We start from the raw sequence: 54819 nt of genomic DNA on the forward strand, positions 1-54819 counted from the left end.
CGGCTTGCACGTCCAGATAACTCACCTCAAATCCCTGACGCTCCAGCTCACGGCAGGTATCGAGCACAGCCTTGTGCTCGGTCTTGACCGTGATGATGTGTTTGCCCTTGGACTTGTAGAAATTGGCCGCGCCTTTGAGGGCAAGGTTGTTCGACTCGGTGGCGCCGCTGGTCCAGACGATTTCACGCGGGTCAGCGCCAATCAGCGCCGCGATTTGCTCACGCGCCTTCTCGACGGCCGCTTCAGCCTCCCAGCCCCAGGCGTGGCTGCGGGACGCCGGGTTGCCGAAATGCTCACGCAACCATGGAATCATGGCGTCTACCACCCGTGGGTCACACGGGTTCGTGGCGCTGTAGTCCATGTAAATCGGGAAGTGTGGGGTTTCCATGTGGCTAGCTCTTCAAATTCACAGGCTGGCTGGCAGCATTTAAAAAAACACGCTCTCAGGCTTGCGCCTATCAAATCCAATCAGGATTTGGAGAACGCATTGCCCAGTGCAAACACCGAATTAGGCGCATTGACGCGAACGGGCTTGGGGATGGGCGAGGTAAAAATAGCTTTCTTGACCATGGGCGTGTTTTCCACAACGACACCCTTGGCCAACTGGTCATCCACCAGCTTTTGCAGGCTTACGGAATCGAGAAACTCAACCATGCGGCTGTTCAGCGAGGCCCACAGCTCGTGCGTCATGCAACGGCCGGCATCGCCGAGACAGTTTTCCTTGCCACCACACTGGGTGGAATCGATGGGCTCGTCCACCGAAACAATAATGTCGGCAACCGTGATTTCAGAAGCCTTGCGACCCAGGGTGTAACCGCCGCCAGGACCCCGGGTGGACTCCACCAGCTCGTGACGGCGCAATTTGCCGAACAGCTGCTCGAGATAAGACAGGGAAATTTGCTGGCGCTGACTGATCGCAGCCAGGGTAACGGGACCATTGTTCTGGCGCAGGGCCAAGTCAATCATCGCAGTGACCGCAAAGCGGCCTTTGGTCGTGAGGCGCATTTTCAAGCTCCTTAAAAAGTTGGCTTGACTGTCGTTTGGCTCACCCTGAAAAGCTTGTGGCTCACAGGGACTCTTTCTCCACCCGCCCCGGCCGGTCGGCCTTGCTGGTACTCAGTCTTGCTATTTTTTCGCTTGATCTTGACTGTTTTCGTCAAGTATAACTGAAATCCGGTTTTCGGGCGGGCCGGGGGCATGCCGCGAAGCCCCGGAGCGCGACGGCCCGGCGGTCTTCAGCTCTGGGGCGCTGCCTGGATGTTGTCGACCCCTGGCGCACCAAACGCCTGCGCCTTGAGCGCATGCAACTGATCGCGGACCCGGGCCGCTTTTTCAAACTCCAGATTTTTGGCGTGCTCAATCATTTGTTTTTCCAGGCGCTTGATTTCCCGGGCGATGTCTTTCTCGCTCATGTCCTCTACAAGCGCTTTCTGGATCTCCAGTTTTTCCGCTTCCTTGCCCGATTTTTCACTGTAAACGCCGTCAATCAGGTCCTTGATGCGTTTGACGATGCTGCGCGGGGTGATGCCGTGCTCCAGGTTGAAGGCGATCTGCTTGTTGCGGCGGCGCTCGGTTTCGTCCATGGCTTTTTTCATGGAGTCCGTGATCCTGTCGGCATACAAAATCGCGCGTCCATTGAGGTTCCGCGCGGCCCGGCCTATGGTCTGGATCAGGCTGCGCTCGGAGCGCAGAAAGCCCTCCTTGTCGGCGTCAAGAATCGCCACCAGGCTCACCTCGGGGATGTCCAGCCCCTCCCTCAGCAAGTTGATGCCGACCAGCACATCAAAAGTGCCCAGGCGGAGATCGCGCAGGATTTCCACGCGTTCGACGGTGTCCACATCGCTGTGCAGATAACGCACCTTGACACCGTTATCCGTTAAATAGTCGGTCAGCTGCTCGGCCATGCGTTTGGTCAGGGTGGTGATCAGCACACGTTCACTCTTGTCCACGCGGATACGAATTTCCTGCAACACGTCATCAACCTGATGGGTTGCGGGGCGTACCTCCACTTCGGGGTCCACCAGCCCGGTGGGCCGAACCAACTGCTCCACCACCTGACCAGCGTGCTCCTGCTCGTAAGCAGCCGGTGTGGCTGATACAAACACGGCCTGACGCATCTTGGATTCAAACTCTTCAAACTTCAGCGGACGGTTGTCCAGCGCACTCGGCAAACGAAAACCGTATTCCACCAGCGTGGTCTTGCGCGCGCGGTCGCCGTTGTACATGGCGCTCAGTTGGCCAATCATGACGTGGCTCTCATCAAGAAACATCAAGGCGTCCTTGGGCAGGTAGTCGCACAGTGTTGACGGCGGCGAGCCGGGAGGCGCACCACTCAAATGGCGGGTGTAGTTTTCAATGCCCTTGCAATGACCGATTTCGGTCAGCATCTCCAGATCAAACCGGGTGCGTTGTTCAATCCGCTGGGCTTCAACCAGCTTGCCCTCACTCACAAACTGCTTGACGCGCTCCGACAATTCCAGCTTGATGGTTTCCACGGCAGTCATGACCTTGTCGCGCGGCGTCACGTAATGACTCTTGGGGTACACCACAAAACGCGGGACTTTCTGCCGAATGCGTCCGGTCAGTGGGTCAAATAACTGAAGCGACTCGATCTCGTCGTCAAAGAGTTCTATGCGAATCGCCAGCTCAGAATGTTCTGCGGGAAACACATCGATCACTTCGCCACGGACCCTGAAAGTGCCGCGTGCAAAGTCCTGGTCGTTGCGCGCGTACTGCATGCGAATCAGGCGAGAAATCACATCGCGTTGATTCATCTTGTCTCCACTGCGCGCGATAAAACGCATCTGCGTGTAATCTTCCGGCGCGCCAATACCGTAGATCGCGCTAACCGTGCCTACGATGATGGTGTCGCGCCGCTCCAGAACGCTTTTGGTGGCCGAGAGGCGCATCTGCTCGATGTGCTCGTTGATGGCCGAGTCTTTTTCAATGAAAAGGTCGCGCTGGGGAACGTAGGCCTCGGGCTGGTAGTAGTCGTAGTAGCTCACGAAGTATTCCACTGCGTTCTTCGGGAAGAACTCACGGAACTCGCTGTACAACTGCGCGGCAAGCGTCTTGTTGGGCGCAAACACAATGGCCGGCCGGCCCATGCGCGCAATCACGTTGGCCATGGTGTAGGTCTTGCCTGAGCCGGTCACGCCCAGAAGGGTCTGAAAAACTTCGCCATCGTTAAGCCCTTCAACCAGCTGATTGATCGCCACCGGTTGATCGCCAGCCGGTGGGTAAGGCATGAAAAGCTCAAACGGCGAATCAGGGAAACGCACAAACTCCCCTGCGGCAGAGGGGGCAGGGGTGTCGGGCATGACTTCAATCAGTTCTGGCATATAAAACTCAATCCTGGCCCGTTAAAATCGGGGCAACCAAACAGAATACGACATTTGGGCGGCACGCGGCTCCATAGGCGGCGGATCTCCCGAATGTTTGCGTAACACCCGCGTTACACCCGGTCAGCAAGGCCGGAAAAACAATAACCACCCTTCTACTAGAGGATTTACATGTCGCTTTTTACCGCCGTCGAGATGGCTCCCCGTGATCCCATATTGGGTCTGAACGAGCAATTCAACGCCGACACCAACCCGGCCAAGGTCAATCTTGGCGTTGGCGTGTATTACGACGACAAAGGCAAGCTGCCACTGTTGCAGTGCGTGCAGGTCGCGGAGAAGGCCATGATGGAGTCACCCAAACCCCGTGGCTACCTGCCCATGGACGGTGTGGCTGCCTATGACGCAGCCGTCAAGGGCCTGGTGTTTGGCGCCGACAGCGAGCCCGTCAAAAGCGGCCGCGTGGCGACCGCCCAGGGCATTGGCGGAACCGGCGGCCTGAAGATTGGGGCCGACTTCCTGAAAAAGCTGACTCCCAACGCCAAGGTGCTGATCAGCGATCCAAGCTGGGAAAACCACCGCGCGCTTTTCATGCAAGCCGGTTTCCCGGTTGAAAGCTACCCCTACTACGACGCGGCCAAGCGTGGCGTCAATTTCGAAGGCATGCTGGCCGCCCTGAACAGCGCAGCCGAGGGCACCATCGTTGTCCTGCACGCCTGCTGCCACAACCCCACAGGTTATGACATCACTGCGGCGCAGTGGGATCAGGTCGTCGCCGCGGTCAAGGCCCGCAAGTTGACACCCTTTCTGGACATGGCTTACCAGGGCTTCGGCCACGGCATCAAGGAAGACGGAGCCGTCATTGGCAAGTTTGTCGAGGCCGGCTTGTCCTTCTTCGTATCGACCTCTTTCTCCAAAAGCTTCAGCCTGTACGGCGAACGCGTGGGTGCCTTGTCGGTCCTGTGCGAGAGCAAGGAAGAAGCAGACCGCGTGTTGTCGCAAATGAAGGTGGTGATCCGTACCAACTACAGCAACCCGCAAATCCACGGCGCAACGGTCGTTGCCAATGTGCTGAACAACCCAGAGCTGCGTGCCCTGTGGGAAAAAGAACTCGGCGAAATGCGGGTGCGTATCAAGGCCATGCGCCAGAAGCTGGTGGACGGCCTGAAAGAAGCTGGCGTGAAGGAAGACATGAGCTTCATCACCACGCAAATCGGCATGTTCAGCTACTCGGGCCTGTCCAAAGATCAGATGGTGCGCCTGCGCAACGAGTTCGGTGTGTACGGCACCGACACCGGCCGCATGTGCGTGGCTGCGCTCAACAGCCAGAACATTGGCCACGTCTGCGCTTCCATCGCCAAAGTTCTCTAAAAAACGGGCATTTCATCGGCGAGAGTGACGAAATCGGCACTTCGCCCTTGAAGGATGGTCATACTTTGCTATTCTATTTATAGCAAAGAGTCCTCATCCTGGTCTGCCACCGCGGCAACGGGGTCGTAGAAAAAACGCTCCTCCACAATTTTCTCGCCCTGCCAGCGCTGGTGGGACAACTCGTCGATGCGCATGGTTTTGCCTGAAAGGCGGGTGAACTCAAATACCCAGTGGATCACCACAAAGTCGCCGTCGACCAGCCAGGAATCAACAGGCAGGGTTCGCATGGCGCTGCAGGCTGCGATGACGGCGCGTTCATAAGCGAGCAGCACATCCCGGCCGCGGCGCGGCGGCTCGCTGTTTTCCTGCATGGTGGCGTCTGGCGCATAAAACTGTTCAATCGCTTCGACATATTTGCCTTGTTCAACAAGCGCGATGAAGTCCTGAACGGTCTGACGGCTGGGCATGAATACTCCTTCGATTCGGCCCAGCTTAACCCCAAACCACCGAGCGCATGGAGATGGCGCCCATCTGAAAACTCGTGTTGAAAAAGTGCGGCTGCTCGCCCGCCTCCACCGCGCCGGCGGCGTATAGCAATGGCAGGTAATGCTCGTGCGTCGGGTGCGCCATCTTTGCCAACTGGCCCAGCTTCTGGAAGTTCTGCAGCGCATCCAGATTGCCCTGCTGGATGTAGCCGCCTGTGGTCTGGTCAAACTCCAGCGCCCAGTCAAAGGCCTGGTTGCCTGCGGCGCCGCGCTGCATCTCGCGCAGGTTGTGCACGATGTTGCCGCTACCCACGATCAGCACGCCGCGCTCACGCAAGGCTTTGAGCTGCTGGGCCAGCGCGTAGTGGTCGGATGGTGGACGGCTGTAGTCCATGCTCAGCTGGACAACTGGTATGTCGGCCTCGGGAAACATGGGTTTCAGCACTGCCCAACTGCCGTGGTCCAGCCCCCACTCCATATCCAGGCCCAGGGGCGCAGAGGCGCGCTGACGCACCACCTGGCTGATGCCACGTGCGGCGCCAGGCGCGCCAGGCGCCGGGTATTGCTGGTCAAACAGCTCCTGCGGGAAGCCGCCAAAATCGTGGATGGTTTTGGGCATGTCCATGGCCGTCAGCCACCAGCCCTCCGTGAGCCAGTGGGCCGAGATGCACAAGATCAGCTGCGGCGGCGGGTACTTGCCCCCAAATTGCGTGCCCAGCGCCTGCCAGCTGCGCCGGTATTCGTTGTCACCAATCGCGTTCATGGGACTGCCGTGGCCGAGAAACATGACCGGCATGCGGTCAGTTTTCTCCAGCGAGCTCAGAAGGTCTGGTGTAACGGCGCGGCTTGTGTCGATCATGAACTTTCCTCTTACAGGGGTTTGATTAGACAGGAGGAGAAGATTGGCAGCTGTCGACACATTGGGTAAAAGCAAGAGGCCGCCCCGCCCGCAGCAGTCAAGCTTTCACGAAACTTGCAAACCGGGCAAAAAGCGGACGCCTGTATTGGTGTTTGCCCTCCAGAAAATAATATGCACACCTGTTATTATTTGCTGCACTGCAACATATCCGTGTCACAAAAGGTTAAGCCATGCTGTATCAAGTCTATGAAACCCAGCGGTCCCTGATGGAGCCGTTTGTCGATTTTGCCCAGGCAGCCGCCAAGCTTTACAACAACCCTCAGTCCCCTTTCAGTCAAAATCCACTCGCACAGCGCGTTGCAGCGGGCTACAGCCTGATTTACCGTCTCGGCAAGGACTACGAAAAGCCAAATTTCGACATCACCACCGTGGATGTTGACGGAATCAACATCGCCATCCATGAACGCGTGGAGCTGGACAAGCCTTTTTGCGAGCTGCGCCGCTTCAAGCGCTTTACCGATGATCCGGCCACGCTGACCAAGCTCAAGGGCGAACCTGCTGTTCTCATCGTTGCGCCGCTGTCTGGCCACTACGCCACCCTGCTGCGCGACACGGTCAAGACCATGCTCAAGGACCACAAGGTCTACATCACCGACTGGAAAAACGCCCGCCTGGTGCCACTGTCAGACGGCTCGTTCAATCTGGACGACTACGTCAACTACGTGCAGGAGTTCATTCGCCACCTGCAGGGTATCTATGGAAATTGCCATGTCATCAGTGTTTGTCAGCCGACAGTACCAGTGCTGGCAGCCGTGTCGCTGATGGCCAGCCGCAAGGAATTGACGCCCCTGAGCATGACCATGATGGGCGGCCCGATTGATGCACGCAAATCGCCGACGTCCGTCAACAACCTTGCCATGAACAAGAGCTTTGAGTGGTTTGAAAACAATGTGATTTACCGGGTGCCCAGCAACTTCCCGGGTGCTGGCCGCCGGGTGTACCCCGGCTTTTTGCAGCACACCGGTTTTGTGGCCATGAACCCCGACCGCCATGCCAACAGCCACTATGACTTTTTCAAAGACCTGATCAAGGGCGACGACGTTAGCACCGAGGCACACCGCAAGTTTTACGACGAGTACAACGCCGTGCTGGACATGGACGCTGAATACTACCTGGACACCATCAAGACTGTTTTTCAGGAATTCAAGCTGGTCAACGGCACATGGGACGTGCGCTCCACCAGTGGCAAGATGGAACGAGTGCGCCCGGAAGACATCAAGACCACGGCGCATTTCACCATCGAGGGCGAGCTGGACGACATCTCCGGCTCTGGCCAGACCCAGGCCGCGCATGGCCTTTGCTACAACGTGCCCAAGGCTCGTCAGAAGCACCTGGAAGTCAAGGGCGCCGGTCACTACGGCATCTTCAGCGGCCGCCGCTGGCGCGACATCGTGTATCCGCAAGTCAAGGCGTTTATCGCCGCTCACCATCCGGATTCACTACAGGCAGCCGTTGCTGCCAGCAACTCGCGCCTGGCTCCCAAGAAGGCCGTACAGAAGGCTGTAAAGAAGGCCCCAACAAAGGCTGCAAAGCCCAAGTGAACGGGCTGCCCGGCCGCATTCACGCGGCCCTGCCCCAAACCCAGTGCACGCGCTGCGGTTACCCCGATTGCGCGGCCTATGCGCAGGCCATTGCGGGTGGCGACGCGGACATCAACCAGTGCCCGCCTGGCGGCGCTGAAGGCGTCGCACGGCTCGCCAGCGTCACAGGCCTGCCGCCACAGCCTTTGAATCCTGCCAACGGCCTTGAGGGTCCGCGCGCGGTGGCCATCATTGACGAAGCCTGGTGCATTGGTTGCACCCTGTGTCTGGACGCCTGCCCGACCGACGCCATCGTGGGCAGCAACAAGCTCATGCACACGGTGATGGAGCCCCATTGCACCGGTTGCGAACTCTGTATTCCGGTTTGCCCTGTCGACTGCATCAGTCTTGAAAACGTTACCGGCGACCGCACCGGGTGGAGCGCGTGGTCAACGGATCAGGCTGACGAAGCTTTGGCACGCTATGAAATTCATAGCGATAGACGCAGGAACAACCTGGGCAAAGTGCCAAAAACGCTTGAAGAATCGCCGCCAGAGCCAACAACCGATGAAATGCAGGACAAAAAGCGCAGTGTGATCGAGGCCGCCCTCGCCCGCGCGCGCGACAAGCGCAACTGAGGCAAGCGCTAACCCAGCGCGTCGTTCACCGAATCGCGGAATTCGGCCAGACTGAAGGCATTGTCGATTTCGCGCGGCAAGGCGTCGCGCGCAGAAAAAACGCCCAGGATTTTCCCGTCCCCTGCCACCACCGGCAAATGCCGGAAGCCGCGCTCCAGCATGATGACCACCGCGTCTGACACGGTCATCTCCGGCGGTACGCAGCGCGGGTTATGCGTCATCACGTCCGACACAGGCGTTTTTTCGGCGTTCAGCGCTCTGGCCAGAACCCGGGTCATCAGGTCGCGCTCAGTCAGTATGCCCAGCATGGCGCCCCCCGCATCAATGATGAGGACGCTGCCGCAGCCGGCCTTGGTCATGACGCAGGCCGCCTCCCAGACACTGGCCTGCGGCGCCAGGCTGACCAGATGCCGGCGTGGGGTCGATTGAAAGACTGTACGTTCGGCCATGGTCGCCTCCTGTTGTCTCACGAAAAAATTCAGCGCAGGGATGCGTTCAGCTTGTCCAGGGTTTTGGAGCCCGGGCACAGTTGACCGGCACCCATACTGTTCAGTGGCGTCTCGCTGGTGTTCAGCGCCACATGCATGTCGGTAACCAGTGGATCAAGGTAAAGCAAGCCGGTCACCACTTCACCACGCGCCTGATGGGTATTCATGTAATTCAGCGCGGTATACCTGTTGGTAGGGTCGTAGTCGGCGTGCAGCTTGCGCAGGCGCAAACTGACGCCGTCGTGCTGCTGCACTTCAATCACTTCGCCGGGCTCATAGACGGCAGTGATTTCGTCACGCGGACTGATGAAGTCAATGCGGCTGACCGCCTCGTTGTGCTCACGCACGTAGTCATAACTTTTGGTGCTTCCGGCATGGTTGTTAAAAGCCACGCAGGGACTGATAACGTCAACAAACGCCGCACCGCCGTGCCCGATGGCGCCCTTGATCAGCGGCACCAGTTGCGCCTTGTCGCCTGAAAAGCTGCGCGCCACATAGGTTGCGCCCAACTGCAGCGCCATAGCCACCAAGTCGAGCGAGCTGTCACTGTTGACCACGCCCTTCTTGCTTTTGGATCCCTGGTCGGCTGTGGCGGAAAACTGGCCCTTGGTCAGCCCGTACACACCGTTGTTCTCGACGATGTAGACCATGTTGACACCGCGCCGCATCGCATGGGCAAACTGACCCAGACCAATCGATGCCGAGTCGCCGTCGCCCGACACACCCAGGTACAGCAGATCACGGTTGGCGAGGTTGGCACCGGTCAAGACCGAGGGCATGCGGCCATGGACCGTGTTAAAGCCATGCGAGGCACCCAGAAAATAGTCCGGCGTCTTGGAGCTGCAGCCTATGCCCGACAGCTTGGCAACACGGTGCGGCGCGATGTCCAGCTCCCAGCAGGCCTGAATGATGGCGGCGGAGATCGAGTCATGCCCGCAGCCGGCGCACAGGGTCGAAATTTTCCCTTCGTAGTCGCGCCGGGTGTAGCCGACCTTGTTGACGGTCAGCGATGGATGATGAAGCCTGGGTTTGGCGAGATAAGTCATAACGCCTGCTCCTTGACCTTGGCTTGTGGCGCGGCTGCCTGAACCTGCTGCGTGATGGCCCGGGTGATAAACCGGGCCGTGATGGGCGTACCGTCGAAGTGCAAAACCCGAACCAGTTGCGCCGGGTTCACATCCAGCTCGTTGACCAGCAGGTTGTGCATTTGAGCATCGCGGTTTTGCTCGACCACAAACACCTTGTCATGCGCAGCGATGAATTCCTTCACGCTGGCCGGAAACGGAAAGGCCCGCAGACGCATGGCATCCAGATAGATACCCGCCTCGGTCAACACATCAAGCGCCTCGTTCATGGCCGGGCTGGTGGAACCGAAATAAATCACACCCAGCGGCGTCTTTTCCACTGCGGGGCGCAGCACCGGTTGCGGCACCAGCGTGGCCGCCGTTGCAAACTTTTTCAGCAGCCGTTCGACGTTGTAGATGTAGTCCGGCCCGCGCTCCGAATACTGCGCATAGGCATTACGCGTGGTGCCCCGGGTGAAATAGCTGCCCTTGTTCGGATGTGTGCCGGGCAAGGTTCGCCAGGGGATACCGTCACCATCGACATCCTTGTAGCGGCCAAAGTCCTTGCCAGCCTCCAGATCTTCAGCGCTCATGACCTTGCCGCGGTCATAACTGCGGCTGTCATCCCACTGAAACGGTTTGCACAGGCGCTGGTTCATGCCGATGTCCAGGTCGGTCATGACAAATATGGGTGTTTGCAAGCGTTCTGCCAGGTCCAGCGCAGCAGCGCAGTGTTCAAAACACTCATGCGGATCTTCGGGAAACAGCATCACGTGTTTGGTGTCGCCGTGCGACGCGTAGGCGCAGGAGATCAGGTCAGCCTGCTGGGTGCGCGTGGGCATGCCCGTCGATGGCCCGCCGCGTTGCACGTTGATGATGGTGGCCGGGATCTCGGCGAAGTAGGCCAGGCCTATGAACTCGGTCATCAGCGACACGCCGGGACCGGAGGTGGCTGTGAAGGCACGCGCGCCATTCCACCCCGCCCCCACCACCATGCCGATGGAAGCAATTTCGTCTTCTGCCTGAACGATGGCGTAGTTGTGCTTGCCCGTCGTCGGGTCTACCCGAAACTTTGAGCAGTAAGACTGAAAGGCCTCCGCCACCGACGATGAGGGCGTGATCGGGTACCAGGCGGCGACGGTGGCCCCGCCATACACGCAGCCCAGCGCCGCTGCGCTGTTGCCATCCACAAAAATCCTGTCGCCCACCTGGTCGCTGCGCTGGACCCGAATGCCCAGCGGCGCCTGCAAATGTTCTTTTGCAAAATCCCGCCCTAGGTGCAGCGCCTGCACATTGGAAGCCAGCAGCTTTTCCTTGCCTTTGTACTGTTCGCCAAACAGTTTTTCCAGAACCTCGGGCTCTATCTCCAGCAACACCGACAGCGCGCCTACATAAACGATGTTCTTGAACAACTGGCGCTGACGCGGGTCGCTGTACACAGCATTGCAAATCTCGGTCAACGGCATGCCGATGACGTGGATGTCATCCCGAAATTTCGAAGACGGCAAGGGCCGCGTGCTGTCGTAAAAGAGATAACCGCCCGGCTCCAGCTCGGCCAGATCGGCGTCCCAAGTTTGCGGGTTCATCGCCACCATCATGTCGATGCCGCCGCGCCGACCCTGGTAGCCTTTACCACTGACACGGGCCTCATACCAAGTGGGCAGGCCCTGGATGTTGCTGGGGAAGATATTGCGCGGGCTGACCGGCACTCCCATGCGCAATATGGCCTTGGCAAACAGCTCGTTGGCCGAGGCCGAGCCCGAACCATTGACGTTGGCGAACTTGATGACAAAGTCGTTGACCGCTTCGATTCTTGCTTTCATGCAGCCGCCCTCCCGCCCATCCGTTCGGGCTGAGCCTGTCGAAGCCCTTCGACAGGCTCAGGGTGAGCGGGTTTATCGCGGGACCCTGACCCTGCCTGCGTTGTGTTCAGCAAGAATTTCTGCATGTCCCAGGCCCCGGTGGGGCAACGCTCGGCACACAGCCCGCAATGCAGGCAAACATCTTCATCTTTCACCATCACCCTGCCGGTTTTAAGCTTACCCGAAACATAGAGGTCTTGCGCCAGGTTCAGCGCCGGAGCTTTCAAACGCGTGCGCAGCTCGGCCTCATCTCCGTTGGCGGTAAAGGTGATGCAGTCCATGGGACAGATATCCACACAGGCATCACACTCAATACAAGCTGGCTCTGCAAATACCGTCTGCACATCGCAGTTCAGGCACCGGCCCGCTTCCTTGAAGGCTGTGGCGGCATCAAAACCAAGCTCCACCTCGACCCGGATGTTGGCCAGCGCCACCTCAGCCTTGGCCCAGGGAACTTTGAAACGCGGATCGTTGGAGGTGTCGTTGTCGTAACTCCACTCATGAATGCCCATCTTGGTGGACATCAGGTTGGTCATGGGGTCGGGACGCCGGGCGACGTCTTCGCCATTGAGAAAGCGGTCAATCGACACCGCTGCCTCGTGGCCATGCGCCACAGCGGTGATGATGTTCTTCGGTCCAAAAGCCGAGTCGCCACCAAAAAACACGCGGGGCACGGTGGACTGAAAGCTCACCTTGTCCAGCACCGGCAGGCCCCACTCGTCAAACTGGATGCCGCTGTCACGTTCTATCCAGGGGAAGGCGTTTTCCTGGCCCACTGCAATCAGCACCGCATCACATTCGACCAGCACGTTCGGCTGGCCGGTCGGCACCAGCTTGCGCTTGCCTTTCGCGTCATACACCGCTTCAACCACCTCAAACAGCATGCCGGTGAGCTTGCCGTTGGTGTGTTCAAAAGACTTGGGGACATGAAAGTTGATGATGGGAATGCCTTCGTGCTGGGCATCTTCTTTTTCCCAGGGCGACGCTTTCATCTCATCAAAACCGCTGCGCACAATCACCTTCACATCCGTGCCGCCCAGGCGCCGTGCCGAGCGGCAGCAGTCCATCGCGGTGTTGCCGCCACCCAGAACAATGACGCGCTTGCCGATGCTGGTGATGTGACCGAAGGACACCGAGGCCAGCCAGTCGATACCGATATGGATGTTCTCGGTGATCTCCTTGCGGCCCGGCAGTTCAAGATCGCGTCCGCGCGGAGCGCCGCAGCCGACAAAAACCGCGTCATACCCACCGCCGGTTTCGTCGGCAAGCAGACCTTTCATCGACTCGATACGCTGACCACTTTCGAACTGCACGCCCAAGTCCAGGATGTAGCCGGTTTCTTCGTCAATCACAGACTCCGGCAAGCGAAAACGCGGAATCTGGGTGCGGATGAAACCACCGGCCTTGGCCTCGCCGTCAAAAACCGTCACCTCATAGCCCAGCGGCGCCAGGTCGCGCGCCACCGTCAGCGATGCCGGACCGGCACCTATGCAGGCGATGCGCTTTCCGTTTTTGGGCGACAGCTTGGGCATGCGCTGGCTGACGTCAGTTTTCATATCCGCCGCGACCCGCTTGAGGCGGCAAATGGCGACCGGTTCTGGTTGCTCGTTGCCGCCCTCTTCCACCCGCGTGCGCCGGCAAGCCGGTTCGCAGGGCCTGTCGCAGGTGCGGCCCAGAATGCCGGGAAAGACGTTGGACACCCAGTTGACCATGTAGGCATCGCTGTAGCGACCCTGGCCAATCAGGCGTATGTATTCAGGTACGGGAGTGTGGGCCGGGCAAGCCCACTGGCAATCGACGACTTTGTGGAAGCACGACGGCTTGGCTACGTTGGTTGGCTGCAAGTGCGGTCTCCTTGCCCCCTGCTGCACCGCACGGGCGGCCAAGAGGCCCGACCAGTTTACGCCCCGCCCGCCGCCAAGCGCTCTCGGGTGAATCCCTCAGTGTTGCGCCTGCAACCGTGCAAAGGCAGTGATCACCTCGGTCGGTGCCTGCACCAATTCAATCAACACGCCCTCTCCGGCGATCGGGAACTCCTCATTGGCCTTGGGATGCAGAAAGCAGATGTCAAAGCCCGCCGCCCCGCGCCTAACGCCGCCCGGTGCAAAGCGCACGCCCCTGGCACTCAGCCATTCAACGGCCGCCGGCAAGTCGTCAATCCACAGACCCACGTGGTTCAGTGGGGTGGTGTGCACGGCCGGCTTTTTTTCAACATCCAGGGGTTGCATCAAATCGACCTCGACCTTGAACGGGCCGCTACCGATGGCGCAGATATCTTCGTCCACGTTCTCGCGCTCACTGACGAAATTGCCGGTCACTTCCAGGCCCAGCATCTCGACCCAGAGTTTTTGCAGGCGGGTCTTATCGGTACCGCCTATAGCGATTTGCTGGATGCCCAGGACTTTAAAGGGACGCATCATATGATTCCTCACAAACGCACGGGAGTTCTTTTCAAGCCGGGGCCGCGGAACCGGCTTTGCCGGGCCGCAGGCGCAGCGGCCCCCTCGGGGGGCAGGGAGCTACGCGAAGCGAGCGACCGTGGGGGCCACATCAAACAAACTCCACAATCGGCTGGTCCACGGTGAGTGATTCGCCTTTGGCCGCCAGCACCTTGCCAACCACGCCATCTGCTGCTGCAAACAGCACGTTTTCCATCTTCATGGCCTCAATCACCGCAACACGTTCCCCGGCCTGCACTTTCTGGCCCACCTGTACGGCAACGTCTACCAGCAAGCCCGGCATGGGGGACAGGACATAGCGGCTCATGTCCGGGGGTGCCTTGTAAGGCATCAGGGCGTGCAGCTCGGCCGCACGCGGCGTCAACACGAGTGCGTCCAGACGTGTGCCGTTGTGCGCGATACGAATTGCCAGGGGATTCTTGCCCACACCCCGCTCCACCTGGGCCGCAAATGGCTGCCCATTGACCGTTCCCCGTATGCGCGCCCCGCCGAGGTGCCAACTGCTACAAATTTCATAGCTGCTTTCGCCCGTATCTACTCGGCTGGAGCCTGATTGGGCTTGATAGTCCCGAACGGTCACCGGGTGCGCGGTGTTTTTCCCGCCAGCGCCCAGGTTAATGACGGTAAAAGCCTCACCCACCGTCACGCCATGTCCCGGCAACTGGCCGCTGATCCCCGCGGCGCGGCCCAACATGCGGCGGTTGACGTACGCCGCCAGTGCCACCAAAAAGCCCGGGTCGTCATGAGGCACGTCTTCAGCATGAAAGCCCTGGCTGTAGTTCTCCGCAATAAACCCCGTGTTGAAATCCCCGGACACAAACTTGGGGTGCGCAAGCAATGCGGCCTGAAAGGGAATGTTGCTGGAAATACCACGGATCACAAATCCATTGAGCGCCTCGCGCATTTTGGCAATCGCGTCCAGCCGGTCTTTGCCATGCACGATCAGCTTGGCGATCATGGAGTCATAAAACATTGGGATCTCGCCGCCATCCTGCACGCCAGTGTCGACGCGCACGCCCATCGGTTGGGAGGTGTCTGCCGCAAACATGGTCTGCTTGGGTGGCTGAAAGCGCACCAGTCTGCCCGTGCTGGGCAAGAAGCTGCGAAACGGGTCTTCAGCATTGATGCGGCACTCCATCGCCCAGCCATTGCGCTGCACATCCTTTTGCGCAAGAGCCAGCTTTTCACCGGCTGCCACGCGGATCATCAGCTCCACCAGGTCCAGCCCGGTGATGCACTCGGTCACCGGGTGCTCCACCTGCAGACGGGTGTTCATCTCCAGAAAGTAAAAGCTTTGGTCCTTGCCGACCACAAACTCCACCGTGCCGGCGCTCTCGTATTTCACGGCTTTGGCCAGCGCCACGGCCTGCTCGCCCATGGCCTTGCGCGTCGCATCGCTGATGAAGGGTGACGGCGCTTCTTCAATCACTTTCTGATGGCGCCGCTGGATGGAGCATTCGCGCTCATTAAGATAAATCACGTTGCCGTGGCTGTCGCCCATGAGCTGGATTTCGATGTGGCGCGGTTCTTCGACAAACTTTTCAATGAACACGCGGTCATCACCGAAGCTGTTGCGCGCCTCGTTGCGGCAACTGGTGAAACCTTCGAGCGCTTCCTTGTCGTTGAAAGCCACACGCAGGCCCTTGCCGCCGCCGCCAGCCGAAGCCTTGATCATCACCGGGTAACCAATGCCCTTGGCAATCTCGACAGCCTTCTCGGCCGTTTCAATTGCGTCGTTAACGCCCGGAATGCAGTTGACCCCCGCCGCACCGGCCAGCTTTTTCGATTCAATCTTGTCGCCCATGGCGGCAATCGAATAATGCTTGGGGCCGATGAACACAATGCCCTCTTCCTCGACCCGCTTGGCAAAACCGGCGTTCTCGCTGAGGAAGCCATAACCGGGATGCACCGCCTGCGCGCCGGTCTGTTTGCAGGCGGCAATGATTTTGTCGGCCTGCAAATAGCTGTCGCGGCTGGGGGCAGGGCCGATGTTGACGGCTTCGTCCGCCAGCTCAACATGGCGCGCATCCTTGTCGGCGTCGGAGTACACCGCAACAGTTTTGATGCCCATCTTGCGGGCCGTCAGGATGACGCGGCAGGCGATTTCACCCCGATTTGCAATCAGTATCTTTTCAAACATCAGTCTTCTCCATCACAGGGGTTGCGGCTTGCCGCGAAATTCTTTCCAGCAAGATCTCTGCGTAACGCGCCGAGTTCTCCAGATCGGGGAAATGCCCGCATTCGTCGAATGTTATGAGCTCGGCATGCGGAACGATCTCCAGCACGGAGCGGGGGTCGGTCACCCGATGCGACCGGTCCTTACCTCCCCAGATGACCGTACACGGCACCATGACACCGTCGAGCGCAGTGACGGATTCCCTGAGCAGGCCCTGCACCACCCCAGCCAGACTGAAACAGGCGCCGCAGCGCAAAGCGTTCAAACCAAGGTCGTGAAAAATCGATGCGTCAGTACCCCGGGGCAGCGCCACGCGGTACCAGCTGGCGGCTGCACGCGTGCGCAGCAACCAACCCAGCCATTGACCAAGCACAGGAATCTTGAGCGGTGCGGGAACCACGCGCGCTGTCCAGGCATGCATGGCCTGAAGTGACGGAGTTTGCGACAGCACAAGGCCAGAGATTTTGTCGGGCGCCAGCCGCGCCGCGCGCAGAGCATAAAACCCGTTGGCACAACTAAAGGCGAGCGTGGCCCGGGGGATGTTCAGGTGATCAAGCACTTCCAGAACAGCCTGCGCACCTTGGTCCAGCGAATGGGTATAAGACGTAGCTGGAAGTGAAAAGCCAAAACCCGGCATGTCAAAACACACCACCCGACATGACGAAGACAGCCGCCGAATCAAACCGTCGTAATGCTCAACCACATTGGGGCCGTCCGGCACAAACACCACCACCGGCCCGGAGCCAGCGGTATCGGTGACTCGCAACCCGCCCAGCGCAGTGCGGACTTCTTGAAAGGCGGGAGCGACGCTCACTTGCCGGGCACCAGCCAGCGCCCGCGCAGCGAGCCAATGGTCCAGGCGTGCGCTCAGCATTTGGGTAGCCATGTTGGTTTGCTCAACATCTTGTCATGCCGGACTTGATCCGGCATCCAGGCTGTTTGTGTGGTTGGCAATGTGTAGTCATCGGAAGATGGATTGCGGATCGAGTCCGCAATGACAGATCAAAGCGGAATATTTCCGTGCTTGCGCCAAGGGTTTTCAAGCTTTTTATCCTTGAGCATCACCAGCGAGCGGCAAATACGTTTGCGCGTTTCATGTGGCAGGATCACGTCGTCAATAAAGCCACGCGCACCGGCGACAAAAGGATTCGCAAAACGCGCCTTGTACTCCGCCTCTTTCGCGGCGAGCTTGACCGGGTCGCCCTTGTCTTCTCGGAAGATGATCTCGACCGCGCCCTTGGCGCCCATCACGGCGATCTCTGCATTGGGCCAGGCGAAATTGACGTCGCCACGCAGATGCTTGGAAGCCATCACGTCGTAAGCCCCGCCATAAGCTTTGCGCGTGATCACGGTGATTTTTGGCACGGTGCATTCGGCATACGCATACAGCAGCTTGGCACCGTGTTTGATGATGCCGCCGTACTCCTGGCTGGTGCCGGGCATGAAACCGGGCACATCGACAAAGGTGATCACCGGGATATTGAAGGCGTCACAAAAGCGCACAAAACGCGCAGCCTTGATGCTGCTCTTGATGTCCAGGCAACCAGCCAGCACCAGGGGTTGGTTGGCGACGATGCCCACCGTCTGCCCCTCCATCCGGGCAAAACCAATGATGATGTTTTTGGCGTACTCGGGCTGGATCTCGAAAAAGTCGCCATCGTCCACCGTCTTGGCGATCAGCTCCTTCATGTCGTAGGGTTTGTTGGGGTTCTCCGGCACCAGAGTGTCCAGACTCAGGTCCATGCGGCCGGCGGGGTCGGCGCTGGGACGGATGGGCGCTTTCTCGCGGTTGTTCAACGGCAGGTAGTTATAGAGCCGGCGCAGCATCAGCAGGGCCTCCACATCGTTTTCAAAGGCCAGGTCGGCCACGCCGCTGCGCGTCGTGTGGGTAGTAGCGCCGCCAAGCTCTTCTGCCGTCACTTCCTCATGCGTCACTGTCTTCACCACTTCGGGCCCCGTGACAAACATGTACGAACTGTCCTTGACCATGAAGATGAAGTCGGTCATGGCCGGCGAATACACGGCACCGCCGGCGCAGGGGCCCATCACCATGCTGATCTGCGGCACCACGCCCGAGGCCATGACATTGCGCTGGAATACATCGGCATAACCGCCCAGCGAGGCCACACCTTCCTGGATCCGCGCGCCGCCTGAATCATTGAGACCGATGACAGGCGCACCAACCTTCATGGCCTGGTCCATCACCTTGCAGATTTTCTCCGCATGCGCCTCGCTGAGCGCACCGCCGAAGACGGTGAAGTCCTGGCTGAAGACAAACACCAGGCGGCCGTTGATCATGCCGTAGCCGGTGACCACACCATCACCGGGCGGACGGTTGTCCTGCATGCCGAAGTCAGTGCAGCGGTGTTCTACAAACATGTCCCACTCTTCGAACGTGCCTTCGTCGAGAAGCAACTCGAGCCGCTCGCGTGCTGTCAGCTTGCCTTTCGCATGTTGGGCGGCAATGCGCTTTTCACCACCGCCCAGACGGGCCGCTGCGCGCTTTTTTTCCAGTTGTTCAAGAATGTCTTGCATGGTTTGTTTCTCTCTCAATTGCTATTATTTATGTAGCAGCCTTTTCCCGCAGTGATTGGGCAGAAAGCAGATTTCGTGCTGCAACAGACGCTGGCAGCCGGCCGCTGGTCACCTGCGCCATCATGTCCGGCAGCAAAGCGCTGACGCCAGGATCGTGCTTGAAGGCATGCTTTAAACCGGCGTCAATCCGCTCCCACATCCACGCCAGCGACTGCTGCTGACGACGCGCCGCCAGCTTGCCGTTGGCAGTCTGGCTCTTCTGGAACTGTTTCACTGCCGCCCAAAAACTATCCACACCTTTGTTGTGCAGCGCACTCAGCTGGATCACCTGCGGATGCCACTGCTTGTCAAAGTCCGCTGCCTGTGCACTGCCCATGGCGTTGTTGACCAAACCAAACAGGCGCATCGCTGACGAGATTTGAGCCTGTGCCCGCATGGCGGCATCGGCATCAATATCGGCTTTGTTGATGATGACCATATCGGCCAGCTCCATCACGCCCTTTTTGATGGCCTGCAAATCATCACCCGCGTTGGGAAGCTGCATCAGCACAAACATGTCGGTCATGTTGGCCACGGCGGTCTCAGACTGGCCCACGCCCACGGTCTCAACAATCACCACGTCGTAGCCGGCAGCTTCGCAAACCAGCATGGCTTCACGCGTTTTTTCGGCCACACCGCCCAGCGTGCCGCTTGATGGGCTGGGCCGGATGTAGGCCCGCTCGTGAACGGACAGTTGCTCCATGCGTGTCTTGTCTCCCAGGATGGATCCGCCCGAGACGGTGGATGACGGATCTATCGTCAGCACAGCCACGCGGTGGCCTTGCGCAATAAGGTAAAGGCCGAGCACTTCGATGAAGGTGGACTTGCCAACACCGGGCACACCGCTGATGCCCAGGCGAAAGGCTTTGCCAGTGTGGGAGAGCAGAGCGGTCAGCAACTCGTCGGCCTGCGCGTGGTGGTCGGCGCGGGTGGACTCCAGCAGCGTGATGGCTTTGGCGATGGCGCGGCGCTGCACGGTGGCGTCACCGTTAAGAATCCTGTCGATAAGGTTGGCATCAGCAGTCGTCCCCACCCGTTCGGGCTGAGCCTGTCGAAGCCTTTCCTCGCTCTGAGACCCTTCGACAAGCTCAGGGCGAACGGGTTTCACTTTGGATTTGGCGAGTTCCTGGATGCGATTCCAGTCCCCGGCGATCAATGCCTCCTTCTTCGCCCGCGACCAACCCTTGATCTGCTGCTCAAAAGCAATCGCCCCCTCACGAGTTTCAAACTCGCCTTGCCAGACAGGTTCAACAGGCTTACGGGTCGATGTATAGCCGATCTCGCCTGCGTAATGCTGCTGCATGCGGGCGTCGAGGTCGTCCGTCTGGCCGCCATAGTACGAGCCGTCGGCGCAACGCAGTAGATAAACGAAGAAGGGTTTCACGTAATTACGCAGAAAAGGCTTCGACAAAGCTCAGCCCGAACGGGGATGGAGGTCGCCTGAGCCGCTGCCGGCCCCGTTCGCCCTGAGCCTGTCGAAGGGCTTGTCTCACTTACCCGGGGGGCATAGATGCGCGAAAAGGCTTCGACAGGCTCAGCCCGAACGGTAGTTGGGCAGGTGCGGGACAGGCAGTGATTCACTTCAGCGCAGCCCTGATCTGCTCCAGCACATCCTTGGCGGAAGCTGGAATCGGCGTACCGGGCCCGTAAATGCCCTTAACACCCGCCTCGTAAAGCATCTCGTAGTCCTGCCGCGGAATCACCCCGCCGACAAACACAATGATGCCCTCGCCGCCCTGTTTCTTGAGCTCGGCAATGATGGCGGGAACCAGCGTCTTGTGGCCGGCTGCCAGGGTGCTGACGCCCACCGCGTGCACGTCGTTTTCAATCGCCTGACGCGCGCACTCTTCCGGCGTCTGGAACAGCGGGCCCATGTCGACGTCAAAGCCGAGGTCGGCAAAGGCCGTGGCCACCACCTTCGCGCCGCGGTCGTGGCCGTCCTGGCCCAGCTTGGAGATCATCACGCGTGGCCGGCGACCCTGCTCTTCGGCAAACGCGTTGATTTCGGTTTTCAGGTTTTCCCAGCCCTCGGCCGAGTCATAAGCGGCAGCGTACACACCGGTCACCTTTTGTGTATCGGCGCGGTGGCGCCCGTAAACTTTTTCCAGCGCATCGCTCACCTCGCCCACGGTGGCGCGCAGGCGGACAGCCTTGATGCACAGGTCCAGAAGATTGCCATTGTTATTTTCAGCGGCTCCCGTCAACGCGTCCAGCGCTGCCCGAACCGCCGCCCCATCGCGTTTGGCGCGAATGGCTTTCAGGCGGGCGATCTGCCCCTCGCGCACCGCCACGTTGTCGATGTCGCGGGTTTCAATCGCGTCTTCGGTCTTGAGTTTGTACTTGTTGACGCCAACGATGACGTCCTTACCGCTGTCGATGCGGGCCTGCTTTTCTGCAGCGGCCGCTTCGATCTTGAGTTTGGCCCAGCCGCTGTCCACGGCCTTGGTCATGCCGCCCATGGCGTCCACCTCGGCAATGATGGCCCAGGCTGCGTCGGCCATGTCCTGGGTGAGCGTTTCCATCATGTAGCTGCCGGCCCAAGGGTCGATCACATGGGGGATGTGGGTTTCTTCCTGAATGATGAGCTGGGTGTTGCGAGCGATACGCGAGGAGAACTCTGTGGGCAACGCAATCGCTTCGTCAAAGCTGTTGGTGTGCAGGCTCTGCGTGCCGCCGAAGACGGCGGCCATGGCCTCGATGGTGGTGCGCACCACGTTGTTGTACGGGTCCTGCTCGGTCAGGCTCCAGCCGCTGGTCTGGCAATGGGTGCGCAGCATCAGGCTTTTCGGGCTCTTTGCGTTGAACTCTTTCATGATGCGGCACCAGAGCAGGCGCGCGGCCCGCATCTTGGACACCTCGAGGTAGAAGTTCATGCCAATCGCCCAGAAAAAGCTCAGGCGGCCGGCAAAACCGTCGACGTCCAGACCCTTGGCAATGGCGGTTTTCACATACTCTTTTCCGTCGGCCAAGGTAAAGGCCAGCTCCAGCGCCTGATTGGCCCCGGCTTCCTGCATGTGATAACCCGAGATGCTGATCGAGTTGAACTTGGGCATGTGTTTTGCCGTGTATTCAATGATGTCGCCAATGATGCGGATGCTGGGCTCGGGCGGATAGATATAGGTGTTGCGCACCATGAACTCTTTAAGGATGTCGTTCTGGATGGTGCCGCTCAACTGGTCCTGCCCCACACCCTGCTCTTCAGCGGCCACCACGTAACCCGCCAGCACCGGCAGCACCGCACCGTTCATGGTCATGGACACCGACACCTTGTCCAGCGGGATCTGGTCGAACAGGATCTTCATGTCTTCAACGCTGTCAATCGCCACGCCGGCCTTGCCGACATCACCCGTCACGCGGGGATGGTCAGAGTCATAGCCGCGATGGGTGGCCAGGTCAAACGCCACCGACACGCCCTGCCCGCCGGCGGCCAAAGCCTTGCGGTAAAACGCATTCGATTCCTCAGCTGTGGAGAAACCCGCGTATTGGCGTATGGTCCACGGCCGCACCGCATACATGGTGGCCTGCGGGCCGCGAATAAAGGGCTCAAATCCCGGCAAGGTGTTGGTGTGTGGCAGGTCCTTGACGTCTTCTGCGGTGTACAGCGGCTTGACGGTGATGCCGTCCGGCGTCTGCCAGTTCAGGGCGTTGACATCTCCGCCAGGCGCTGATTTGGCAGCGGCTTTGGCCCATGCGTTCAAGCTGGCAGAAGCGAATTCATCGGCAGCGGGTTTGTTGGGGGTGCTCATGCAGGTATATCACTCAGGTTTGCAAACGTCCGGGTCGGGAGAGTTTACATCATTTATAATTATTGATACAAAATTCAGTTTCTGGCAAAATTCGCTCAAAATACTGTCTTTTCTGATTATTGAAAACCCATGGCCGCTGTTTCCCTGACCCCCAGAGCACTCTATGAAGAGGTGGCGGAGCTTTTGCGTCAGCGCATTTTCAACCGCGAGCTGACACCTGGCAGCTGGATTGACGAGCTAAAGCTGGCAGAGGAATACGGCATCAGCCGCACGCCCCTGCGCGAAGCTTTAAAGGTGCTGGCCACCGAAGGCCTGGTCACCATGAAGGTGAGGCGCGGCGCTTATGTCACCGAGGTCTCGGAGCGCGACCTCAGCGATGTGTATCACCTGCTGGCCCTGCTGGAAAGCGATGCGGCAAGCGTGGTGGCTACACAAGCCAGCGATGAACAACTGCGCGAATTGCAGGCCCTCCACGCCCGGCTGGAAGCATCCACGGGCGACCGCGAACAGTTTTTTGCCGTCAACGAGATGTTTCACATGCGCCTGCTGGCCATTGCCAACAACCGCTGGCGCGACCAGATGGTGGCGGACTTGCGCAAAGTGATGAAGCTCAACCGCCACAACTCACTGCTCAAGAGCGGGCGCATCGAAGAGTCGCTGGCCGAGCACGCTGCCGTTATGCAGGCGCTCAGCGCACGCGACGCAGCCGGCGCCGCGCAACGCATGCAGGAGCATTTCAAAAACGGGCTGGAAGCCGCTGTTTGAGCGTTAAATAGCTCACCGCTGCACTATTGATAGCAAACTTGTGCCGTTAATAAAGGGCCGGCCGTTGTTTTGACCTGCAACACTCGCCTACCAAGGCATTTCGGGCCGGGTTACCCCGCTCTTACTCATCAAATTGGCACTTTGCCCAGTAACGGCGGGCGCAGCTTGCTATTTCATTGATAGCAAGCAGTCGCGGGCTAAGTTCTGTCGTTGGTTGGTGCCGCATGGATCCCGGATCTAGTCCGGGATGACGGCAAGCAAGCCCTCCGCCACGCGCCCTAAGCAGCTTCCTGCACCGCCCCATGCGCCAGCGTCATCACGTCGCGCGGGTGCAGGGTCTTGAGCCTGTGGTCGCTCCACACCTGACGCCAGCGGCGCGAACCCGGCAGCCCGTGGCGCAGGCCCAGCATGTGGCGGGCGATGGTGCTCCAGGCGGTGCCGTGTTCAGCCGCTTCCCGCGCCATGTAATCCACCATCTGCTCTTCAACCGATTCACGGGTCAGCCCGCGCGCATCTGCGCCAAAGAAGTCGGCATCCCACGAGGCCAACCACCAGGGGTTGTGATAGGCCTCGCGGCCCACCATCACACCGTCAAGCTCCTGCAGCTCCTGCGCCACCTGGTCGGCAGTGGCAATGCCGCCGTTGATGGCGATGTTGAGCTGCGGAAACTCCTGCTTGAGCCGGTGCACCATCTCGTAACGCAGCGGCGGCACTTCGCGGTTTTCCTTGGGGGACAACCCTTTAAGCCATGCGGCGCGGGCATGGACGATAAAACCATTGCAGCCCGCTTCGCTCACCGTACCCACAAAGTCGCGCACAAACTCATAACTGTCCACTTTGTCGATGCCAATGCGGTGCTTGACGGTGACGGGCACGCTCACCACGTCGACCATGGCCTTCACGCAGTCGGCCACCAATTGCGGCTCAGCCATCAGGCAGGCACCAAACGCGCCACGCTGCACCCGCTCGCTGGGGCAACCGCAGTTGATATTGATTTCGTCGTACCCCCACTGCTCGCCCAACTTCGCGCAATGCGCCAGGTCAGCCGGCTCGCTGCCGCCCAGCTGCAACGCCACGGGGTGCTCTTCGGCGTTAAAGCGCAAGTGCCGGGCCACATCCCCATGCACCAGCGCGCCGGTTGTCACCATCTCGGTGTACAACAAGGCGTGGCGCGAAAGCAGGCGATGGAAGTAGCGGCAATGGCGGTCCGTCCAGTCCATCATTGGGGCAACGCTGACGCGCCCTGCCCTCTGATAACTGGTTTTAGCTGCTAAAAGTACGTCGTTCACTCGCGTCTGATTCCTGCGGATTCCTGCGCTTTTCATGCCATTTTTTAGCGCCGGTGTAACATGCGGTGCAACATCACTTCAATGTTGCACCGGCCATGGGTACTATTCTCGCACGCAAGCGCCTAGACGGCACCATGGGCTATACCGTGTTGATCCGCATTAAGAAGGCTGGCAAGGTCATTCACAGCGAAAGCAAAACCTTTGACCGGGAGGCGGCTGCCAAGGCTTGGGAGAAAAAGCGGGAAACCGAGCTGGCTGAGCCAGGCGCCTTCAACAAGCCGGAAGACCCGACCCTGGCCGAGCTGATTGACAAATACAACCTGGACAAGCTCAAGCAGCACGGCAAGACTAAGACCCAGGTGCTGCGCACGATCGCGCGGTCCAGCTTGGGTGAACTGCGGTGCTCAGAGACGCGAAGCCACCACCTGGTGGACTACCTCAAAAAGCTGGACGCACAACCCCAGACGCGCGGCAACTACCTCTCCCACCTGGCGGCCGTCATCACCGTGGCCAAGCCGGCCTGGGGTTACCCGATCGACAAGTCGGTGGTCGAGGATGCGCGGGTGGTGGCCGACAAGCTGGGCATCATCAGCCGGTCGGCGTCGCGCACCAGGCGCCCGACGATTGACGAGTTGACCATGCTGATGCGCCACTATGAACTGTCAGAGGGAAAGGACCGCGCCAACGGCCTGCTGATGAGCAAACTCATCGTGTTCAGCATTTTTTCGACGCGCCGGCAAGATGAATCCTGCCGGGTGGTCATGGAGGATCTGTACGTGGCCAGGTCCGAGCTGATGGTGCGCGACATGAAAAACCCGGGCGAGAAGATTGGCAACGACGTGGTGACACTGTTGCCGCCGGAGGCCCTGCAGCTGGTGCTGGACCGAGGCATCAAGAGCGGCCGGATCTGGCCGCACAACTCCAGCAGCGTCAGTGCATCGTTCACGCGGGCCTGCGTCATCCTAGGCATTGAGGATTTGCATTTTCACGACCTGCGCCACGAGGGGATCAGCCGACTGTTTGAAATGGGCTGGGCCATTCCGCAGGTCGCCCGAGTGTCAGGCCACCGGTCATGGAAAAGCCTGCAGCGTTACTCGCACGTCAAGCAGCACGGTGACAAGTTCGCCGGCTGGCCGTGGACACCCGTGGTGTCGACGGCGACCACCCACAAATAGTCGCCAGAAACGACAAAACCCCGCCAACCTTGCGGCTGGCGGGGTTCAGTGTCAGCGGGTGCTTAGATCCCGTGTGCGGCGTGCTCTGCCGGCGTCAATGCACCCAGCGCGCCAAGCAGCTCCAGCAGCTTTCTGCCAACGTCCTCCACGTCACCCGCATACCCCCAATTGCGCGGTGCCTGCGCGGCCTTGGCGTTGTGGTCATCCAGCGCAACCTTGACCCTGGCCAGGCGCTGCAGGGCCAGCCCTTGGTGGTAAGCGTAGGCAGTGGCGGCTGTGGGCGTCGTGGTTGATTGCATGGGGTTTCCTCTTTGTTGTTGCTGGACACCAGTACCGCTCTGATCGCAACAAGACGCAAGCACAAACGCAATTACCAGACTGCGCAGGTCTGACATCAAAACAGCCCGGCCGGCTCGGCTGCGGGATCCCAGCTGCTGATCAGCAATTCCATGCGCTCGACGCCCTTACCGCCCCCGACCGTGTAGCTGATCGGCACTTCCTCGACGTGGAAGCCGGCAAAGCATCGGCGAATGTCTTGGTGGTCATTGATGCTGAGCAGCGCCTTGCCTTTCAGGCCGCGCATGATGGCGGCCATGGCTTCGTACTCAGCCCATGCAAACGGCACGCCATAGCCTTCGGTTTGCCAGTACGGTGGATCCAGGTAAAAGAAGCTGTGGGGCCGGTCATAGCGGCTGATGCACTCTTTCCAATCGAGCGACTCGATGTACGCGGCTGAGAGGCGCAGGTGAGCCGCGCTCAGGCTTTCCTCAATGCGCAAAAGGTTCGGCGCCGGCGCCGTGGTGGCCGTGCCCCAGCTCTGGCCCTGCACGCGTCCACCAAAGGCGTTGTGCTGCAGGCAATAGAAGCGCGCGGCCCGCTGGATGTCGGTGAGGATCTGCGTGGGTGTCTCCTGGTACAGCTTGAACGTGCTGCGGGCGCTCAAGTGCCATTTGAAGGTCTGGATGAATTCCTCCAGGTGGTTCTGCACCACGCGGTAAAGGTTGGTGATGTCTCCATTGACATCATTGATCACCTCGACCTCTGCGGGCTGCCGGAGAAAATACAGGGCAGCGCCGCCGGCAAAAACCTCGACGTAGCAGGAATGCGGTGGAAACCGCGGAATGATGGTGTCGGCCAGGCGGCGCTTGCCGCCCAGCCAAGGGATGATGGGTGAGGCCATTTGTAAGTGAGTCCGGATGTGTTGTTACACTCGGCCTGCCTCCCGGGAGGTGGCAGGGCCTTGGCTGGCTCACAGGCGTGTTCTGTGGTTGGCGGCTGGGTTCGGTGTTTGCGCACCTTGCCCAGTCGCCCTGTCTTTGGGTCGATCTGGTTTCTACCTCCCGTAACGGCGCAGCAAGCCTATTGGCCCGGCGGATGCCGCCGATCCTCGATGTCAAGGATCTGGTTGATCTGACTGCTCACTTCGCCGTACTGGGCTCTGCAGGCGGCAATGAAGGTGCTGACGTCCCTAGCTGTAGCAACGGCTTCGGACGCACCCGCAGGTTCGCTGGTAGCGGCTCCGCCTGGTTGTTCACCAATTGCGTTGAGCACGCCGACAGTGCGAGCACTGAGACAAGGACGATCAGAAAGATTGGCGATGTGCGCACGAGCGTCTCCTAGTTGGGTTGAAAGTTTTGACAAGGCGCCGGCATGTTTGCCGCTGGCCACGTCGCTGAATTTGCGTTGCTGCACCTTGTCGCTGGCAATCAGCCGTTCCGCAGCCAGATCCCGCTTCGCAATCATGCCGGCGTGATACTTCACGCCACCAGCGGCGCCGGCCAGGAAGATCACCATCGCAATGACAATTTGCAGAGGTAGGCTCATACCAACTCCTGTATGCCAAGCTGGGCGCCGGCATCGGTGATGGTGATCACGCGGTTGGACGTCTTGTCCGGGGTGCGGGTGCTGACGTGCACCCACTGCTTGCCTTTGACTCCCTCAAGGATTAGCTGGCCGATACCGAGCGTTGACACAAGCGGCGCCAGCGCCCTTGCCACCTGATAGGCGCTACCGAAGCCTGGCACCACGATGTCGGCCGCGTGCCCCTGGGTGTGGTCCGAGCTGGTGACGCCGCCCACCGCCTTGTTCAGCGCCTGGCCGCGGTAGCCGCTGGTGACCACGACAGGCACACCCAGTGTGGAGCGGATCCGTTCGAGCATCTCAGCGGTGCGCACCAGGCGAGGCACCAACTCCTGTGGCGGAGTATTGTCTATACGCAGCTGCTGGGCCTTGTTGCTGGCCGTGAGTTCGGCCAGGGTGAAGTGTTGCGAGAGATTCATAGTGGATCCTTTGGAGCGGGTTGATCAAGTGGCTGGGCAACAAACTGCGCGCGCCTGGCTGCAAGCCAGTCCCTGCCGGCGTCACGCAGCCAGTAAATGGTGTCCATGCGAAAGATGCCGGCGACCAGCACGGCCGTGAAGCGCACCTCGCTTGACAGCAGCCAGCCCGTGGAGCGAATGGCCTCAAGCACCACAAAGGTCAACAGGCCTGCAGCCAGCGCTTTCAGGGCATCCCAAACCGCCTCTTTGGCAATTTCACGAACGACGCGGACATCCGACTGCAAAGAAAAGATCGTGCGCAATGCGCCGCCAAGCAAGGCGATGGCTGCAGCCCAACGCAAACTCTGCCAGTCATAGCCGCCCATGAATTCGCTCAGCGTGGCGGCCCGTACAACGTGGTGGTAGACCACCAGCCACACGACAAAAAGAACCATGGCAAGACGATCGTGTTTCATTGGGCGCCCTCCAGCGCTCGGCGTTGTTTGTTGTTAAGGTGAAAAGCAAGCAGAGCGCCCACGCAAATGCTCCAAGCGCCGTTGCGGGCGTAAATGCTGGTCAGCGTTTCGTAGTCAAGGTTCCGGGATAAAAACGCCAGGTAGATCCAGAGCACGCCGCCCACACACATACCCAGACAAGCAATCTTGACGATGCCGCGATGGCGCGTTGATTGCGGGCAGACCAGCTGCATCAAGACATACGGCACCACCAGCAAGGCTAAAAACAGAAAGGCGACGGCCAGCACCCGAGGGTTCCCCGTGAGCTTGGCCACCATCGCCACCAGGGCGCGCGGCTCGTTCAACACCAGCAGAGCCGGGTCGATCATGTTGAACATCACTGCCACGGCAAGCAGCGTCGACAACATGCGGCATTCAAACCTGAAGTGAGCAAGCTCAAGACATGGTTGGTCGGGCATTTTTTCTCCATTCACGGCGTGGACAGACATAGGCTCAATCAAGCCAGGTAAGGCGAGGAAAGGTACCTTTGACGTGATAGCCGCGTTGCTCTTTTGAGGCGGTCAAGGCGGCGATAAATGCGGCGATGTTGCGTCGGAATGGGCGCTCTGCGGGGTCAAGGCCGTAAGCGTCCATGCGGCCAGTGACAAGCTGCGGTAGCCACACCGTGCGGCTTTTGAAAACCTTTCGCACGAACAGCGTCTTGGGCCGCAAGTCCAGCGTGATCCACGCATAGAAAGAGTAGTTCATCCATGCGTCCCACAGGATCACAACGAGGGCCAGAAAGCCGTCAAACCAGATGATCTTTCGTTGCGACCTATACGCCACGTCTTTGCGATCTCGCCCAAACTTTGCAGCCATGACAAAACCGTAGCCGATGTAAAGCAGCGCGGTGCCGATGAAGCCGTTCGCCAGCCAGGCCAAGGCGATGTAGAGGTAAATCACGTCTAACCCCTCAGCGGCTTAATGGCGTCTTCGGCCTCCCGCAAGGTTTTGTAGTCCTTGTCATTTGCCATGGCCCACGCGTGCACCTGTACATCGGTCCAGTCATAACCCTTGCTCACGGCCCGCGCTTTGGCGAACGCAAACGCCCTCGTTAGCAGGTCTCTTCGCAATGCCCTAGCCATTGCGTCCTGAACGTTTGGCGCGGCTTCTATGGCGCGAATTTGTTCAATCGCCGATATCTCTGGCGTTGCCGTTGGATCGTGGTCGGTATATACAGCCTGCACCGCCGCAATTTGCCCCGGCGTCATGGCTTCGTCAAACATCAGCTCGCCGTCATGTGTCCAGGAAAATGGCAGGCCGGCAAGACCGGCCTGCTTGAGCTCAAAAGGGAAATTCGTTCCAATAGATTTAGTCATGTCAGCTCCTTAGTTTTGAACTTCAGTTAACACCCAGACGCAGCTGCCGGCCGAGGCTGACGCGCCTGCGTTTCCCGTTTGCCCGCGCAGCGAAAACTGCCGAATTGCCAGAGCTGCGTTGTTGACGGATGTCTTGAGCGTTTGCTGCGTGTGGATGCCCGTGCCGCCTGAGCCATTGGCGGCGCCAATCGTTGCAGTTGCGCCGACCAAAACTGCGTTGGTGTTGTCGTACAGCCCAAATGCCGCGTTGACATTGTTGGCGGCGAGGGGCGCGATTGTGCCAAGGAAGATGCACTCGACTATGATTTTTGAGTTGCTGCTCTTAGGTGTGATCGACTGCGTTGCAATGGAAAGGTTGACAAGGCTTGTCGAAGTGGTTGACGACCCTGCGTCAGTCGTGATGGCCTGCTGCAAAATCCTCCCTGGTAAAAAAGCGCCCGCTGCGATAAGTAGCTGAATTGCAGCCAACTCCTGCACCCAATTGGTTGGGTCGAAGACCAACCCTGCGGTGGAAATCATTGCGCGCCGCCACAGGAGATCGCGGTTGTAAATTTCCGCCATGTTTTTAGTGGCTGACGCCGGCCCCGTTCCGTCGACGGCACCCGTGTGCGCCACGTTGTAGGGCGCGGGCGTTGTCGCGCCTGGGTTAACTGCACCCAGTGGGGCAGCACCGGTGATATGTCCAAGTAGATCCATGGTGTTTCCTTCAATAAAAACTAGATGCAGATGCGCCAGGCGATGTGTGCCGGCAGATGTTTTTGCAGCAGACAAACCAGCAACGGGTACTTCTGCCGGTCGCCCAGCGTCAGGGGTATGCCAACACCGCCGGTCCAGCCGCCCACCGTGCTGTGAAAAACGATGGGACACTGCAGCGGGGCCGCAAAGTCGGGGTCGGCCAGCGTCAAGGGCTGACCCACGCCAGAGCCAAAGCCGTCTGTACCAATCACGCCCCAGCCGCCCACGGTGTTGTGCACGAACCCCTGCACCGGCGCAGGGCCGATACCACTGACGCACACGCCAGTGAGGGTTGCTTGCAAGGTCAAAAACTCGCATGGCAGCGCGCGCCTCAGCAGCGCCTGCAACTGCGGCAGCGTGATAATCGCGCTGGCCTGGCGTGCCGCGCACACTTGGGCCTGCCGCCCTGCCAAATCGGTCGGATAGCTCTCGGGTGCGCAATTACCGGGCAATCCGTACTCCACTTCCCACTCAGACAACAACTCGACAGACTCGCAGGCCAAGGACTCTTTGAACAAGTCACAAAGGCGCTGCTCAAACTCGCTGAGAAGCTTGCCGAATGCGCGGTACAACGCAGCCTTGACGGTCACAAAGGTTTTGCACCACAGCGCGCCGCGCGGCTCAAGGCCCAAGGCGGCTTCGGCAAACTGCTCTGGGCTGTGGCCGCACAACGGCGCATCGGCAGGGTCTGGCCCCAGCTCGCACACCGGCGGCTGCACCACCGTGCATGAAACATCGGCTGCCATGCGTCAGACCCAGGTGATGGCGCCCAGCTGCCCGAGCTGGAAGACCGGATTAACGGCGGTGAAGGTCAACGGCGCGGCGGGCACCGTCAGCACATGGTCGTATTCACCCTCGGCGCTGCTGATGGCCTCGCGGATGCGGCTCAGCGGGATCGTGTTTCCCGGCCCACCCTCGCGGTACAGCAGGTCGGCCAGCTCGGCGCCAATATTCGCCCTGATGGTCGGGTCAGCATTGGGCAGCTCGTGGATGGTGAAGGGAACCGGAACCAAAGTCGGCGCAAACACGGTGAGGATGATGCCGGCAGGCGTGTAGTTGGCGTCCAGATAGGCCTGCATGGCGGCCACGGCAGACGGTGGTGGCACGATGGCCACGTTGTCTTGCGCAAAGACCAAGCCCACGGTGCCATTGCCACTCATGGCCGGGATGACCCACACCCGCGTCACCTCACTGCTGAATGACTTGGCCCAGCTTACCCAGTCGGCCACAGTACCGGGCCCGGGAGGCACGCGCAGGCGGTCCAGATAGCGGATGCGCAGCGCTTCGTCGCCCTCTTCATCCGCGCCGCCGGCAATGGCAGCCGTGCACACGGCTGCACTGGTGAGCCCGGCAACGGTCACCACGGCTGTCAACGCCACCGCTGCATCGGCGTTGCCGATCTCGCCCACAGTCAAGGCAATGGCCTGCACCTCGGCAAAGCCTGCCGCGGGCAAAATCACGCCCGCCGTAGTTTGGTACTGGATGCCGTCACCGCGCTGAAAGATGCTGCCTGCTGGCACGCTGGTACCGGCCGCGCCAGTGAGCAAGATGCAACCCTGCGCCGCCGTGGCGGGCAGGCGGTAGATGCCATAGCTGGCGGCAATCAGGCGCAAATACTCACCGGTGGCCGTCATGCCAAAGATCTGGCGACTCAGGAAGATCAGCGCGCTGTACAACCCATCAACCAGCCCGGCCCACACGCGCGCAAACACGCGCAGCACGCTGAAGCGCAGGCGCGCATCTGCGCCAGGCACCAGGGCGTTGATCTCGGCCTCAGACTGGCTGGTGAGCTGGCCCAGGGTTTTACGAATAAGCGGCATTTTTGGTTTCCGGAAATTTGTTATGCAATTTCGAAGTCTTCACAGGCCTGGACTTGGCGCAGGTCCCAGGCGTAACGGTATTTCCAGGCGAGGCTTTTGCCGTCAGGCTTGGTGATGTCAATTTGCAGGCTCAGCACGTTGATGCAGTCGGTACCGCGCACGCCCTCGGCCGTCACAGCCACCTTGGCTGCCACGCCGTCATCCAGCAGCCACTGCAGGGCTTCCTCTGCGTATTCCTTGGCGCGCGCAAACACTTCAGGCAGGCTGCGCGACCGCTCCAGCAGCCACAGGCGCGAGCCAATGCGCTCGCCGTCCAGGGCGTCAGCCCACCAGCCGCGCGGGTCGGTGCCGTCGGGGATCACGTCGTCTTCGTCAGCGCGGCGGTCGGTGAACAGGCTGATCATGATGGCGGTGCTCAGGTCGTTGCCCATCATCAAGTCGCCGCAGGCCACGCCCACATCGGCGCACACCTCAGCATCACAGCCAAATAGCAGTTTCACGTCCATTAAATCGGCCCTCCAGAATTGCCTGCGCCAGGATCTACGCCGCTATGGCGGTGCGTCACCAGGCTGATTGCCTGCGCAACGACATCAATCAGCGCGCTGATCGTGCCGCCGCTGGAGATGTTGCCGCTGACCTGTAGCGCACCCGTAACCTTCATCACACCACTTGATGGCGTGGAAACGATGTCGCCGTTGGCCAGCATCTGGATCGTGCTGCCCGATCCGCTGGTGATCAGCACCTGGCCCAGCGCGTCAAACTTGATGCGCTGTCCAAAAACGCTGTACTTCACCACCTCGCCCGGCAGCAAGTCCGTGGGGCGGTGCGTCTTGTCAAACCAGCCCAGCACCACGCCGTGGTCGCTTTCGCCTGCCACAAAGGCTGCCAGGCCTTCCTGCACATCATCGGGCGGCACGGCGGTGTCGCCATAGGTTTCCATCACCTCGACGTCGCTGTGCGCTTCTTCAGCCAGGCTTTCAACCTGCACCTGTACGTTGGGCGTGCTGCTGTCCAGGCTGCGCCTGAACACCCGGCGGATCACGCCGGCAATACGGTCGGCGCTCATTAGCGGCCCCCGCGCTGATTGGCTGCACTCAATGCATTGGAACCACCGCCCGCCACGCCACGACCTGACGCGTCTGGCTTCGGTATTTCCTTTAGCACGTCAAAGGCCTGCGGGCTGTAAAGGGTCATAGCGCAGACCGTGCCGCCCTGATCGAGCGTGTAATCGATGTTGCTGATGAGCATGTCTTGGTCTTCCCGCACAAATGGGCACTTCACGCGCACCAGGGTGTTGATCTGCCATAGCGAGCCATCGGTCTGCCGCCAGCCCTGCACCTTCACGCTCAGGCGTTTGCTTTTGGCCTCACGCGTGCCCGCCTCCCACTCAGCGCGGTCGGCGCAGCGCTTGGCGTCTGCCTGGTCTTCAGCAACGATGGTCAGCGGCCTGTGCCGCTGGATGGATGGGCTGCCCGTGGTGGCGCCTGCAGCAGGTGCGGCACGTTTCACGGTGGCAGCAGCTTTGACACGGCTGGCGGCGCTCAGCTCGCCCGATGCCGCTGACGTGGCGCCGTGCGTCTGGCCCTTAACCGTAATCTCGCTGTACAGGTTGGCAAAGCTGCGCTCAAAGTCGATGCTCAGCAAATTGCCGCCAAGCACCAGCACATCAGTACAGCGTCCGCCCAACCCGGCGCGCGTGATCAGCAGGCCGCCAGTGCGGTCGCTGACCTGCAGCACGCCCTGGATCTTGCCCAGCTTTTCAAGCAGGCGGTGAATCGTCTCGCCGCTGTTGCTGGCCTTGCGCGGCAACTTGCCACCGCCTGCACCTGCCTTGGCCACAGCGGCCTTACCCTTGCCCGGTTTTTTTGCCTGGTAGCCGCCGGGGCCAGTCTCAAGCTGGCTAAAAACGCCAATGCCAAAGGGCGCGCACAGGTCGACGGCAATCTGCTCATACGCCAGGCCAACCCATTCACGCGACGGGGCGCTGCAGTCCACCAGGTCGCCGGTCTTGTCGCGTCCTTCAATGCGTATGGTGTGGTCAGTCGGGCTGGCAGATACGCTGGCCACGTCAACATAGCCCGTGATCATCACGTCCTGACCGATCTTGACGGTGCATGCAGCGCCCGGCTCTATGGCCCAGGCCTCGGTCTGGCCGGGCCAGCGTTCAGTCACGTCAAGGCTAAAGGTGCCCGCCAGTTGCTCAATGCTGTGGCTGATCTGGATACCCTTCCAGCCCTCATACCGCACCCCACCCACCTCCAGGCTCACGCGGTTCTGAGGGTCAATGGGGCCGCGCCGATCTTCGCTCACGCTGTCACCTCTGCCAGCAGCTCAACCGCTGCGCCAGGCTGCACAAACAGCGGGTTGGGGATCTGGTTGCGGTCATTTATCACGTCATCATTGAGCACGCCGTAGTGGCGGTAGGCCAGCACCAGCGGCTGCATGAAGCCGCCCCAACTGGTGCCGTCGCAGGCGTTGGTGGTAAAGGTGCGGGCCAGGTGCTCACCCTCTGCCGTCATGTGCAGTACGGTGTCCGTGCGCAGCTGCAGCAGGGCCGCCTGCGTTTGCGGGTACATCTGCAGGCCGCTGAGCACCAGCAGCTCGTCGGTGATGCTGGCCGTGACTTCCTGCCGCGCCGCCACCATCTCTTGCCGGGTAATCAGCGCTGGCGTGTCACGCACAAAGGTGCTGGCTGCGCTGAAGCGGGCGCTGTTGGCACCCAGGTCTGCGGCCAGCTCTGCACTGCGCGCCAGGCTGCTGACCTGCACCAGGTGCACAAAGGCAGCCTGGTTGGCCCGCTGCTGGTTGCGGCCCACGGTGTTGACCGCTGGCACCGGCGGGCGGTTAAAGGCCTGCAGCGCCGACGGCTGGGTCATGCTGCGGATGATGCTGGTGATCTGACGCGCCAGGCTCAGCGGCTCGGCCAAAATGCCGATTGCGCCCAGGTTGCCCTGCGCCACTTGCGCCACAATGCCCTGCACCCGCTGCACGTTAACCAGCACACTTTTGAGCTGCTTGAGCATGCCCACGGCGTCAGTCAGCACAAACTCGCGCACGCCGTCGATGCTGAATGCACCGCCAAATTCCTCTTCAGCCGCTGCATACGTGGCCTCTGCCGACTCACCCACCGCGCCGCGGGTGTCTTCAATGGTGCTGGCTTTGAAGTCTTTCTCGCCTGCCTCTACAAACTCCAGCGTGATGCCAATCATGCCGCCGGATTGCGTGCTGTTTTGGCGCACACCCATGGACACGATGTGTCCGCGCAGGCTGCCATAAAACGGGTGCACCAGCGTGCCAATGCCGCCCTCTTCTACCGCGTCAATCAGCGCGTCGCGCTGCGGCCAGGGGTTAAAGCCGTTTTCAATGCTGGCGCAGATCCACGCGTCAAGGCGCAGCTTGCGGGTCTTGCGGCCAAGGTCCTCAACATACGGCTTGTCGCGCTGGACGAACTCGTGCACGGCGACGTTGCGCCCGAAATCGGACTCATCGCCACCTACTTCGAAAACCACTCCCCGCCACGAGGCGGGGCGCAGATTGTTACGCCAGGAGTTTTTCACCAGCTGCCCGTTTTGTACATTGCGCCCGCGCGGGCGTTGATTTCCATGTTTTTGTTGTTGCTTTCGACGCGCTCCACCTGCGCGCGGCCGTCAGACAGCACGCGCACATCAAGCTTTCCGTCAAACTGGGTGCGGCTGCCTGCCACCTGCGCGGCCGGCAATGCGGCGCCTGCGGGTGACGCGTTAGAGCCTTGGCTAAACAGCTTGGCTGTGCTGCTGGTGAAGTTAAAACCGTTTCCACTGACCATTGAAGCGGTGGCAGCCACCAGCTTCAGCGCGTCAAGCACCACCATGATCGGAGCCAGCAACACCTTGAACACGGTTGCCAAGGCCTGGCCAGCCGTCTTGCCTGCAGCTGCCCATGAGGCAAAGCCGTCCTGGCTTTGCGTAGTAGCGCCAAACAGCGAGCCGACCCAGCCAAGCACCGTCTTGATGGCGTTGAGCACCGGCTCAAACGCTGCAGCCACTGGAGCCATGGCCTCAGTAAAGCCCTGCCACACGCCACCAAAGAAGGCCTTGATGCCGCCCCAGTGGCGATAGACCAGAAAAGCCACACCCGCCAGTACAGCGCCCACCAGCAAGATAGGACCCAGTGCCATCGCCCAGGAAGCCACCGCCGACAGGCCCATGATGCGCATGGCGAGCGCTATGCCCTGAATGCCGCGTATCGCCCCCATGGCCGCACTGCCCGCCATGATGGCTAGTTTGCCGATGACCAGGGCCAACGAGGTGGCAACGCCGCCCAGCGCCCACACCATGCTCACAGTGGCGGCAATGAACGGGCTGGCAATGAACACAAGGCCACCCAGCAGCAGTTTGTCCCAGCCGACCAGGCTGCCAATGCTACGGATGGTTTTGAAAATTTCACCTAGGCCGCTCACCATCGCCGGGATCTGCGCAATGAATTTGGGCGCCTCCTGCGCGATTGTCTGACCGAGAAGTTTGAAGGTTTCGATGAGTTCCGAGCGCGCCTCACCCGTCATGAGCTTGTCGATGCTCTCGGTGATGGCCTCCAGCATGGGGCCCATCGCCAGGCCCACCGTCTTACGCAAGCCGTCAACGCGGCGCAGGGAGGCGGCCCAGGCATCACCTACCCGGTCGGCGCCTGCGCGCTGGTTGGCGTTGAAGAGCCGACCCTCTGCCGTCATCTTCGCCAGCGTCTCGGCATATTTCTGACTGCCGCCATCTTCCAGCATGGGGATGATGCCGATGCCCGCTTTGCCGAACGTCTGTTTTGCGAAGTCCACCTTCTTCGCCTCGTCGCTGGCTTTGTCGCTGGCCTTGTAGACCTCGCTAATACGGTTCAGGATCTCGGTAACGTCTTTGTTCAAGTCGCCTTTGTTGATGCCGACGTTAGCCAGGGCCAGCAAGTCGGTCTTGTCGCCACGTCGCGCGCCGGCGATGCGCTGTTGCAAAAAGCCGATGCTCTTGGCAACGTCATCCAGCGCCACGCCGCTGTCGGCCCCTATCTCGCTGTAAACCTGAAGCGCGTCACCAGACACCTTGTAGGCCTTGCTCAAATCCTCAAGTTTGCCCAGCGCCTCGTGCGCTGCAGCGCTGTTTTGGATCAGCGACTGGGTTGCCATCCACATGCCACCGGCGGCAAACAGCGAGCCAGCAAAAGGCACTCGCTCCATGGCGCCGTGCAGGCGGCCCAGCGAGCCGGTAAGCCGGTTGACGCCGGCCAGTTGCATGGGCTTGGCCATCACGCTTTGCAGGCGCTGTATGGGGCGCGTCATGGCCTGAAAGCGCGCCTCGATCCGGGCAAGCACGGGCGAAAGCGTGTCTCTCCCCGAAACGACGATCTGTGCTTCGGTTTTGCGGGTTGCCATGGTCAGTGTCCTGCGGGTGGGTTTGCTTGTTGCTGGGCTTCTGCGATCACTTCGCAGATCTCCAGCCAGAAGGTGAGCCGGTCAAGGCTCATGTCTTCGATTTCAGAGGGTTGAACGCCGCGCGAAAGCAGCACGGCAGCGGCGTCCTTCAGCTCTTTGGGCCGGGGAACATCTCCAGGACGGTCTCAATGACTGGCGCAAAGTCCCGGTAGTCCATGGCGTCAATCTCAGCCCGGGGCATGCCGCTGTGCTGCAGCACCTGAGCCACAAACTCGGTCGGGCGATTGGGCTCGACAGTGATCTTTTTCAGCAGCGCCTTGAAGACTTTGATCTCGGGCAACTCAAAGCCCGCCTGCTCATTGGGCAGGAGCAGCGCTTCAATGGCCTCGATGTAGCCCACGGCATCTGGCGTCTGCAGCTTGGCGGCCTCAAACGGGCCCAGGCCGGCGCAGGCTTCTGTAAGTTCGTGCGCAAACAGCAACGAGCCAGATGCCTGCACCTTGCGCATCAGGCCGACTGTTACCACCTCTGGCAGCGGCAGCGTGGTGAAGGGCTCATCCTGCCCCTTGATGCGGGCGGTGAAGGGGTGCTTGAGGGTGTAGTGTGTGTCTTGCATGGTTGTCCTGTTGGTCATGCAGTCCGTGGGAAAAAGGTGCCGCGGCAAGCGAGCGGACAAGTCCCGCCTTTCGGGTGCTACCCTAGCCGCGCCCTAAACAGAGCCTGTGAAGCGGTTGGATCAATAGACGACGGCAGCGTCGCCCTTGAACATCAGCTTGACCTTGCCTGAGCCATCTTCGACCTCGATGCTTTCGCCCAGGCGGGCGTTGGTCACCAGGTAGCTGACGCCGGCGCTGGTGAGAAACATCAGGTCGCCGCACTGGCCCCGGTAGTTTTCGGGGTTGAAGTCGGCGGTGTTCGGGATCTCGAACTCAACCTCGGACGGCTCCATGGCGGTGCCGCCAAAGTACTTGCCGGCGTTGTCCATTACGCCGTCTGAGTCGATCTCGCCGCCAAGTTTGATCTTGGCCGTCTTGTTGATGGGCGTGTGGTTGATACCGTTGAAGGTGACGGTGGTGACCCTCATGGTCTGTGTTGGGCATGGCATGGTTTAACTCCTGGTGGTGTGAAGTGGTCGCGTGCTGATTGATCAGCAGACGATGTAAGAGACCTTGCCGGCCTTGACGGTCAGAATGTTCACCAGGTCAGGGAACATCTGGAACTTGATGGTGTTGCAATCTTCAATGCTGCGCTCCACGGTCAGGCTGGCCTTGAACTGTTCAAAGTTCTCGACAATGCCGAGCGGCACCCACACGTTTTTGCACAGGGCCAAAATGCTGCCTGCAATCATCTTGGGTGTGGCGACGTTGTTGGGCAGGCCCGGGTTGCCATCGTTGGCCAGGCGGCTGTAGGGGTAGGTGGCGTCCAGCATGGCGCGCACGCTCCAGCGCAGGTAGCTTTTGGCCAGCTGCGTCTCGACCCGGCGCTCTGCATCGGTCGGAGCGCCGCTGTCTGTGGTGAGGCGCTCGGTGATCGCAGTCTCAAGCACCACCTGGTTGGCGTCGTTGTACTTGTAGGTGGCAGCGCCGTGGTTCAGGATGGCGCGGTTGCGCACGTTCCACGGGAAACGTGTGGCCACGGGCGCGGGCTTGATGGCGCTGAGCACCACGTTCTGGTGCGGGTTGTTGGCAACCACACTGGCCAGCAATGCGCTTTCAGCCGCATAGACCGCAGCGTACTGCCAGGCACTGGACAGCAAGCCCGCGTACAGCACGCCGCCGATGGTCTGGCTGGGCTCGATGTGGGCGACCGAGAAATACTCGCTGTTGCGACCGGCCATAAAGGCGACCAGCTGCGCCTCAGTGCCACGGTAGGCGCAGTACACCACGAAGTCGTCTTGCCCGTTGCCCACGCTGGTGGACGATGGCAGCGGACCCCAGCGGTCTTGCGCCTCGGCCAGCATGAGGGCGTAGTTGGTGGCGTCGTTGTAGGGCAGCACCACGTGCGTCATGTACATGGTGCTGGCGCTGGCCAGGCCGGCGGCGATGCTTGGGTTTTGCGCGCCGGGCACGGTCTGCGCAATGGCCGGGAAGGCGCCCGATGGGCTGACGTCTCCCACGTTGTACTGGGCGACGATCTGCACGTCGTTGGCCAGCTCGCCCTTGTTCTTCGCGGTGAGGGTGATCACGCCCACGCCCGCAACCGCAGTGAACAGTGAGGTGGTGTCGGCATTGATGGCTGCGGCCAGGGCTGCTGCCACGATGGTGCCGGTGTTGCCTACCGCCACCGCGACGGCATAGGACTTGTCGCCGATGTACAGGCGCTCGACACCTGGAACCGCTGCCGGCGCGGCATAGGCTGCGGTGTAGGTGACGGTGACCGCGCGGGCAACGCCTGCGGCGTCGTCAAACTGGGGCACAAACCAGACTTCGTTGATGCTGTTGGTTTTGAACAGGCCCACAGCCATGGCGGCCAAGGGTGATGCGGCGCCAAACAGCACCGAAGCTTCGGCAGCGCTGCCGACCAGCACGGGAATGTTTTCAGCGGCGGTGCTGCCGTAGGGGTTGGGACCGCTCTTGACGGCCGACATTTGGCCGTAGACAAAAATCTTGTAGGGCTTGCCGGCCTGGCCGGTGCGGGCACCGGTGGGGTCAAACTCGACGTAGCTGCCCGGCACGCCTACCGTGCTGGGAATCTGGCGGAATGAAATAGTCATGGCGTGCCTTCTTTCTGGTCAAAAAAAAGCCCACTTGAAAAAGCGGGCTGGATGAAAAAAGCCCGCACGTGGCGGGCTGGATGCGTGGTGAACGGGTAAGCTGGTTAGCGCTTGATGGTGGTTTTTTCTGCGGGTAGCTCTGCAGCGGCGTTGGCCGGGGCGTCAGTAGTGGCCGGTGCAGCGGGCTTGACCTCAGTGATGGTCAGGTCACCGGTACGCTGGGCGTAATGGTCGGGCGGCAGCAGCACCTGGCGGGTAACGCCCTCTTGCGGCATGGGCTGGCCGGTGGTGGCGTCAATGACGTTGGGGCGGGTGGGCGTGAGCTTGTACATGGAGGGCTTTCTTCAAGATGGTGGATGTCAGGCTTCAGGACTTGCGGGAGGGCCAGGCCGGGTTAACCTGCTGGGCCACCGGGCGCGGCTGCTGCTGTGCCTGGGGCACGGGCAAGGTCGGCAGGCCCAGGGGGCGCAGGAAGCCGCTGTTGACGGCGCGGCGGATGGTGGTGCAAGTGGAGCAGGCCATGGTGAGGGTCTTTCAAAAAATCAGCGGTCAGCAGTTGCCCAGCTCAGGCTGCAGGCGGTGCACGGTGGCGGGCACGGGCAAGCGGCCATTGGCAGGGTCTTCTTCATTGCAGGCCAGGTGCTTGATCTGGCCGAAAAAATGCTCCAGCGGGCAGGTCTCTGGCCCGAGCGGTGCAAAGCAGGCTTTGTAGATCACCTTGAATTCGATTTGCGCCAGTACGTGCGGCACCTCACCATCTGCGCTGCGCGTCAGGTCGGTGTTGATCTCGGTGATAGGGTCAAAGTCAAGCTCCATGCCCTCAAGCTCAAGCCGCGTGTTGTTGAAGCGCTCAAACACAATGCGCTCGATGGTCTCGCACGCGTTGTCCAGAGCGCGTGTGGCGCGGCCCGTGTCGGCGGGGTGGTGCGGCATGCCTTCAATGCCCGGCGTCTGATGCAGTGCAGACGGGTCGCGCTTGGCGCGCACCTCTACCAGCACACTCAGCTCTTGCTGGCGCACGTCGTTGGTCAGGATCTCCAGCGTGCGGTCTGAGTTGGTGTAAATGCAGACGTTGGGCCAGGGGCCGTCTTCTTCCAGCGGGGCGGCGCGGTCAACAAACACGGCGCTGGCCCAGGCGCCGCGCTGCACCAGCTGGCGGCCCAGGTCTTCACGTACAAGTGTGCGGGGGTGGGTCATGTCTTGTCCCTGGCGCTGTTGGCGTGCGCGTTGGCCACCACGAAGAGCAGCACGTCCCACGATGCGTCGTTGCGCGGGTTGGCCTGCTTGACTTCATACGTCACGTTGCGGCGGGTAATCATGTCGCCCTGCCTGGGCTTGCGCTGCACATCGCAGCGGCGGATATTGCACATGGGTGCACGGCTTTCCACGCTGGTCTGCCCGCCATTGGCCACTTCCACGTCGGCAATCACGAAGATGGCGCGGGTGGTGGTGGTGTTGCCTTCGGCGTAGTGGTAGCGCACGTCTTCACCCAGCGCGGCCTGCGCGTGGCCGGCGGCTTCGAGCTTCAGGGCCTCAAAGTTCATAGCTGGCTGCTCAGCACGGTGAGCTGGCCACGGGCCAGGGTGATGACGCTGCCAGACCCCATCAATGCGCGGACCTCCAGCATGTAGCGGCGGATACCGGGCGAGAGCTTTAAAGTCTCTACGCGGGGAATGTCGAACTTGGCGTCGGCCGGCGTGCTGGGTGTGGCGGGCACAAAGGTGCCGTCAATGTCGATGATGGCTACGGCCTGCACGGCTGCAAAACCGGCGCATTCGTTTTGCGGCTCGAACACCAGAAACTTGACTGCAGGAATGGCAGCAGGCCAGCACACGGCGCGGCCGTACACGTGCAGGGCGCGGGTGTCCACCTCGAGATAGTCGTCGCCCTGCACCAGCTCAAGCTGCAGGTTTTGCAAATAGGATGTGCTCACGGCGGGCTTTCAAACGGGGTTTGCTTTTGTGAAAAAACGCTGCGGGTTGGCAGCGCTTTTGGGCAAAAGGCCTGGGGTCAGGCTGCTGGATCGGGTTTCTTTTCTTCGTGCTTTTTCTCTTGCTGCACTTCCTCGGCCGGGACCTCGGTGGCGTAGCCGTTGGAGACAAGGCGCTGGCCTTGCGCCTCGTCAATGACCAGCTCGGTGCCGGGGGCCTGGCGTTCCAGCTTTTTGCCGTCAACCACGTCTGCGGCGTGAATCAGTTTGATCTTCATGGTGTGTCCTTAGGGTTGGCTATGCGCCCCGGCGCGGGGCCGGGGCGCTGCCTTGGGTTGATGGGCTGCCCTGGCTTACAGGACGGTGGCGCGGAAGGTGGCGTCGACGTTGCGGGGAACCAGCAAGGGCGCTGATTGCACCATGGTGTAGATCGCGCTCGGGTCGTTTTGCTTCCACATCTTGGGGAAGTACTTGGCAGCCATAAGAGCGTCGTGGTCCATGATGGCGCCAAAAGCCTGTACGCCTCGCATCTCTTGCTTGGCCACCAGCAGCACGTCGTTGGGCGGCACATAAAACTGTGCGTTGCCAGCGTCGTCTGTGTAGGTGGCGTTGTAAGACCACAGGCGGAATTGACCGAACTGACCGTGGAAGATCTTCTGGTCGTTGTCCATCACGGTCGGCAAGATGCCTGGCAGCGCGCCGCCGGGCGTCTGGGTGACTTTGTAGATTTCCTTGAACTCAGTGGTTGTGGACATGGCGGCCCACACGTTGGCGCCCAGGATCACATCAGTCACAGACCCGCCCTGGTTGTTGGCGACCACTGCCGCCCAGGTGGTGAGGTTGGTCACAGGCTTGGCGGTGCCGCTGGCGCTCCAGAGGTTGATGCCTGCCAGGATGACGGCGTTCAGTGCGTTGCGCTGGAAGTCAACACGCACCAGTGGGTAGTCGTCGCCGACCACATCGACATAGCCGAAGGTGATGGCCTGGGCGGCCATCCACTCAAGCCGGTTGTCGATCATGTCGATCATCTCGATCATGTCCATCTCGATCTGCATGTCGCGCCGCTGGGCCAGCGACATGCTGCCGCCAATGCGCTCACCAGGCATGCGCTTGATGGAGTTGCAGGGCGTCAGCGCCATCTTGGGCTTGATGTACGCGGGCGAGAAGCTGTCGGTCTGCCGGCCGTTGCGGCGCACAGGGCGGCCCTCAAGGCATGGACTGACAAACGGCGCCAGGCGGCGAGCGCCCTTGATGCGGTCGAAGGCGATGGCTTCGCTGTCGAATGTCTGGATCTCGGGGAAGAAGACATTGCTGAGGAAGTTGACGGGCTTGTAGGCCGTGTCGATGACGTCCACCAGATCTTCGGTGCTGTAAATATCCATTTTGAATTCCTAAAACAAAAAGCCCGCGCGCGGCGGGCTGGGAGCTGTGGATGAGAGGAAGGCGCGCGTGGGTTACAGAACCTTGCGCAGCTCGATCTTGCGGGGGCCCAGGGCGGCCTTGGCAGCCAGGACTTGCGGAGCCGTGAGGGCCACACCAGACAGGTACACGCGGTCTTGCGCAAACTCGCCCTGGTTGTAGAACTGCAGCTGCCGGCCAGTGGCTGCGTGCGCAGTGGCTTCGCCAGCCGTCAGGTCAAACGGCATGATGTACTGGGCGTTAGCCAGGGTGGCGTCGGCAATGTGGGTGACCACGTTGGTGCCGGCGGTAACGCCCAGCAGATCGCCCCGCTTGTAGGCCACACCGCCAGTCAGCAAGGCCTCGGCGGTTTGGACGTGATCGCCAACGATGAGCTCGTCAACGGCCAGGGTATCGCGGGTAACGCCCGCAGCGGCGCAGCATGTTTGCATGGTGGAAATCCTTCAGGTTGGAGGGTTGTGGACTTGAAACGGTGCTTGCGCCGGTCAGGCGCGGCGGCCCAGAGTGGCCTTGGCCGCCTGGTTGCGCTGGGCCAGCGTGAGTTGCCCGCCGTTGGCTGCGCCGCCTTCTGCGCCGACCACCGTGCCTTCGCCCATCTGGGCCAGGGTGCCGGCCTGGATGCCTGCGCCTTTGGGCACGGACGCGAGCACTTTGATGGCTGACTCAGCCGTCATGTCGGTGCCGAGTGCGAACTCGCGCGCGGTGGCTTCGCGGCCCGCTGCGTTTTCGTGCGTCAGGATGGCGCTAATGCGGGCGCGCTCTGCAGCTGCTCCCTGAGTGACGCCCTCGCTAACGCCTTCGGCATGGCCTTCAGCGTGTGCCGTGGCCAGTGCTGCAGTGTGTGCCTCGGGGGTGATGGTGGAGTTGTTCTCGCCGGCGTTCGGCGAGGCGCTTGTGTTGACCTTTGGAGTCATGGTTTTGCCCTTGGTAAAGTTGCCGGTTTGGCCGACGGTTGCGGAAAAGCTGGCCATGGCGTCGTCAAAGCTCATGACCGAATCGGCCAGGCCCTGATCAACGGCCGCTTGGCCCCGGTACATGCGGGCTTCTGTTGCCAGAACCTGCGATGTTTCTATGCCCCGCCCTGTTGCCACAGCGGTGGCAAACAGAAGGCGCAATTCATCAAGCTCACCCTGAAAGCTGGCCAGCACGTCGGCGGGCAGCGGCTCATAGGGGTTGCCGTCGACCTTGTGCGCGCCTGCGTGGATCAGAGTGACCTTCAGGCCTTCGGCCGCCAGCATCTCGCTGTAATCGCAATGGCCCATGACCACACCGATGCTTCCGATCTCGGCAGTCTCGGCCAGCATGACGCGGTCGCAAGCGCTGATCAGCCAGCAGGCGGCGCTGGCGGCTTGCTCGTTGGCATGGCCCCACACCGGCTTTTGGCACTCGCCAATTACAGTAGCCAGCGCTTGAACGCCAGAGACTTCACCGCCGGGTGAATCGAAGCGCAGCATGATGCCTTTGACTTTGCCGTTGTCCTCAGCGCTTTCTAGCTGGGCCTGAATGCCGTCGTAACCCATACAGCCAGACTTGCTGCCGACATAGCCGCCGTTGTGCACCAGGGAGCCTGACACATCGATCACGGCAATGCCGTTGAGGACCGGGTAACTTTCGTCAGTTTTGTCAGCGCCTGTCCAGGGGTCAATGACGCGGGGCAAGTAGCCCGCTGCCAGCTCCACTTGCGCGGCCTTGTCGAGCTTGTTGCCGTCGACATCATTCAGCTCGGCAATGTTGAAGCGCGGCCCCAGGCCCGAGAAGAACACGCGGGCGTAACCGGGCTCTAGCAGCAACGGGCGGTTGAGCGCCCGCGCCATGATGTGTTGATATTTCATGCGTGGTCCTGGTCAGTCTTGTTGCGCAGCTTCTGCGGTGTCAGCGGCCTGCTGGGTTGGGTCAACCATGCCGCGCGGGGTGCCGCCCAGATATTCGGGCAGGGGCAAGCCGCGCTCTTCAAACATCTGGCGCGTGCGCACGTTGCCATCGAGCAAGTGCTCGATATCGGTACCGCCTTCTGCCAGCACGTCTTGCAGCGTGGCCTGGTGTGTGCCCAACGCGGTTTCGTTGGCCTTGGCCTGCTTGAATTCGTCAATGACAATCTTGCCAGCGCCAACCCAGTTGCAGCTTGTGAGCCAGCTGTACACCTGACCCATGCGGGTGCTGTTGTCTGGCCAGTACTCAACGCCCGGCGGCGGCTTGACGGTGCCGCGCACGATGGCTTCGTCAAACCAGAGCCGGAAGATCTGCGTGGCAGCCTTGTCGGGCGTGCTGGCGCGCTTGGCCAGCACGTACTGCCAGGCCATCTGCATGGCAGCGCGTGCGCTGGCGTAGCTGGTCTTGCTGAAGTCGCCGCTGGCCTCTTCGTAACTCATGCCCCAGCCACGGGCGTTCTGGCGCATCAGGCCTTCCTTGAACTGCTCGTGGTTGGCGGCCTGGTTGTGCGACTCCAGCACGCCGATTTCGTCATCAGGAAAAAGAACGGGCAGCTTGACGCCGTTGATGTTGACGCCCGAGTTGCCGTAAAACGCAGCCTGCGCCTCCATGCACATGCGCATGAAGTCTTGCTGGCCGGCAGTGGCGTCTGCGCCCATGATCTCTTGCGCGCGCTGGCGGCCGAGAGGCGTCTTGATGTACATCGCAAAGGCCGTGGAAAGCTGCGACAGTTGCAGCTCCAGGTCTTCCTGCATGTCCATCATCTTGAGCTTTTGCAGGGTGCTGGCCATCATGCTGAAGCCGCGCGTCTGGTCAGCTTGCTCTTGCTCAAACAGGTGAATCACCTGGCGCCAGCCAAACTCGTTCAACTTTGTCACGCGGGTCCACTCGCCCAACGCGGACTGCAGCACGTTGCCAAAGTCGGCCGGGTGCTTGGTGCGGATGTGGTACGCCACCGGGGCGCCCCAGCGGTCCAGCTCAATGCCGGCGCGCAGGCGGTTACCGTTGGGTAGAACCTGCTCGTCGTTTTGCAGGTAAGTGCTGCTCTGCGGGTTGCTGATGCGCTCAGGCTCCACGGTCAAAAAGCAGGTGGCGTAGCCTGATGCCGAGGGTCGCCACTGGCGCACCAGGCAGCACTCGCCCTGCACAAAGTCTGTACCAACGCACTCGCGCAGCAACTCACTGAAGGTGCGCTTGCGTTGGGCGTCGATCCAGCAGTCTGGGTCATCGGCCCAGGCATGGAAGGCCACCTCAACCTCGCTGGCCCACTTGGCGGCCACGTCGGCGGCAATGCCCAGCAGCTTGTACACCGGCTGCAGCTGCAGCTTGTAGTACGCGCCGATGATGCGGTCTTTTTGATTCTGGCGGGCACCGCGGGCATAGCCGTTGTTGCGCACCATGTCTTGTGCGCGGCCTTCGGCTCTGGCCTTTTCGGGCAGCATGGCGCGGTCGGCGCTGGTGCGTCGCGGTTGCCAGTTGCCCAGCTCGCGGCTAACCGGATCGGCAGCCTTGTAGCTGGCAGCCAAGGGCATGGGCCGGCCGGCGGCGTCAAGAATCCGCAGGTCGGGGACGGTGTTGTTCATGGCTTACCAGCAGCTGCGTGCGCCGAAGGTGGTGCCGATGGGTCCGCCGCCGCCCAGGCCCAGAAGGGCGGCGCTGGATGCGTTGCCGCAGGATTGGTGCAGTCGGGCAATCAAGGCCAGGAGGTTTTTTTGCGAGGCGGAGTTTGACTCGTAGACGACTTTCTGCCCGTCAAACTCAACCGACACCACAGACTTGCCCGACAGCATGCCGCCCAGCACGGCGTTGTAAGCCGTGAGCGCCCTGCACATCATGTCGGCGCAGGTAGGCCCACAGTCAGGCCCAGCGGGAGTGACTGGTGGCGTTGCGCAGGGGTTGCAGATGTCTGTCATGGGTTTGGTCAATTACTCGGTAGAGTTACTCGCTGTTCATTTTTTGGCCTTGCTCTCGCAGCCACTTCAAATACTTGCTATTGCCGTTTTCGTCGGCGGTCTCGCCCTCAGCCTTGCGCTCGCCCAGGGCCTTGCCAGCCCACTCGGGCGGGCGACGCCAGTCAATCTTTTCACCGCCGCACAGGGCGTAGGCAACGCGGTTGTAGCCGCACAGGTCAAACGCCTCGTTGTTGTCACCTTTGCGCTTTTTGATCCAGCCGGTGGCGGTGCGCGTCTCAGCAGTCAGCTCCCTGAAGAACCACTCCCCGATCCAGTCCGGCAGGTGGATGTAGTTCGGGCCGGGCTCCGACCGTGCCAGGTTCGCCGCCACTTCGTCTTTCAGGGTTGTCGTGTTGATGATGTACAGCGGAACCTTGATCCGGTCATCACCAGGCTTGCCCTTCAAGATCCGTTGCGCACTGCGAGACGATGCGCCCTTCAAAAGCGCAAACCGGTCAGCCCTGCTCAGCCGCTTCAACCGCAACGCATAGGCATACGCGTTGTTGGTTGCTTCGCCCTGCCCGCCCGAGTCGCTCACGACCATGCGGCTCTTGACCTTTACGCCTGAATCCGCCACCGGGTATTCGTCATCAAGCAACTTGTCCAGCACATGCCAGTCTTCCGCGTGCGTGAAGGGCGAGACCTTCAGGCGCTCGCCGCCCTCACCAACGCGATCGCTGATCGCCAGGTTGTAGCGTTCGACAATCCAGCTCTGGCCGTCCACTCCCCAGGCAGTGACCTGAACCACGAAGCGATGCTTCTGCACGTCTACCGCCGTGGTGACAAAGCGCGCTTGTGGCGGCACCTGTCGCTGCGGTGCATACGCATCGGCGCGCTGTTTCAGCAGCACGGCATCCAGACCATCACCCTTCGAACTCATCACCGTGTAGGGCCTGCCCTGATCGGTGTTGACGGTGGTCTTCAGTTTCTCCTGGTTGCCGGTCAGTTCAAAGTCACGCAGCGCAGTCAGGTAGTTGTAAACCAGTTGGTGCCAGCTCTGGAATGCCGCTGCAGGACCCTGTAGCCAGTAGCTGGCTGTCTTGCTTTGGTGACTGTCACCGAAGACCTCGCGCTCGCTGCGCCACTTACCCTTGATGCTCAGTTCTGCCTTGTGCTCTGGGCGAATAATCGACCCGCACTCCGGGCACACCATGTGCGCGGTGTGGCTTGCGGTTACCGGGTCATCAATTGTTTTATCCCAGCTGAGGTTGTCCCACTCAGCCCGGAAGTATTCGTTGCAGTCGGGGCACGGCCAGTACCAGCGGTGCCGGTCCCCAAGGTTGTACAGACCGAGAACGCCCAGTGTCGGCGGTGCGCCGTGTCCTCGAGGCTTCCACTCGGGATCCAGTACCTCGTGGCCAGGCGACGACTCGACCAGCGTCTTGCCGCGGCTCATGAAACTCTTGGTCCGGTTGCGCGCCAGGCCGTAGGCATCGCCCTCGCCATCCACGTTCACCGGCATGCGGTCGTAATCGGTCAGCGCCACATGGCGGATCGGCTTGCCGCTTAGCTGACTGATCGTCGGCCAGCCAATGTTCAGGTAGGCGCCATTGCGAAACTGCTTGTCGAACACGTTGTCCATGTGCCCGACGCCGACCAGGTGCCGCAAGTTCGGCGACATCCGGATCGCCCGGTCCACCCGACGCTTGCTAAAGTCGCGTGCCTCGTGCTGGGCCATCTGAACGATCATCATGTCGCACGGATCGCTCACAATGCTGTGCGTCATCCAGCCGGTGATCAGCGCCTCAGTCTTGCCGGACTGGGCAGGGCCGCAAAAAATCACACCCTCAACGCTGCGGTCACTCAGCCGGTCCATCGGCTCCAGCATGTAGGTGGTCATCGAGGCATCCCACGGTCCCTCGTACCCGCCGGCGCCGCCCACCACCAGGTTCTGCGCGGCGCTGTCGCTCACGCGCACCCGCCGTGGCGGTTTCAACAGGGCACACGCCTCGCGCATCGTCTGTTGCGCGTCAGCGTACATCCCAGGTTCCCCTCTTTAAATCAATGGTGGCGTGAAGCTGTCGGGTCTAACCTTCCGCGGTCTGCCGCGCTTCTTTTTAGCCGGCGCGGCGGTTGCTGCCTCTGGTTCCAGCTCGACGCCTGCGGCAACCTGTGGGGTAAACGCCGCAGGAACTTCGCCGCCGAGGATTTCCGTAGCCCGTTCAAACAAGCGCAGTCGCCATTGATCGCAGACCTCGCCCACCGCGTTCAGGACAGCACCAGAAGCGCCCGCCTTTCGCTCCAAAAGATCGGGCAGGCTGTCGGCGCCTTCGGTCAGTATTTTCAGAAGCCGAACTGTGCTGTCGCGCACCTGGTCGATGGGCAGCAGGAAGCCGCGCTTCTTGTCCAGCTCCATCTGCGCGGTGTCGCGCTGGGCCTGCAGCAGTTCAATCTGCACGCCTTGCTTTTTCTTGCCGTCGTCGCTGACCGCCTTGCCTTGCGCTGCCTTCTGCAGGTACGCCAGGTAGCCCTTTGTGCTCTCCAGCAGCCAGTACCTTCCGTCTTCGCCTGGTGGAATTTCGTTGTCCGCGGCCAGCTGCTGGATCCGGCGCTCGGTGATGCCGAGGTACACCGCGAGTTGGGCCACCGGCACTTGCGAGTCGGCCACGCCTGCGAACTCTGCCACTGCCATCCCCGGTTGAGCCAGACCACCGCCGCAAGGGCGTCAGTGCATCCGTGTACACAGGGGCAGACCGAAACGAAACGCTGTTTCTGTCACCCCGATAATTTCTTTTTTCTCGCGAGTCTTTTTAGAGCCCGCACCCGGGATTTCGGGCCCAGGAGTACCTTTTTTATTGATTTATCGGGGCACTACTTGAAGCCGAGGCTCTGCAGCTTGCGCACCATCTCGTGCAGCACCAAGCCCGGCGCAACCTCCAACATCTTCGCAATCACGGCTGGCTTGACGCGTCTGCCCACAAACATCTGAGGCACGTCAAGGCCAGTTACTTCTTTGATCTTCAACCTCTTGGTTCCTGCGTCTTCGCGCTGAAACACACCAACGTATCCGTTTGGCATGGTGGCGATGAAGGCGTGACGAAGTTTGACTTCTTCGCCCTTCCTTCGAATACGCACCTTCACGCCAGTTAGGTACTTGGCTCCGCCCTTCTCTTTGTTCCTCACCTTGAACTTTGTAGCGCCGAACGCCTTCAGTGGTATGCGGTTGCTCTTCGATGAGCGCGCCTTGATGGTCGCTCGCAAGTTCGGCCTGTCTACAGATACCGACATCCGAGCGCCGATGGTGGCCTGCTTGAGGTTGTACTCAGCGGATGATTCTTTCCTCGCAACCGTCGCGCCCCTCTTTGCCACCGTCTTCAGGGCCGTGTTCAGAGCCGCCGCCCTTGCCGATGGACTGAAGCCTCTCAGCTTGTCGCTTGCCGCCCTCAGAGGGCCAATGTCGAAGTTCAACTTGAGCATATGCAGTCCATAAACGACAAAACCCGCCGGGGTGACCGAGCGGGTTTAAGCGGAGTTCTTTTCAGAGTGCCTGAAATCTACCATGAAACGCTAAGGTGTCAAAGTTTTTTCTATCGGCGTGGGTTTTTCGAGCTTTTCACGCAGCCATTGCTCGATGGCCCTGTCCGCCTGTTCAAGGTATAGACGCACCGTGCTTTCGTTCTTGCCCATGGTCAGCGCCACCACCTTGTACTGCATATTCTTGCGGTACACCAGCTCGATGCACTTGAACAGTTCAGGCCGCGCCACCTTCAGCGACTGCACCGCATCATGCGTCTGCCCACACTCCAGGTCCTGCGCCGTCAACGCGCCACAGATCACGCCAATCGGCCCCGGCAGCCGAAGGAAGGACGATTGGCGCGGGTAGCCCGTGCCACCCGCGTCACGCTGGTCAATCCACACGCCCCAGCGCTCCAGCCGGTGTTTGATGTGATCAATTCTGGCCATGGTTGCTCCAGGTAAAGCCGGGCTGCAGTTGCTCGCCAAAAATGCACACGTGTACACGGCCAAATTCGCAGGCGTACATGGCAATGTCCGCCGTGATCGTCGGGCAGTTGAAGGGCGTGCCGACCACGCGCCCACCCTCAAAGGCATAAAAGCAGTTGACCTCGCCAGCGATGCCGCGCCGCACAAGCTGATACGCCTGCCGCCCAATGCTGGCCGCCTTGCGCTGGATGCTTTTGTAAGTCTCAGGCATCTGGGTTTTAATCGCCGCGATCACCAGCTCAACCTTGTCGCCCTCTTCGGTTTTCGGCTTGTCGGTTTTTGAAGTGTCCATACTTTCCAAGACTTTCTATAGAGAGATATCGGGAGACCGTGTTCGTGCGCGCGAGCGGGTGTGCCTGCCCCTGCCTGCATACGCCCGCCACACATTGAGAGCGATCCCGGTTGGCAATGCAGCAGCTTCAACCCTTCTTTCAAAGGGAAAGCTGCAGCCCACGGTCTCCACTGAAACCCATGGCCACCCTGGACACTTGGACACCGCTAGGTCATAGGCCCATGCACTGACTTCCCCGCTACCGCGCCGCAATGGGGGTGCAGCGCACCTCCCAGCCCTTCGGGCGTGCTACTGCCAATCTTGCGTCTGGTAGCACTTGCAGCACGGCGCGTTTTCCGCACCGTGACCAGCAGGTCAAAACGGTTCGTCATCAGCGCCCTCGATAAATGCACCCGCTGCGCTTGTCGCCACAGGTGCTGGATGGGTTGTTGGTTGGGCCGGGCCTGTGCCCGGCAGGTCAGGATCCGCTGGAGGCCAGTTAGGCGGTCGCAGGTAACCCCAGGCCCTGGCACCCTGGATTTGTTTTTTCACGCGCTCCCAGCCCTCATGCTCAAGCCAGGAGCGTATTTGTCCCTCAAGGGCCGGGCTGCTCTTGGCAGCGTCCACGCCCAATGCCAAGGTGAGTTGTGCGATGGTGACGAAGTCCGTCAGCGTGTTGACCACCATCGACATGCCCGACGTGCCCGCATTGCGCGTCAGAACGTTGGTCATCTCGCTCATGACTGCCGTCTCGACCAGACGCATCTCTTGCATCGGCACAAACAAGCGCTTTTCGTCATCGGGTGTTGGTGTGAATTGCGCACCAGCCAGGTAAAGCTCGTAGGCCTCAGCCAGCAACACCTCGCGGTGCTTGACCACCCACTCTATGTTGATGCGGTTGCGAACCGGCACCGGCCAGAAGCGCCTGTTGCCGGTGCGGTCGCGGAGGTAGGTGCGCTCATTCGTCGTGCCCACCAAAATACACTGCCGCGGAAAGGACTCGACCACCCGCCCATAGCTGGGCCGGTACTTGTCCACCTTGCCGCTGATAAACGCCTTGATCAAACCAATCTCGGCCTTACCGAAGTTGGCCAGCTCGGCAATCTCATACATCCACAGGCCCTGCACTTGCTCCTGGCCTTCCTTGCCGCGGCTCACGTCGAAGTGCGTGTCGCTGAAGTACTCAGAGCCGGCCAGCGCCTCCACCAACGTGGACTTGCGATACCCGCCCGGCCCCTCAAGCACCGGGCAGTAGTCAAATTTGATGCCCGGGTGCATCACGCGGTACACCATGCCCAGAAGCCAATATCGGCCCACCAGCTGCAGGTACTCAAACACCGGTTTCTCCAGCGTCTCAGGCGTCTCGCCCAGCGCGTAGATCAACCACTTGTCGATGCGGCTCTTGTCATCGCGCTTGATCGTGCCCAGCCACTCCCTGATCGGGTGGAACGGCGTGCCGTGCGCCACGGTCTCAATGCCCTCCATCAACGCCGCGCGGGAGATGGCTGGCAGCCCGTATTTGCGCGACAGAAAGTCTCCAAGCATCAGGTCAATGGCGCCAGTGATAGGCCCCGCTTTGGCATGCGCCCAAGGCCACGCTACACGCGCGTCAATGTTGTTGCTTAACTGGTTCATGCCCAGCAGGCCCTGCAGCTCCGGGTCGTGCTGCAGGGCCTTGATCACCATCTTGCGCGACGGCAACCAGCGGCCCTTTTCAGAGTCCCAGTACGGCGCCAGCCACCACGGGATCTCTTTGCCATTCAGGACGAAGCCGCCCGATCCTTTGTCGGCATCTCCATCCACGGCGTCAGCGGGGCCATCGCGCGGTGGCGGTTTTCCGCCCTTCCCGCCACCACCCGCTGCGGCAGCATCTTTGACAACTTCTTCCGGCAAAGGCTGCGCGCCACCAAAGAAGGAAAGAATGCGATCAAAGTCCCAACCATCCGAATCAATCGCGTCGGCGCAATCCCAACCGTCCAGCAAGACCCCGGGCTCAGCAATAGGAAGAATCTGAACTGTGCACCGATGATCGGCTTGCAGCAACGCGCCGATGCCGAGCATGGCAGCCATTCCAGGCTGCTTGTAGGCCTTACGGAGAGGCTTGGCTTGCTGAGCCACGGTCCGCGCCAATTTTGCGGCAGCATGCGCCTGCTTGTCGGCGCCTGCCTGCTTCATTGACTCGACGAACTGGGCGTTCTCACCCCGGGTGAGGTCCTCGTGTTTGGAATCGCAGTCCGGCCAAAGCAGCACGCTGCAATCGTCCAGCCAGGACCACATGGCCTTCTTCCAGCCATTGCATCCACCAGGCCAGCTCATCACCGCATAGACGCCAGGCGCGCCCGCCTCCAGCACGGCGTGAAGCTTCTCCGCCTTCTTCTCCCCTTCCACCAGCACCACGGTGCGGCCCTTCGGCATGGCTTGCGATGGAATGTAAAGTGGCCGCGGTTCGTCCCACGTTTTCCAATTCCACTTGCACAGACCGTCTTTCTCGCTGATGCACCAGGTGTAGGGGAGTGTTTCCTTGTCGCCACTGCTATCGATAAACCGGACCACGTAGCCGAGCAGCTGACCATCGACCATGTAGGTCGCGGTGTGGTCAATCGGGTCCTTGTGGGTGTCGTTGTTTCGGTGGTAATGCCAAAAGTTGGCCGGGGGCGCATTTGGCGGTACCGGCATCAGCGTGCGCCACTTCTCAAGCTCACGCACGGGCTTTGGCGGCGCGGGTGGCCTTTCAGGCTTTACGCGAGGTGTTTCATCA

The 54819-nt window shown here is 60.7% G+C and carries 58 protein-coding genes and 1 pseudogene (1 of these 59 only partly in view); 5 read left to right on the forward strand and 54 right to left on the reverse strand.

What is annotated here, in order from left to right:
• The 3 genes from VE934_RS11805 to uvrB all read right to left on the reverse strand — a co-directional run.
• Window positions 1-388, reverse strand: a 388-nt coding sequence (locus tag VE934_RS11805; RefSeq protein ID WP_324887679.1) for an aminotransferase class V-fold PLP-dependent enzyme, incomplete at its 3' end; no start/stop codon positions are given.
• Window positions 389-468: 80 nt separating this feature from the next.
• Window positions 469-1005, reverse strand: coding sequence for a Fe-S cluster assembly transcriptional regulator IscR (iscR, locus tag VE934_RS11810; RefSeq protein ID WP_324887681.1), 537 nt, complete (start codon window positions 1003-1005; stop codon window positions 469-471).
• A 230-nt stretch (window positions 1006-1235) separates the two neighbouring features.
• Complete coding sequence (gene uvrB / locus VE934_RS11815) at window positions 1236-3341, reverse strand: excinuclease ABC subunit UvrB (protein WP_324887683.1); 2106 nt, start codon at window positions 3339-3341, stop codon at window positions 1236-1238.
• A gap of 171 nt (window positions 3342-3512) precedes the next feature.
• Here uvrB and VE934_RS11820 point away from each other — a divergent pair, with 171 nt between their 5' ends.
• The gene (locus tag VE934_RS11820; RefSeq protein ID WP_324887685.1) at window positions 3513-4709 is read left to right on the forward strand and encodes an amino acid aminotransferase; all 1197 of its coding nucleotides are present in this window, start codon (window positions 3513-3515) and stop codon (window positions 4707-4709) included.
• 77 nt (window positions 4710-4786) lie between these two features.
• On the opposite strand, the gene VE934_RS11825 is transcribed toward VE934_RS11820, so the two are convergent.
• Together VE934_RS11825 and ygiD are read right to left on the reverse strand one after the other, a co-directional pair.
• Window positions 4787-5176 carry a nuclear transport factor 2 family protein gene (locus VE934_RS11825; protein ID WP_324887687.1) on the reverse strand — a complete coding sequence of 130 codons (390 nt, stop codon included), beginning with the start codon at window positions 5174-5176 and terminating at the stop codon, window positions 4787-4789.
• A gap of 25 nt (window positions 5177-5201) precedes the next feature.
• Entirely contained in the window at window positions 5202-6053 is an 852-nt protein-coding gene (gene ygiD, locus VE934_RS11830) for a 4,5-DOPA dioxygenase extradiol (RefSeq protein WP_324887689.1), read from the reverse strand.
• A gap of 230 nt (window positions 6054-6283) precedes the next feature.
• Here ygiD and VE934_RS11835 point away from each other — a divergent pair, with 230 nt between their 5' ends.
• A complete protein-coding gene (locus VE934_RS11835; RefSeq protein WP_324887691.1) occupies window positions 6284-7654 on the forward strand; it encodes a polyhydroxyalkanoate depolymerase in 1371 nt (456 codons plus the stop codon).
• Window positions 7651-8271 (forward strand): electron transport complex subunit RsxB, encoded by a 621-nt coding sequence (locus VE934_RS11840; RefSeq protein WP_324887693.1) that lies wholly within the window; start codon window positions 7651-7653, stop codon window positions 8269-8271. Before VE934_RS11835 ends, VE934_RS11840 begins: the two co-directional genes overlap by 4 nt.
• An 8-nt stretch (window positions 8272-8279) precedes the next feature.
• Here the strand turns inward: VE934_RS11840 and VE934_RS11845 are convergent, their stop codons facing one another.
• The 11 genes and pseudogenes from VE934_RS11845 to scpA all read right to left on the reverse strand — a co-directional run bounded on the left by VE934_RS11845 (window position 8280) and on the right by scpA (window position 22640).
• Window positions 8280-8720 (reverse strand): cyclic nucleotide-binding/CBS domain-containing protein, encoded by a 441-nt coding sequence (locus tag VE934_RS11845; protein ID WP_324887695.1) that lies wholly within the window; start codon window positions 8718-8720, stop codon window positions 8280-8282.
• Between the two features lie 29 nt (window positions 8721-8749).
• Complete coding sequence (locus tag VE934_RS11850; protein ID WP_324887696.1) at window positions 8750-9805, reverse strand: 2-oxoacid:ferredoxin oxidoreductase subunit beta; 1056 nt, start codon at window positions 9803-9805, stop codon at window positions 8750-8752.
• Complete coding sequence (locus VE934_RS11855) at window positions 9802-11646, reverse strand: 2-oxoacid:acceptor oxidoreductase subunit alpha (protein WP_324887698.1); 1845 nt, start codon at window positions 11644-11646, stop codon at window positions 9802-9804. The genes VE934_RS11850 and VE934_RS11855 overlap by 4 nt, the downstream gene beginning before the upstream one ends.
• The gene (locus VE934_RS11860; RefSeq protein ID WP_324887700.1) at window positions 11643-13529 is read right to left on the reverse strand and encodes an FAD-dependent oxidoreductase; all 1887 of its coding nucleotides are present in this window, start codon (window positions 13527-13529) and stop codon (window positions 11643-11645) included. The genes VE934_RS11855 and VE934_RS11860 overlap by 4 nt, the downstream gene beginning before the upstream one ends.
• A gap of 96 nt (window positions 13530-13625) precedes the next feature.
• Window positions 13626-14105 carry a VOC family protein gene (locus VE934_RS11865; RefSeq protein ID WP_324887702.1) on the reverse strand — a complete coding sequence of 160 codons (480 nt, stop codon included), beginning with the start codon at window positions 14103-14105 and terminating at the stop codon, window positions 13626-13628.
• 130 nt (window positions 14106-14235) lie between these two features.
• Window positions 14236-16284 (reverse strand): acetyl/propionyl/methylcrotonyl-CoA carboxylase subunit alpha, encoded by a 2049-nt coding sequence (locus VE934_RS11870; RefSeq protein WP_324887704.1) that lies wholly within the window; start codon window positions 16282-16284, stop codon window positions 14236-14238.
• Window positions 16277-17206: an alpha/beta hydrolase gene (locus tag VE934_RS11875; RefSeq protein WP_324887706.1), complete on the reverse strand. Its 930-nt coding sequence runs from the start codon at window positions 17204-17206 to the stop codon at window positions 16277-16279. The genes VE934_RS11870 and VE934_RS11875 overlap by 8 nt, the downstream gene beginning before the upstream one ends.
• Before the next feature lie 116 nt (window positions 17207-17322).
• Entirely contained in the window at window positions 17323-18855 is a 1533-nt protein-coding gene (locus VE934_RS11880) for an acyl-CoA carboxylase subunit beta (RefSeq protein WP_324887708.1), read from the reverse strand.
• Between the two features lie 28 nt (window positions 18856-18883).
• Window positions 18884-19900 (reverse strand): methylmalonyl Co-A mutase-associated GTPase MeaB, encoded by a 1017-nt coding sequence (meaB, locus tag VE934_RS11885; protein ID WP_324887928.1) that lies wholly within the window; start codon window positions 19898-19900, stop codon window positions 18884-18886.
• 168 nt (window positions 19901-20068) lie between these two features.
• Window positions 20069-20278: pseudogene (locus tag VE934_RS11890) on the reverse strand (GIY-YIG nuclease family protein); the annotation flags it as partial.
• Between the two features lie 193 nt (window positions 20279-20471).
• Complete coding sequence (gene scpA / locus VE934_RS11895; protein ID WP_324887710.1) at window positions 20472-22640, reverse strand: methylmalonyl-CoA mutase; 2169 nt, start codon at window positions 22638-22640, stop codon at window positions 20472-20474.
• Window positions 22641-22769: 129 nt separating this feature from the next.
• Here scpA and VE934_RS11900 point away from each other — a divergent pair, with 129 nt between their 5' ends.
• Window positions 22770-23405: a GntR family transcriptional regulator gene (locus tag VE934_RS11900; protein ID WP_324887712.1), complete on the forward strand. Its 636-nt coding sequence runs from the start codon at window positions 22770-22772 to the stop codon at window positions 23403-23405.
• Between the two features lie 278 nt (window positions 23406-23683).
• On the opposite strand, the gene dusA is transcribed toward VE934_RS11900, so the two are convergent.
• Window positions 23684-24730, reverse strand: a complete 1047-nt coding sequence (gene dusA / locus VE934_RS11905) for a tRNA dihydrouridine(20/20a) synthase DusA (RefSeq protein ID WP_324887714.1) — start codon at window positions 24728-24730, stop codon at window positions 23684-23686.
• Window positions 24731-24789: 59 nt separating this feature from the next.
• On the opposite strand from dusA, the gene VE934_RS11910 reads away from it, so the two are divergent.
• Entirely contained in the window at window positions 24790-25869 is a 1080-nt protein-coding gene (locus VE934_RS11910) for a tyrosine-type recombinase/integrase (protein ID WP_324887716.1), read from the forward strand.
• Window positions 25870-25931: 62 nt separating this feature from the next.
• On the opposite strand, the gene VE934_RS11915 is transcribed toward VE934_RS11910, so the two are convergent.
• From VE934_RS11915 to VE934_RS12095, 37 genes are all read right to left on the reverse strand, one after another.
• Window positions 25932-26168, reverse strand: coding sequence for a hypothetical protein (locus tag VE934_RS11915; RefSeq protein WP_324887718.1), 237 nt, complete (start codon window positions 26166-26168; stop codon window positions 25932-25934).
• A 95-nt stretch (window positions 26169-26263) separates the two neighbouring features.
• Window positions 26264-27049 carry a DNA adenine methylase gene (locus tag VE934_RS11920; RefSeq protein ID WP_324887720.1) on the reverse strand — a complete coding sequence of 262 codons (786 nt, stop codon included), beginning with the start codon at window positions 27047-27049 and terminating at the stop codon, window positions 26264-26266.
• 179 nt (window positions 27050-27228) lie between these two features.
• On the reverse strand, window positions 27229-27693 hold the full coding sequence (locus VE934_RS11925) for a hypothetical protein (protein WP_324887722.1): 465 nt from the start codon (window positions 27691-27693) through the stop codon (window positions 27229-27231).
• Complete coding sequence (locus tag VE934_RS11930) at window positions 27690-28148, reverse strand: D-Ala-D-Ala carboxypeptidase family metallohydrolase (protein WP_324887724.1); 459 nt, start codon at window positions 28146-28148, stop codon at window positions 27690-27692. Before VE934_RS11930 ends, VE934_RS11925 begins: the two co-directional genes overlap by 4 nt.
• Window positions 28145-28603: a hypothetical protein gene (locus tag VE934_RS11935; protein WP_324887726.1), complete on the reverse strand. Its 459-nt coding sequence runs from the start codon at window positions 28601-28603 to the stop codon at window positions 28145-28147. The genes VE934_RS11930 and VE934_RS11935 overlap by 4 nt, the downstream gene beginning before the upstream one ends.
• The gene (locus VE934_RS11940) at window positions 28600-29061 is read right to left on the reverse strand and encodes a hypothetical protein (RefSeq protein WP_324887728.1); all 462 of its coding nucleotides are present in this window, start codon (window positions 29059-29061) and stop codon (window positions 28600-28602) included. Before VE934_RS11940 ends, VE934_RS11935 begins: the two co-directional genes overlap by 4 nt.
• A 34-nt stretch (window positions 29062-29095) precedes the next feature.
• On the reverse strand, window positions 29096-29545 hold the full coding sequence (locus VE934_RS11945) for a hypothetical protein (RefSeq protein ID WP_324887730.1): 450 nt from the start codon (window positions 29543-29545) through the stop codon (window positions 29096-29098).
• Window positions 29546-29547: 2 nt separating this feature from the next.
• A complete protein-coding gene (locus tag VE934_RS11950) occupies window positions 29548-29961 on the reverse strand; it encodes a hypothetical protein (protein ID WP_324887732.1) in 414 nt (137 codons plus the stop codon).
• A gap of 9 nt (window positions 29962-29970) precedes the next feature.
• Window positions 29971-30657: a hypothetical protein gene (locus tag VE934_RS11955; RefSeq protein ID WP_324887733.1), complete on the reverse strand. Its 687-nt coding sequence runs from the start codon at window positions 30655-30657 to the stop codon at window positions 29971-29973.
• A gap of 20 nt (window positions 30658-30677) precedes the next feature.
• Window positions 30678-31442: a hypothetical protein gene (locus VE934_RS11960; RefSeq protein WP_324887735.1), complete on the reverse strand. Its 765-nt coding sequence runs from the start codon at window positions 31440-31442 to the stop codon at window positions 30678-30680.
• A 3-nt stretch (window positions 31443-31445) separates the two neighbouring features.
• A complete protein-coding gene (locus VE934_RS11965; RefSeq protein ID WP_324887737.1) occupies window positions 31446-32516 on the reverse strand; it encodes a baseplate J/gp47 family protein in 1071 nt (356 codons plus the stop codon).
• A gap of 20 nt (window positions 32517-32536) precedes the next feature.
• Window positions 32537-33022 carry a phage GP46 family protein gene (locus VE934_RS11970; RefSeq protein ID WP_324887739.1) on the reverse strand — a complete coding sequence of 162 codons (486 nt, stop codon included), beginning with the start codon at window positions 33020-33022 and terminating at the stop codon, window positions 32537-32539.
• Window positions 33022-33582 (reverse strand): phage baseplate assembly protein V, encoded by a 561-nt coding sequence (locus VE934_RS11975; protein ID WP_324887741.1) that lies wholly within the window; start codon window positions 33580-33582, stop codon window positions 33022-33024. The genes VE934_RS11970 and VE934_RS11975 overlap by 1 nt, the downstream gene beginning before the upstream one ends.
• Window positions 33582-34826 (reverse strand): phage baseplate assembly protein, encoded by a 1245-nt coding sequence (locus VE934_RS11980; protein ID WP_324887742.1) that lies wholly within the window; start codon window positions 34824-34826, stop codon window positions 33582-33584. The genes VE934_RS11975 and VE934_RS11980 overlap by 1 nt, the downstream gene beginning before the upstream one ends.
• Window positions 34823-36073 (reverse strand): DNA circularization N-terminal domain-containing protein, encoded by a 1251-nt coding sequence (locus tag VE934_RS11985; protein ID WP_324887744.1) that lies wholly within the window; start codon window positions 36071-36073, stop codon window positions 34823-34825. Before VE934_RS11985 ends, VE934_RS11980 begins: the two co-directional genes overlap by 4 nt.
• On the reverse strand, window positions 36070-37905 hold the full coding sequence (locus tag VE934_RS11990; RefSeq protein ID WP_324887746.1) for a hypothetical protein: 1836 nt from the start codon (window positions 37903-37905) through the stop codon (window positions 36070-36072). Before VE934_RS11990 ends, VE934_RS11985 begins: the two co-directional genes overlap by 4 nt.
• Before the next feature lie 2 nt (window positions 37906-37907).
• On the reverse strand, window positions 37908-38039 hold the full coding sequence (locus tag VE934_RS11995) for a hypothetical protein (protein ID WP_324887748.1): 132 nt from the start codon (window positions 38037-38039) through the stop codon (window positions 37908-37910).
• Between the two features lie 14 nt (window positions 38040-38053).
• Window positions 38054-38521 (reverse strand): hypothetical protein, encoded by a 468-nt coding sequence (locus tag VE934_RS12000; protein WP_324887749.1) that lies wholly within the window; start codon window positions 38519-38521, stop codon window positions 38054-38056.
• Window positions 38522-38641: 120 nt separating this feature from the next.
• The gene (locus tag VE934_RS12005; protein ID WP_324887751.1) at window positions 38642-39010 is read right to left on the reverse strand and encodes a phage tail tube protein; all 369 of its coding nucleotides are present in this window, start codon (window positions 39008-39010) and stop codon (window positions 38642-38644) included.
• 42 nt (window positions 39011-39052) lie between these two features.
• Window positions 39053-40618, reverse strand: a complete 1566-nt coding sequence (locus VE934_RS12010) for a hypothetical protein (protein ID WP_324887753.1) — start codon at window positions 40616-40618, stop codon at window positions 39053-39055.
• Between the two features lie 104 nt (window positions 40619-40722).
• Window positions 40723-40950: a hypothetical protein gene (locus VE934_RS12015; RefSeq protein WP_324887755.1), complete on the reverse strand. Its 228-nt coding sequence runs from the start codon at window positions 40948-40950 to the stop codon at window positions 40723-40725.
• Window positions 40951-40984: 34 nt separating this feature from the next.
• Complete coding sequence (locus VE934_RS12020) at window positions 40985-41140, reverse strand: hypothetical protein (protein WP_324887757.1); 156 nt, start codon at window positions 41138-41140, stop codon at window positions 40985-40987.
• Window positions 41141-41167: 27 nt separating this feature from the next.
• Entirely contained in the window at window positions 41168-41815 is a 648-nt protein-coding gene (locus VE934_RS12025) for a hypothetical protein (protein ID WP_324887759.1), read from the reverse strand.
• Window positions 41812-42162: a head-tail joining protein gene (locus VE934_RS12030; protein WP_324887761.1), complete on the reverse strand. Its 351-nt coding sequence runs from the start codon at window positions 42160-42162 to the stop codon at window positions 41812-41814. The genes VE934_RS12025 and VE934_RS12030 overlap by 4 nt, the downstream gene beginning before the upstream one ends.
• Window positions 42159-42551, reverse strand: coding sequence for a hypothetical protein (locus tag VE934_RS12035; protein ID WP_324887763.1), 393 nt, complete (start codon window positions 42549-42551; stop codon window positions 42159-42161). The genes VE934_RS12030 and VE934_RS12035 overlap by 4 nt, the downstream gene beginning before the upstream one ends.
• 77 nt (window positions 42552-42628) lie before the next feature.
• Window positions 42629-42826: a hypothetical protein gene (locus tag VE934_RS12040; protein ID WP_324887765.1), complete on the reverse strand. Its 198-nt coding sequence runs from the start codon at window positions 42824-42826 to the stop codon at window positions 42629-42631.
• Between the two features lie 75 nt (window positions 42827-42901).
• The gene (locus VE934_RS12045; protein ID WP_324887767.1) at window positions 42902-43930 is read right to left on the reverse strand and encodes a major capsid protein; all 1029 of its coding nucleotides are present in this window, start codon (window positions 43928-43930) and stop codon (window positions 42902-42904) included.
• Window positions 43931-44002: 72 nt separating this feature from the next.
• A complete protein-coding gene (locus VE934_RS12050) occupies window positions 44003-44398 on the reverse strand; it encodes a hypothetical protein (RefSeq protein WP_324887769.1) in 396 nt (131 codons plus the stop codon).
• 54 nt (window positions 44399-44452) lie between these two features.
• Window positions 44453-45799 (reverse strand): S49 family peptidase, encoded by a 1347-nt coding sequence (locus tag VE934_RS12055; RefSeq protein WP_324887771.1) that lies wholly within the window; start codon window positions 45797-45799, stop codon window positions 44453-44455.
• 12 nt (window positions 45800-45811) lie between these two features.
• Window positions 45812-47479 (reverse strand): phage portal protein, encoded by a 1668-nt coding sequence (locus VE934_RS12060; protein ID WP_324887773.1) that lies wholly within the window; start codon window positions 47477-47479, stop codon window positions 45812-45814.
• A 3-nt stretch (window positions 47480-47482) separates the two neighbouring features.
• On the reverse strand, window positions 47483-47809 hold the full coding sequence (locus tag VE934_RS12065) for a hypothetical protein (protein WP_324887776.1): 327 nt from the start codon (window positions 47807-47809) through the stop codon (window positions 47483-47485).
• Between the two features lie 25 nt (window positions 47810-47834).
• Window positions 47835-49829 (reverse strand): phage terminase large subunit family protein, encoded by a 1995-nt coding sequence (locus tag VE934_RS12070; protein ID WP_324887778.1) that lies wholly within the window; start codon window positions 49827-49829, stop codon window positions 47835-47837.
• A 15-nt stretch (window positions 49830-49844) separates the two neighbouring features.
• Window positions 49845-50441, reverse strand: a complete 597-nt coding sequence (locus VE934_RS12075; RefSeq protein WP_324887780.1) for a DUF1441 family protein — start codon at window positions 50439-50441, stop codon at window positions 49845-49847.
• 218 nt (window positions 50442-50659) lie between these two features.
• Window positions 50660-51265: a phage tail protein gene (locus tag VE934_RS12080; protein ID WP_324887782.1), complete on the reverse strand. Its 606-nt coding sequence runs from the start codon at window positions 51263-51265 to the stop codon at window positions 50660-50662.
• 90 nt (window positions 51266-51355) lie between these two features.
• Window positions 51356-51751: a hypothetical protein gene (locus tag VE934_RS12085; protein ID WP_324887784.1), complete on the reverse strand. Its 396-nt coding sequence runs from the start codon at window positions 51749-51751 to the stop codon at window positions 51356-51358.
• Complete coding sequence (locus VE934_RS12090) at window positions 51738-52082, reverse strand: hypothetical protein (protein ID WP_324887786.1); 345 nt, start codon at window positions 52080-52082, stop codon at window positions 51738-51740. The genes VE934_RS12085 and VE934_RS12090 overlap by 14 nt, the downstream gene beginning before the upstream one ends.
• Window positions 52083-52436: 354 nt before the next feature.
• On the reverse strand, window positions 52437-54819 hold the 3' portion of the coding sequence (locus VE934_RS12095) for a VapE domain-containing protein (RefSeq protein ID WP_324887788.1). It continues 362 nt past the right edge of the window; only the last 2383 of its 2745 coding nucleotides appear in the window; the start codon falls outside the window, past its right edge — the gene reads right to left on this strand; it ends in the stop codon at window positions 52437-52439.

Origin of the sequence: Polaromonas sp. (assembly GCF_035638815.1) — a bacterium.
Taxonomy (GTDB): domain Bacteria; phylum Pseudomonadota; class Gammaproteobacteria; order Burkholderiales; family Burkholderiaceae_C; genus Polaromonas.

What these genes read in the sequence shown, in the direction of transcription:
- iscR (WP_324887681.1), bottom strand. Translation starts at nt 1,005, where the DNA reads ATGCGCCTCACGACCAAAGGCCGCTTTGCGGTCACTGCGATGATTGAC.
- uvrB (WP_324887683.1), bottom strand. Translation starts at nt 3,341, where the DNA reads ATGCCAGAACTGATTGAAGTCATGCCCGACACCCCTGCCCCCTCTGCC.
- VE934_RS11820 (WP_324887685.1), top strand. Translation starts at nt 3,513, where the DNA reads ATGTCGCTTTTTACCGCCGTCGAGATGGCTCCCCGTGATCCCATATTG.
- VE934_RS11825 (WP_324887687.1), bottom strand. Translation starts at nt 5,176, where the DNA reads ATGCCCAGCCGTCAGACCGTTCAGGACTTCATCGCGCTTGTTGAACAA.
- ygiD (WP_324887689.1), bottom strand. Translation starts at nt 6,053, where the DNA reads ATGATCGACACAAGCCGCGCCGTTACACCAGACCTTCTGAGCTCGCTG.
- VE934_RS11835 (WP_324887691.1), top strand. Translation starts at nt 6,284, where the DNA reads ATGCTGTATCAAGTCTATGAAACCCAGCGGTCCCTGATGGAGCCGTTT.
- VE934_RS11845 (WP_324887695.1), bottom strand. Translation starts at nt 8,720, where the DNA reads ATGGCCGAACGTACAGTCTTTCAATCGACCCCACGCCGGCATCTGGTC.
- VE934_RS11850 (WP_324887696.1), bottom strand. Translation starts at nt 9,805, where the DNA reads ATGACTTATCTCGCCAAACCCAGGCTTCATCATCCATCGCTGACCGTC.
- VE934_RS11855 (WP_324887698.1), bottom strand. Translation starts at nt 11,646, where the DNA reads ATGAAAGCAAGAATCGAAGCGGTCAACGACTTTGTCATCAAGTTCGCC.
- VE934_RS11865 (WP_324887702.1), bottom strand. Translation starts at nt 14,105, where the DNA reads ATGATGCGTCCCTTTAAAGTCCTGGGCATCCAGCAAATCGCTATAGGC.
- VE934_RS11870 (WP_324887704.1), bottom strand. Translation starts at nt 16,284, where the DNA reads ATGTTTGAAAAGATACTGATTGCAAATCGGGGTGAAATCGCCTGCCGC.
- VE934_RS11875 (WP_324887706.1), bottom strand. Translation starts at nt 17,206, where the DNA reads ATGGCTACCCAAATGCTGAGCGCACGCCTGGACCATTGGCTCGCTGCG.
- VE934_RS11880 (WP_324887708.1), bottom strand. Translation starts at nt 18,855, where the DNA reads ATGCAAGACATTCTTGAACAACTGGAAAAAAAGCGCGCAGCGGCCCGT.
- scpA (WP_324887710.1), bottom strand. Translation starts at nt 22,640, where the DNA reads ATGAGCACCCCCAACAAACCCGCTGCCGATGAATTCGCTTCTGCCAGC.
- VE934_RS11900 (WP_324887712.1), top strand. Translation starts at nt 22,770, where the DNA reads ATGGCCGCTGTTTCCCTGACCCCCAGAGCACTCTATGAAGAGGTGGCG.
- dusA (WP_324887714.1), bottom strand. Translation starts at nt 24,730, where the DNA reads ATGAAAAGCGCAGGAATCCGCAGGAATCAGACGCGAGTGAACGACGTA.
- VE934_RS11910 (WP_324887716.1), top strand. Translation starts at nt 24,790, where the DNA reads ATGGGTACTATTCTCGCACGCAAGCGCCTAGACGGCACCATGGGCTAT.
- VE934_RS11915 (WP_324887718.1), bottom strand. Translation starts at nt 26,168, where the DNA reads ATGCAATCAACCACGACGCCCACAGCCGCCACTGCCTACGCTTACCAC.
- VE934_RS11920 (WP_324887720.1), bottom strand. Translation starts at nt 27,049, where the DNA reads ATGGCCTCACCCATCATCCCTTGGCTGGGCGGCAAGCGCCGCCTGGCC.
- VE934_RS11925 (WP_324887722.1), bottom strand. Translation starts at nt 27,693, where the DNA reads ATGAGCCTACCTCTGCAAATTGTCATTGCGATGGTGATCTTCCTGGCC.
- VE934_RS11930 (WP_324887724.1), bottom strand. Translation starts at nt 28,148, where the DNA reads ATGAATCTCTCGCAACACTTCACCCTGGCCGAACTCACGGCCAGCAAC.
- VE934_RS11935 (WP_324887726.1), bottom strand. Translation starts at nt 28,603, where the DNA reads ATGAAACACGATCGTCTTGCCATGGTTCTTTTTGTCGTGTGGCTGGTG.
- VE934_RS11940 (WP_324887728.1), bottom strand. Translation starts at nt 29,061, where the DNA reads ATGCCCGACCAACCATGTCTTGAGCTTGCTCACTTCAGGTTTGAATGC.
- VE934_RS11950 (WP_324887732.1), bottom strand. Translation starts at nt 29,961, where the DNA reads ATGACTAAATCTATTGGAACGAATTTCCCTTTTGAGCTCAAGCAGGCC.
- VE934_RS11955 (WP_324887733.1), bottom strand. Translation starts at nt 30,657, where the DNA reads ATGGATCTACTTGGACATATCACCGGTGCTGCCCCACTGGGTGCAGTT.
- VE934_RS11960 (WP_324887735.1), bottom strand. Translation starts at nt 31,442, where the DNA reads ATGGCAGCCGATGTTTCATGCACGGTGGTGCAGCCGCCGGTGTGCGAG.
- VE934_RS11965 (WP_324887737.1), bottom strand. Translation starts at nt 32,516, where the DNA reads ATGCCGCTTATTCGTAAAACCCTGGGCCAGCTCACCAGCCAGTCTGAG.
- VE934_RS11970 (WP_324887739.1), bottom strand. Translation starts at nt 33,022, where the DNA reads ATGGACGTGAAACTGCTATTTGGCTGTGATGCTGAGGTGTGCGCCGAT.
- VE934_RS11975 (WP_324887741.1), bottom strand. Translation starts at nt 33,582, where the DNA reads ATGAGCGCCGACCGTATTGCCGGCGTGATCCGCCGGGTGTTCAGGCGC.
- VE934_RS11990 (WP_324887746.1), bottom strand. Translation starts at nt 37,905, where the DNA reads ATGGCAACCCGCAAAACCGAAGCACAGATCGTCGTTTCGGGGAGAGAC.
- VE934_RS12000 (WP_324887749.1), bottom strand. Translation starts at nt 38,521, where the DNA reads ATGCAAGACACACACTACACCCTCAAGCACCCCTTCACCGCCCGCATC.
- VE934_RS12005 (WP_324887751.1), bottom strand. Translation starts at nt 39,010, where the DNA reads ATGCCATGCCCAACACAGACCATGAGGGTCACCACCGTCACCTTCAAC.
- VE934_RS12010 (WP_324887753.1), bottom strand. Translation starts at nt 40,618, where the DNA reads ATGACTATTTCATTCCGCCAGATTCCCAGCACGGTAGGCGTGCCGGGC.
- VE934_RS12015 (WP_324887755.1), bottom strand. Translation starts at nt 40,950, where the DNA reads ATGTACAAGCTCACGCCCACCCGCCCCAACGTCATTGACGCCACCACC.
- VE934_RS12020 (WP_324887757.1), bottom strand. Translation starts at nt 41,140, where the DNA reads ATGGCCTGCTCCACTTGCACCACCATCCGCCGCGCCGTCAACAGCGGC.
- VE934_RS12025 (WP_324887759.1), bottom strand. Translation starts at nt 41,815, where the DNA reads ATGACCCACCCCCGCACACTTGTACGTGAAGACCTGGGCCGCCAGCTG.
- VE934_RS12030 (WP_324887761.1), bottom strand. Translation starts at nt 42,162, where the DNA reads ATGAACTTTGAGGCCCTGAAGCTCGAAGCCGCCGGCCACGCGCAGGCC.
- VE934_RS12040 (WP_324887765.1), bottom strand. Translation starts at nt 42,826, where the DNA reads ATGAAGATCAAACTGATTCACGCCGCAGACGTGGTTGACGGCAAAAAG.
- VE934_RS12045 (WP_324887767.1), bottom strand. Translation starts at nt 43,930, where the DNA reads ATGGATATTTACAGCACCGAAGATCTGGTGGACGTCATCGACACGGCC.
- VE934_RS12050 (WP_324887769.1), bottom strand. Translation starts at nt 44,398, where the DNA reads ATGCAAACATGCTGCGCCGCTGCGGGCGTTACCCGCGATACCCTGGCC.
- VE934_RS12055 (WP_324887771.1), bottom strand. Translation starts at nt 45,799, where the DNA reads ATGAAATATCAACACATCATGGCGCGGGCGCTCAACCGCCCGTTGCTG.
- VE934_RS12060 (WP_324887773.1), bottom strand. Translation starts at nt 47,479, where the DNA reads ATGAACAACACCGTCCCCGACCTGCGGATTCTTGACGCCGCCGGCCGG.
- VE934_RS12065 (WP_324887776.1), bottom strand. Translation starts at nt 47,809, where the DNA reads ATGACAGACATCTGCAACCCCTGCGCAACGCCACCAGTCACTCCCGCT.
- VE934_RS12070 (WP_324887778.1), bottom strand. Translation starts at nt 49,829, where the DNA reads ATGTACGCTGACGCGCAACAGACGATGCGCGAGGCGTGTGCCCTGTTG.
- VE934_RS12080 (WP_324887782.1), bottom strand. Translation starts at nt 51,265, where the DNA reads ATGCTCAAGTTGAACTTCGACATTGGCCCTCTGAGGGCGGCAAGCGAC.
- VE934_RS12085 (WP_324887784.1), bottom strand. Translation starts at nt 51,751, where the DNA reads ATGGCCAGAATTGATCACATCAAACACCGGCTGGAGCGCTGGGGCGTG.
- VE934_RS12090 (WP_324887786.1), bottom strand. Translation starts at nt 52,082, where the DNA reads ATGGACACTTCAAAAACCGACAAGCCGAAAACCGAAGAGGGCGACAAG.